A 52,332-nucleotide genomic window follows, 5' to 3' on the forward strand; every position below is an offset into this window, starting at 1 on the left:
ATGCCGGTTTCAAAGAAGCTGTAAACGGCGGAAAGCCCGTCGCCGAGATGGTCGGTGAGACAGGCGCCGAGCAAGGCGCCCTGGGGGGTGCGGAATTCGATGAGCGAGGTTTCAATCGGCGTGTCCTCGACCATGGCGCGGTAGTCGTAAAAACTCATGCTCGCCATGTCGCCCTCGCCGTGGCGGGCCTGCTGGTAGCGCTGGAAGAGCTGGTATTGCTCGGTGGTGGCGCGCGGCGGAATTTCCTGCACCACCAGATCGGCGTTGAGGCGGGCGATGCGCTTTTGCGTACGGTTGGGGGTGAAGTCCCGCGCGCGGATGCGAATGGGTACGCAGGCGTTGCAGTTGGGGCAGACCGGCGCGTAGGCGATGTTGTGGCTGCGCCGGAAACCGCCGCGCGATAAGCGGTCATGCAGGGTTTCGGCCGAGACGCCGGCAAGCTCGATCACCACCTTGCGCTCAGTGCGGCCCTCCACATAGGGGCAGGGCAGCGGCGCCGTGGTGTAGAAGAAATGCGGGCGGCGGGCGGGCTTGAAACTCATTATGTGTATGTTTGGGCGTTCAGGTGGCTGCGTCAACATCTGTTTTGCGGGGGCTGCCCGCCGCGCAGGCACCGAACATGGCGCCGAACACGAATTGGGGGTTGGTTGTGGCGCGGCGCGGCATCATTTAAGCCATACCCGAGCCGCGCCGGATGGTCGATTCCCGCACGGCGTTTGGCAAGGGATTGAGCATGGCGCGGGCGAATTCGGTTAGTTATCTGCTGGGCACGAGCTTCCACAAAATGGCCTATGTCGAGTTTGGCAACCCGGCCGCGCCTGCTGTGGTGTGCGTGCATGGGCTCTCGCGCAACGGGCGCGACTTCGACCCGCTGGCCGAGGCGCTCTCGAATCGCTTCCATGTCATCTGCCCGGATCTGCCGGGGCGCGGCAAGTCTGACTGGCTGCCCGGCGCCCTAGCCTACCAGCCGCCGAGCTATGTGACGGCGCTGACGCATCTGCTGGCGGCACTGAACAAGCCGGTAGCGTGGGTCGGCACCTCGCTGGGGGGCATCTGCGGCATGATGATCGCCGCGGCGCAAAACACGCCGATCACCCGGCTAGTGCTTAATGACATCGGCCCGCATATTCCCGCCGCCTCGCTGAAGCGCATTGGCGGCACGCTGGCCACGCCGGGCGAGCGTTTTGCCACCATGGCGGCGCTGGAGGCGCATCTGCGCGAGATCTACGCGCCCTTTGGCCGGCTGAGCGACAGGCAATGGGCGCATCTGGCGCGGTTTTCCGCCAGGGTGGTGCTGGACCAGACCGGAGCCGGAGCGTTCGCCCTGAATTATGACCCCAAGATCGCCGAGCCTCTGCGCAACACCGTGTTGTTGGATGTGGATATGTGGCCGCTGTGGGAGATGCTGAAGCTCCCGATCATGGTTATTCGCGGCGCTGCCAGCGATTTGCTGCTGCCCAGCACCTTTGAGCGTATGCGCGAGGCCGGCGCGGAGGGTTATGTGGTGGAGGATGCCGGGCATGCCCCGGCGCTGATGGACGCGCCCGCGATCGCGGCGGTAAGGGCGTTTTTGTTGCGCCAGTAGTTGTGAAGCTTTCGTGGCGCGATTGCGCGGGACGGGAAAATCCGTAGGGTCAGCGCATGATCGGCAGGATTCTGGACTGCGCGCATATGCCGTTTCTGCGGCGCTCCTTCGTGGCGGCGGGGCAGGCCACGGCCTCGCAGCGGGTTTCGCTGGTGGCGGCGGGCTGTGCTTTTTACGCGACGCTGGCGCTGTTTCCCACCATCACTATGCTCATCTCGTTCTACGGCCTGGTGTATAATCCGGCGACGGTGCAGCCGCAGTTGCAATATCTGCAAACCTTCATGCCGCCGGCGGCCTTCGCGCTGATCTCTGATAGAATCCAGAGCCTGGTGCAGGCCCCGGCGCAGGGGCTGGGGCTGGGCCTTGGGTTGAGCTTGCTGCTCTCGTTTTGGTCGTCATCGACGGGGACAAAATCAATCCTCAACGCGCTCTCGCTGGCGTATCACGAGCGCGAGGCGCGCGGGATCATCCGGTTTCAGCTGGTCTCGCTGGGCATGACGCTGGTGGCGGTGATTGGCGCGGCCCTGGCCATCGGCCTGCTGGTGTTCATCCCCGTCGCGCTGGCGTTTCTTGGCTTGCCGGGGAATACGAAAATCATCGTCAACCTGCTCAGCCTGGGGGCGATGGTGCTCTTCGTGCTGGTGGCGCTGGGGTTGCTCTATCGCTTTGGCCCGGCCGGGAGCAACCGGATTTTCTACGCGCCGGGGGCTGGCATCGCGACCCTGCTGTGGCTGCTGGTGTCTTGGGCGTTTGGTTTCTACGTGGGGCATTTCGCGGCCTACAGCGCCACTTATGGGCCGCTCTCCACGCTGATCGGCCTGATGATGTGGTTCTATCTCTCGGCCTATGTGGTGCTGTTCGGCGCCGAGGTGAACGCGGCGATGGACCGCGAATGGAAGCGCCAGGCCGGGCGCGAGGTGTAGCCCCGCATTGCCGCAGGTGGTGGAATGTGGAAACCTGACCGCAACATTCCAACCCGGGAGAGCAAATGGGCGAGGCTGAGGTTAGGGCGCTGCCGGTCTGGACGGGGGAGATTAAAGTCTGGCCGCTCACCGGGGGGATCACCAACCGCAACTTCGGCGTGGAACAGGATGACGGGCGGCGGTTTGCCGTGCGGCTGGGCAAAGATATTCCCGAGCACGGGGTGATGCGCTTCAATGAGCAGGCGGCGGCCAGAGCAGCGGCGCGGGCCGGGCTTTCGCCCGAAATTTACTACACAGCGCCGGGGGTGATGGTGAGCCGGCTGCTGGCGGGGCGCACGCTGAGCCCGGAGGAGATACGCGCGCCCGCGAACCTGCCGCGCGTGGCGGCGTTGATAAAGCAATGCCACACCGGGCTGGGGCCTTATTTACAGGGGCCGATCCTGGCTTTCTGGGCGTTTCATATCAACCGCTCGTATGGGGCGGCGTTGCGCGGCAATCGCTCCAGCCTGGATGGACAGCTGGAGCGGCTGCTGGGGTTGAATGACATGCTGGAGCGCCGGATGGGGCCGGTGGAGGTCGTGTTCTCGCATAACGACCTGCTGGCGGGGAATGTTTTTGACGATGGGGCGCGGCTGTGGCTGCTGGACTGGGATTACGCCGGGTTTAATTCATCGTTGTTCGATCTGGCGAACCTCGCCTCCAACAACGGGTTTGGCCCGCAAGACGATGCGGCGCTGCTGGCGGCTTATTTCGGCAAGGAGCCGGGTGCCGCGGTGTGGGATGGCTTCAGGGTGAGCCAATGCGCCTCGCTGTTGCGCGAGACGCTTTGGAGCGCTGTCTCGGAGATCACCTCCAAGCTGAATTTCGACTATGAAGCGTATACGGCGGAGAATCTGGCGCGCTTCGAGGGCGCGCTGGCGGGGCTTGGTTGAATTGCGGCGGGTGGGGATTATATTGGCGTGATGGCAAATTCAAACGGTCCGGTGATCGACATGACACCGGAGGGCAACTTTATCGAGCCACCCAAACCCAGGCTGGGGGAGATCCTGCTCCGGCTGGTGATGTTCGGGCTTTTTTTATGCCTCGCCGGGGTGATGTTCTGGGTGATGTTCTGGGTCGCGATCTTCGTGGTCCCGGTTCTGGTGCTGCTCGGCCTCGCGGGGTTTTTGTTTATGAAGCTTCAGGGACAAGCAGGCCGCTAGAGCGCGATCGTTTGAGGCTCGCTCAGCTGAGCGAGCCGAAAGCGTGAATCGCCCTCAGAAAAATAACCAGAGCCTGATCGCACTTAAACCAATCAGGTCAGCACCGGGTCCAGGTCCACATTCACCCGCAGCGCGTGCCGCCCGCCGCCGAGGATGATGCCGCGCAGCGGGCTGACATCCTGAAAATTACGGCCCCAGGCGAGCGTTACGTGTTCATCGCTGACCAGCAGATTATTGGTGGGGTCAAAATCGACCCAGCCGATTTCCGGCCCAAGCCAGGCGGAGACCCAGGCGTGGGACTGATCCGCCCCGCGGCGCTTGGTTTGCCCGGCCGGAGGCGAGGTGCGCAGATAGCCCGAGACGTAGCGCCCTGGCAGGCCCAGTGAGCGCAGGCAGGTCAGCATGAAATGCGCATAGTCCTGGCAGACGCCGGCGCGGGTTTTGAAGACATGTGCAGCCGTGGTGGAATTGTTGGTCACACCTGGGGTGTAGGTCATGTCCGTCCAGATGCGCAGGTTCAGCTCCAGCAGGCCGGCCAGGATGGTGCGGCCGGGGGGAAAGCTGAGGGCGGTGTAGTCAGCGATTTCCCCATTGGGTTTGGTCAGCGCGCTGGGCAGGCAGAATTCGGCGACATCCGGGTCTTTAAGACCCCATAGCGCGATGGCCTCCCATCGCGGCGTTTGCGCGGGCGGCGGCGGGGGAGGCTGTTCCACATCGATGGTGGCGCTGAGCGCCACGGAGAACTGCCGGTGCAGGGCGGTGAGTGAAACGGTGGTGGTGATGTTGCCGAAATGGTCGGTCTCGTCGCGCCTTGTTTCCGGTTGCGGGGAGACGCTGAGCATAGCCTCACGGATGAACTGGCCGGGCCGCGCGCGCGGCAGCAGGTGCATGAAATGCGTGCCGAGGACGACTGGCTCCGCATAGTCGTAAGTGGTGGTGTGGTGCAGCCGGTAGATCATTGCGCGGCTTCGAGCTCCAACTCGTCCTCGAGCTGGTGGGCCTCTGGCAGCAGGCTGAAGAAGCGACGGTGCACATGGTCGGAGATCAGCCGCAGGCGGGCGGCAATGGCGGCCAGCGGCTTGGCTAGGCCGATGGTCTCACCGCTAAGGTTTGCCGCCTCCTGCTGCAACAGTTTCAGGGATTCGGCGTCGTCCTCGGCGCCCAGATGTTGCAGGCAGCTACGCAACACGATGAATTGATAAGCCAAGCTGCGCGGGTTGCCGGAATCGGCCAGCAGCATGGAGAGCACGGGGGCGGGCGCCAGAATGCCCGCGTGGCGCAAATCATAACTAAGCACGGAATCAGCCAGCTCGATGCCGAGCGCCATGCCGGGTTCCAGCCGCTCGGGCGAGGCGTTAAGCAAAATGGCGAGGTTTTCGGCCAGGGTTTCGGCGCGCTCCAGCCTGCGGCCCATCTCCAGGAACAGCCAGCCGCCGTCGCGCGACATGTTCTCCGCCGCAATGCCCGCGAAAGTGGCGGCGAAACTGAGCATGGCGGGCAGGGCCAGTTCCTCGTTGGGCAGGGATTCGGTGGCCTGGTTCAGGGCGAAGCGCACAGTGGCCAGCATGCTCGGGCTCAAGCGCTCGCTGGCGGCGTTGACCAGCCGGGCGACTTCCTGGAGCTGCCCGGTAATTGGCTTGCGCCGCGCCAACGCGCCGCGTAGCTGGCGGCCCGAGAGCGCGCCACCCGCGAGGTCAGCCGGGAGCAGCCCGGCCTGGGCGAGACATTTGGCGATCAGCCCGCGCTCGGCCAGATCACGCGGCAGCGAAGTGCCGGATTCCAGCCGGGGCAGCGCCAGCATCAGCAGGCGCGAGGCGGATTCCAGCCTCTCGACCGAGCGGCCGAGCCAGAACAGATTATCAGCCACGCGCGAGGGCAGATGCGCGGCGGCGAGGAACTGGGTGCGCTTGGGAACATCCGAATGGGTGGCGCCGGAAATGATGTGCGGCTCATCGGCATCCAGCACCCAGAGGTCCTTCATGCCGGCGAGGGTGATGCCCTGTGCCGCGTTCGTCTGCTCTAGGCCGAAACCGAGGCCGCCGGGAAGGACCTGCCAGGTGTTGCCGTTGTGCCATGCGTAAAGCCGAAAAAGGATGGGGGTGGAAACCAGATTGGTGCCGCTGACGAAAGGGGCGCGGGACGCGTTTGCCACCGGGTCGCCGGAGGCTTTCGCCAGTAGCGGGGCGGCGCCGAGCAGGCGTTGGAACAATGGTTCAATATATACCGCAATTTCAGCCGCTTCCATCAATGCGCTGCCGGGTGCGTTGAACATTTTCAGTGCCCCGGCGCGGATGGCGCCAAAGGCGCCGGGGATACCGGCGCCCGGCCGCCCGCCTTGCTCCAGCGGGTCCAGATCAATTCCCGGGAGCCCGCGGACGAGGCTGGCGACGGGCAGCAGGCCGCTCAGGGTTTTCATGTGCAGGCCGCCGTTGCGGGTGGCGAGGTCACCGGGTTCAATCAGCAGCACGCCGAGTGCGCGCGCGAGCAGGGCATCGTCCATCGCATCGGGCGCCAGGGCTGGGTTGGCGGCCCCGGCCGAAAGCACGGCGACCAGCCCGCCCTGGGCCGCGCGTTGCAGATGGTCCACCAGCATCTCGCGCACCGGGCGCAGGCTGCGCAGCCCCCCGGCGCGGAAAAGCTCAGGCACAGTGCCGGAGGCGATGCGCCGCAGCGACAGCGCATGGCCAAGACCGGGGATGACGCCGGTATGGTCGCGCAGGACCTGGAAATGCCCGTCCGGCCCGCGGATGAGATCAGCCGCGTAGAGACTGAGGCGCGGGAAGTTGAGCGGGGTTTGCGTGTGCAGGCTGCGCAGGAAATGCGGGTTGCCCAGTACCAGCGCGGGCGGGAGGCTGCCGTCGCGCAGCAAGGTTTGCGGGCCGTAGAGGTCTTGCAGCGCGGCGCTGAGCAGTTGCGAGCGTTGCAGCAGCCCTGCCTCAAGCCCGGAGAATTCAAATGGGGTGAGCAGTGCGGGCAACGGGTCGTAATGGCGGGTTGGCGCGGCGCCGAAGGGGGCGGCAAGGCGCATCTGCCGGTTCAGCGCGGCGGCGCGGCGGGCCAGCTCCTCGTGCCCTACATCGCGCACGGCCTCGAGCAGTGGCGCCCAGTGGCCACGTATCCGGCCGGACCGGTCGATCATTTCATCGCAGGAAGCCACTGCACTCATTCATCCTGGTTAACAGACTGATTGCCCGCGGGCTATGGCCAATCAGGTTGCGCCGCAACATGAGCGGCGCGGGCATATGGTTCGTCAGCCGGTGGAGCCGGCTGGTCCGCGGTTTGCATGGCACCCGGTGGGGGCTTGCGGGAATACCGATTTTGGATGCAGCCTGTCAGGGACCATAGTGAGAAGGTACTGTTGGATGGTTGGCAACTGATGAATTCCTTCGCGGTTATTTTTGCTTTGGCGCGAATTTGCGCAGTTTTTGACCATGACCTGACCGTTCCGGCGCCAGCCCCGCAGGCTGGCCTGGACAATTTCCGATCGGAGCCGCTGGTATGAACGAAATCTTTCGCACCATCTGGCCGGAGTACGATCCGGGCCGCTATTTTTGTGAACTCACGCGCAAACGGGCCGATGCCGGCCCGGTGCCGGACTGGCTGATCCAGCGACTCGGGAGCATCGGGCTGGAGGCGTTGCGCGCGCGCGCCTCGGCCGCGGAGACCGATCTGATCGACCTCGGCGTGACCTTCACCGTGTATTCGGATGCCACCGCGATCGACCGGATTTTACCGTTTGACTGTATTCCGCGCGTGCTCACGGCGGCGGAATGGAGCCTGCTGGAGCGGGCGTGCATCCAGCGGGTAGCGGCGCTGAATGCGTTTCTGGGCGATATCTACGGGCCGGGGCATATCGTGCGCGATGGGGTGATCCCCGCTGAGCTGGTCTATGGAAATTCCAACTACCGGCCGGAGATGAAGGATTTTCCAGTGCCGCACGGGACGTATGTGCATGTCTGCGGCATCGACATCATCCGCGAAGAATTCGGCGATTTCCGCGTGCTAGAGGATAATGCGCGCACGCCCTCCGGGGTGAGCTATGTGATTGAGAACCGGCACCTGATGCTGCGCGCTTTCCCCGATTTGATGGCGGGGATACGGTTGAAGCCGGTGGATGATTACGGGCGCAGGCTGCGCGCGGCGATGAGCGAGATCGCGCCGGGCGGGGCGGATGATCCGCAGGTCGTGCTGCTCTCGCCGGGCATTTATAACTCCGCTTATTTCGAACATGTGTTCCTGGCGCGCGAAATGGGCGTGCCGCTGGTGGTCGGCGCGGATCTGGTGGTGGAGGATGAGCGCGTCTACATGCGCACAACCAGCGGGTTGCGACGGGTGCATACGATCTACCGGCGTTTGAACGATGATTTTCTGGACCCGGCGGTGTTCCGGCCGGATTCCATGCTGGGCGTGCGCGGGTTGATCGGCGCGTGGAAGGCCGGGAATGTCGCGATCGCCAATGCAGTAGGCACCGGCGTTGCCGATGACAAGGCGGTGTATGCCTACATGCCGCGCATCATCCAATATTACCTCGGGCAGGAGGCGCTGGTGAAAAATGTGGAGACCTATATCTGCCGCGAGCCGGAGGGGCTGCAATATACGCTGGAGAATCTGCACAAGCTCGTGACCAAGCCGGTGGGCGAGTCCGGCGGGTATGGCATCACCATCGGGCCGCGCGCCAGCAAGAAGGAGCTGGAGGCGGCGCGGGCCGCCATTTTGGCCGATCCGGGCAACTGGATCAGCCAGCCGATGATCGGGCTTTCCGTCGCGCCGACGCTGGCGGCCGAGGGGGTCGGGCCGCGGCATCTGGACTTGCGGCCGTTCATCATCACCGGCCGGGAGAGCTGGGTGCTGCCCGGCGGGCTGACCCGCGTGGCGATGAAGCGCGGCAGTTTGATTGTGAACTCCAGCCAGGGCGGCGGCTCCAAGGACACCTGGGTTCTGGCGGATAATTTTGCCGAAGGGGGCGGAAAATGAGCGCGATGCGTTTTGATGCCGTGCTGCTCTCGCGCGATGCCGAGGGGTTGTTCTGGATGGCGCGCTACCTGGAGCGGGTGGAAAATCTGGCGCGGCTGATCGACGTGACGCAGAGTTTCGAGAGTCCGGGATTTGAGACGGATGCCTGGTTCGGGCTGATCCGCATCAACGCGGATGAGAAGAATTTCGCGGCGCGCGGCTTCTCGCCGGATGCGGCGCATGTGAAGCGGTTCTATCTGCTGGACCGCGGCAACCCCACCTCCGTACCGGGCAATCTGGAGGACGCACGCACCAACGCGCGCACGCTGCGCCCGCTCATGAGTACGGAGATGTGGCGCCAGATCAATATGTTCCACCGCTTTGTGGGGCAGATTACGCCCGAGGACCTGGAAGGCGATGCGCTCTCGCGGCTGTGCACCAGGCTGAAGGACGGCGTGCAGGCGCATACCGGTATCACCGAGGGGACGCTGTACCGCGACCAGGGATGGTATTTTTATGAGCTGGGCCGGTTGCTGGAGCGCGCCGACCAGACCACGCGCATGCTCGATATTAAATACACCGCGATCTTGCCGCAGGGGCACGAGGAAAAGCGCGTGGCCGAGATGACGCAGTGGAACGCGATTTTACGCGCCGCCGCCGGGTATCATGCCTTCAAGCGCCGCTCGCGCGCCAGCTTTTCGGCGGAGGATGTGGTGCATTTCCTGCTGCGCGACCCCTCCTCACCGCGCTCGGCGCTGCTGTGCATGCGCAGGGCGGAGCTGCATCTGGACGATTTGCGGCGGATCTACGGGCTGTCAGCCGCGGCCGAGGCGATTGAGATGGCGCAATATTTGCGCGAATTGCTGCTGGAGAAGCCAATCAGCCATATTCTTGCCACGGGGCTGCACGAGTATCTGGATATGGTCCAGATCCATATTCAGGCGCTCGCGGGCGCCGTCGGCCGTGCGTTTTTCCGCGACTGGCAACCGGCTGACCCGCTGGCGGCGGCCGCGCAAGGCCAGGTACAGAACCAGACACAGGGACCGGCGGAGGCGCTTGCGTGAACAGACTGCGTGCGTTGTGTTGGCCGGTATTGGTGTTCGTGCTGGCGCTGCTGCCCCGGCTGAGCGGCCTGGGCGCCAGGCCGTTCTGGCTTGACGAGGCATTCACCTTCCAGCGCGCCTCGCTGGCGCCGGCGGCGCTGGTGAACGATTCCTTCCTCAACCACCATATGCCGAGCTTCTTCCTCATGCTCTCGCCGCTGGTGGGGCTGGGCGACCCGCAATATTGGCTGCGCTTGCCCTCGGCGGTGTTCGGCGCGCTGGCGGTGATGCTGGTGTATATGATCGCCTACCGGGTCGCCGGGCGCACCGCGGGGGTTATCGCGGCGCTCATCATCGGCCTCTCGCCCACGGCGCTGGCCTTCAGCCAGGAGGCGCGCTCCTATACGCTGGAGATGTTTCTGATTCTGGTCGCGCTCTATGGAATCACGCGGCTGGCCATGGATATTTCCGCCGCCTCAAAGCCGATCCGCTGGAATGTGACGGGGGCTCGCTGGGCGGTATTCATACTGGGCTCGGCGGTGGCGCTGGATGTGCTGGGCGACGGGCTGCCCTGGTTGATTGTTGCCAATGTCATCGGTGCGGCGCTGCTCGTACAATCCCCGGACCGCTGGCAGCTGCTGCGCAATTTTCTGCTCTTCGATTTCATCGTCGCGCTATTGTGCGGGCCGTTCTACTACCTGATGACGTTGCACCAGGGACAGGGCTACATCCGAAGCATGACGTGGATTCCACCGCTGAACGCCTCGCGGCTTTGGTATGATCTTGGCTCGGTCTACTTCATGCGGATCGCTGATTCGGTGACCTTCAAGTTCATGCATGTGCCCACCCCCCACGTGCTGGTTTGGGTAATTGACGCAGCCCTGGCCCTGGGCGTGGCCAGTGCCGCTTGGGCGCTGCGCCGCCGCCCCGCGGTGCTCGTGGTGCTGGGCATCTCGTTTTTGTTTCTACCGTTGATGTTCACGATCATTTCGATCTGGCGGCCAATTCTGCTGCCCCGCTATATCCTATGGAGTGCCGCGCCCTTCGCGATCCTCGCCGGAATTGGCGGCGCGGCGCTGCTTGACCTTGCCGCGCCGCGCGCGCGCGTGATGGTGGTGGCGGGCGGGGTGCTGCTGCTGCTCGTGAACCTCGTGCCCTACTACAATGTCGAGACCAAACCGCGTTGGGATATCGCCGCGAAATTGTTGGCGCAGGATGTCAGCCCGGGGGATGTGGTGTATCTCTACGATACCGGGGCGTTGCCGATTTTGCGCATGTATCTGCCGCCGGGCGCGCGCAGTGTGGTGCTGAAGGATGCCGCGGGAAGCTTGAACCATGCCGAAAAGGCCGCGAGCCAGGGTAAGCGCGTGTGGGTGGTGTATGGCCACGCGGGGCAGAGCGCGGAGCATGCGGCGTTCTCCAAGTTTTTCGCCGGCGCGCAGGCGCTTGGCAAACCCAGCCTGACGCAGGTGGCGGGCAGCCGGATTATGATCGCGCTTTATGACCCGGCAAACCAGAATGGGGCCGGCACTGCTGAATGAGCAGGCGAGGCTATAGAGGCTGCTTCCCGCCTGTTCCAAGTCTGGCGAGCACCCTGGCGGCGGCGGCGGATGAAGGGGTTCCGGCGGGCGCACGCAGGCTTGCCAGCGCGGTGGCGAAACCCGCGCGCTGCGTTGCGGCGGCCGCCTCGCCGGTGATCAACCCGTACAGCGTCTCGCTCAGTTTCGCCGGGGTGCAATCCTGCTGCAACAGCTCGGGCACCAGCGCGCGGCCTGCCAGCAGGTTGATCATGGCGACATGTTCCACCTTTATCATGCGCCGCGCCAGCATCGCGCTGAGCGGGTTGACCCGATAGGTCACCGCCATCGGCACGCCGGCCATGGCGAGTTCCAGCGTGGAGGTGCCAGATTTAGTCAGCGCCGCGCGCGCGGCGGCAAAAGCGTCGTAACGGGTGGCAACATCGCGCACGATGATGGGGGGCACCGGCCAGTCGCGCGTTTGGGCGGCCACGGCCTCGGCAATGCCGGCTGCGGCGGCGAGCACGGGTTGCAGCTGTGTGATGCGCGCGGAAAGCGCCACCATGCTCTGGCGGAATACTGGCAGCAGGCGCGAGGTTTCAGTAACGCGCGAACCGGGCATGAGCACCACCGGCACGGCGTCCGCGCTGATGTTGTGCTGGGCGCGAAAGCGCGCGGCGTCGCCCTTATTGGCGCCCGATTCCAGCACCGGATGGCCCACGAACACCGGGTTCAGCCCATGCGGGGCGAAAAACGCGGGCTCGAAGGGGAGCAGGCAGAGCAACTCGTCCCACAGGCCGGGGTAATGCTTCACCCGCTCCTGCCGCCAGGCCCAGACCTGCGGGGCGACGTAATGGATGCACGAAATGCCGGTGCCGGAGATGCCTTTGAGCACACGCAGGCAGAAGCCTGGGCTGTCAATGGTGACGACGATATCCGGCCGGGTGGCTTCGATTGTCTCGATCGTCTGGTTGATGCGCCGTTTCAACGCAAAAATCCGGGGCAGGATTTCGGCTAGGCCCATCACCGCCAGCTCCTGCATGGGGAAGATGGACAAAAGCCCCGCCTCCGCCATGCGCGCCCCGCCGATTCCCGAGAACACCAGGCCATCACGTTGCGCGCGTAGCGCCGCCATCAGGCGCGCGCCCAGCACGTCGCCGCTGGCCTCGCCGGCGATAAGGAAAACCCTGCTCACGCCAGGGGCACCACGGGGCAGGGGGGGATTGCCTCTGGCCAGTCCCGGTGGTTGAACACTGCGCCCTGGGTGCGCAGATGCAGCGGGAATTCGCTATCATAACAGATGGAAACGCCGATGCGCCCGCAGCTGGTCTCGAACACCTGGGGTGGATTACCGCCGGTGATGCCCCATCGCTCGGCATCGAAACGGGTCATGCATTGCTTGTCCTGAAAGGCCAGCGCACCGGAAGGGGCGATGAAGGCGGCGAGATTGTTGAGCACGCCGCCAACCCGCATGGGGATGGAACACGCCAGCAGATAGATTTTATGCCGCGCGGCGCTCTCACGCAAGGCGGTGGTCAGCTCATCGGCCTGCGCGGCGGCAACGGCAAGCTCGGCCGCGAGATTTGGCGTGGTGACGCGGGCCCTGGCCAGGACCATGGAGAAATATTCCGGCTGGAGCGGCACGGCGGCCGCTCCCGTCAGGGTCTCGATGTTAATTGGCGGCCGCGTTGATGAGCGGCTGCACGCTGGCGATGAAGTTCTGCATTGCCTGATATTTTGCGGCATTGCTCAGCCCGGCCTGGTTGGCGACCACAGGGCAGTATGCCGCGATGAGGTCGTTGGTCAGGTCGGCGTTGCTGATGGTGGTGTTGCCGGCGCGGATGGCCGAGATCAGCGTGCGAGTCCGGTTCGGCATGGTTGCCGGGGTGGCGTCCGCGTAGCTGTTTAACAGGTCGCTGCCAGGGTCCGCGACGCTAGTGGCCCCGCCGGCGGCGGAGATATGCGGGCAACCGAAGAGGTCAGCCGCTTTGGTGGCTGAGGGCGGCACCACGGCGATTGCACGCAGCTTCATCACATCATGCGGGGAGGCATCGGCGGTGGCATTGTTGCCCATGCTGGTGCGCACATAGTTGGTGACGGCGGCGATCTGCGCATCCGACAGGCTGTTGGCGAAAGCCGGCATGGCTGGGCCGTTGGCCTTCCAGGGGTCCAGCCCGCTCAGCACGGCGCCGATCACGTTTGTGGGTTCGGAGGCGGTCACGGAGTCATTGCCCGCGAGATTGGGAATGATCGGGGCCATGCCGCCGCCGGTCTTGCCGTGGCACCCGGCGCAGTTGGCGGTGTACACAGTGGCGCCAAGGGCGATGGAGGCCGCGGCGTTGGCCACCGCGGGGGTGGGCGGTACATGCTGCGGTGCCGTCTCGTTCTGTAGGTAGTTAGCGATGTCCACATCGTCAGACACGGGGATCTGGCTGGTGGAATGGTCCACAACCTCACCCATGGCGGCGTAGGGCGAGCCTTTGACCATGTTGCCGTCGTCATGAAGGTAGGCCACGAGGTCGGCCTGCGCCCAGCCGCCGACGCCGTATTTTTTGTCGGACGAGATGTTGGGGGCGAAGAAGGCGTCAATCGGCGCGCCGGCGTAGGCTTTGTCCAGCATCATGGCGCTCAGGAAGTTGCGCGGTGTGTGGCATTCGCCACAATGGCCCAGCGCCTCGGTGAGGTAGGCGCCGTTCTTCATGCTGTCATTCCAAGCCGGGTTCAAGTGAATCGGGCCCGAGCGGAAGAACAAGATGCGCCAGCCGAGCAGCACGGGCCGCTGGTTGAAGGGAAACAGCATGGTGCTCGGCGTGGGCGCCACGTTTACCGGCGGCAGCGAGAAGAGATATGCCTTGATCGCCATCACGTCCGCGTAGGAGAGCTTGGTGTAGGAGGTGTAGGGCATCGCCGGGTAGAGGAATTTGGGGAACAACAGATAAGAGCGGCCCGGCGCTTCGCCGTAATGCACGGCGTTGTAGAATTGCGCATCCGTCCAGTTGCCGATGCCGGTTGCTTTGTCGGGCGTGATATTGGGGGTGGCGAGGCCGCCGAAGGGCGTGGCCATGACCAGGCCGCCGGAGAAGGGCGCGTGGTTGGGTCCGGTGTGGCAGGGCATGCAGTCAGCCGCCTCTGTCAGGTATTTGCCGCGCGCGATCAACGCCGCCGGGTCAGTAGGGGCGCTGAGGCTGGCCGCCGGGTAGTCGGCGGTATCATCCGCATTTGCGAAGCGGCTGGTGGCCGCGCCACCAAGGAGAAGCGCAAGGGCCGCCATGGCGATGACCGGGCGGGCGGAAAGGAATTTCGGCAGCTTGAGCGGCATGATCGGACCCATCAGAATTTTGCCCCTACTTATTTCGCTAAAATTGAAAATCTATCAAGTGGAGGGGGGCGCATACTTGTAGAGCTGCTCCGGGTCGACGAGAGGCTTAGCGATTTCCACCAGCTCTCCGCCGCGCCAGGCCAGGAAAAAACAGTTTCGCCGGCCGGTGTGGCAGGCCACGCCCTTCTGGTCGACCAGGAGCAACAATGTGTCGCCGTCGCAGTCGAGTCTCAGCTCCACCAGCCTTTGTTCCTGGCCGGAGGATTCGCCCTTGCGCCACAGCTTCCGCCGCGAGCGCGACCAATAGCAGACCTGGCCGGTCTTGAGGGTCTCCTCGATGGAGTCGCGGTTCATCCAGGCCATCATCAGCACCTCACCCGTATCATGCTGCTGGGCGATGGCGGGGATCAGCCCGTTGGCGTCGAATGTGAGCTTGTCCAGCAGCGCGTTCATGAGGCGAGCATGCCGTTGGTGAGGCAGGCTTCATCGAACCGGCAGACGATCTCGCTATGGGTGTCGAGCGGGGTGGCGTCGGCATAGTCCACCCTGGTGATGAGATCGGCGATAATCGCCATGCGGGCGGTTTTTTTGTCATTGGCGCGCACCACCATCCATGGCGCGGTGGCGCTGTCGGTCGCGCGCAGCATGGTGTTGCGGGCCTTGGTGTAGTCATCAAAATGTTTCAGGGCCTTCTCGTCGATCGGGCTGATTTTCCATTGTTTCAGCGGATCGTCATGGCGGGCCTCAAGGCGTTTTTTTTGTTCCTTGCGGTCGATGTCGAGGTAGTATTTGATCACCGTGATGCCGGAATCGGCCAGCATGGCCTCGAACACCGGCACGTTGCGCAGGAAGGTGTGGTAGTCATGGTCAGAGCAGAATCCCATGACATGCTCCACACCGGCGCGGTTGTACCAGGAGCGGTTGAACAGCACGATCTCGCCAGCGGCCGGCAGGTGGTTCACATAACGCTGGAAATACCACTGGGTGGCCTCAACGTCGGACGGCTTGGAGAGCGCCACGACGCGGATGTCGCGCGGGGAGAGATGCTCGATGATGCGCTTGATGGTGCCGTCCTTGCCCGCACCGTCGCGGCCTTCAAGGATGATGAGCACATTCTGGCCGCGTGAAATCACATGGCGCTGGAGCTTCACCAGCTCGACTTGCAGGTGGTGCAGGGTTTTGTCGTAGCTCTTATCTTTTGCCATACGTAATCATAAACCCAAGCGGGTTTGGATGCCAGATCGCGCCGGAACCGAGGCATGCGCGAACAGAGACATGCGCGCGATTCAAGGCTATGACGTTCGGGCAAAAGGCCAGGGAGCACTTATATGGTTCTGGGGATATTGGCGGCCGGCGCCGCAGCGGGGCTGGCGGTGGTGTATTGGCGCGACACGCACCAGCAAAAGCACACGGTGCTGCGTAATTTTCCCGTTATCGGGCATTTCCGCTATTTCGCCGAGACCTGGGGCGAATATATGCGCCAGTACCAGTATCTGCCGGACTGGGCGGAGCGGCCGTTCAACCGGCTGGAGCGCAGCTGGGTGTACCGTTCGGCGAAAGGGGTTTCCAATCTGGTGAGCTTCGGCTCGGAGAATGTGCCGAGCTTTGTGTTCCGCAATGCCGCGTTTCCCGTGCTCGATGAGGAGAAGCGGCATTTTCCCGGTAAGCTGATCGGCATCGCCAACGGCCCAGGGGCGTGCGCGCAGCCTTACATGGGGCAGAATTTTTTTAACATCTCGGGCATGAGCTATGGCGCGCTGAGCCATGCGGCGGTGAGCGCGCTCTCGCGCGGGGCAAAGCTCGCGGGCGTGTGGATGAGCACCGGCGAGGGCGGACTCTCTAAATTCCATCTGGAGGGCGGGGCGGATATCATCATGCAGATCGGCACCGCCAAATATGGTGTGCGCGATGCCAACGGCGCGCTTTCAGAGGCGCGGCTGCGCGAGATCGCGGCGATGCCGCAGGTGAAGATGTTCGAGGTGAAACTGGCTCAGGGCGCCAAGCCGGGCAAGGGTGGCGTGTTGCCAGGCGGCAAGGTGACAGCGGAAATCGCCGCCATTCGCGGCATTCCCGAAGGGCATGACAGCATCTCTCCCAACCGCCACCGTGATATCGGCAATATCGCAGAGCTGGGCGCCTTCATCGCCCGGGTGCGAGGGATCACCGGCAAGCCGGTGGGGGTTAAGTTCGTTGTCGGCGATCCGCGCTTCCTTGATGAATGGTTCAGCGACTGTGTGGAGAACCCAGAGCATTGCCCTGATTATATCCAGGTGGACGGCGGCGAGGGCGGCACCGGCGCGGCGCCGGAGCCGCTGGCTGACTATATGGGGCTGCCGATCACCCAGGCGCTGCCCTATGCGGTGGCGTTGCGCGATGAACATGGGCTGACCGGGCGGATACGCATCATCGCGGCGGGTAAATTGATAACGCCGGACAAGGTGGCCTGGGCGCTGTGCATGGGGGCGGATTTCGTTTCCTCCGCGCGGGGCTTCATGTTTTCGCTCGGGTGCATCCAGGCGATGAAATGCGGCTCCGGGCGCTGCCCCACGGGGGTGACCGCCGCCGACCCGCGGTTGATCGCGGGGCTGGACCCGGCGGACAAGGCGGTGCGGGTAAGCCGCTATGCGGGGCGGCTGATGGATGAGGTGGAGATGATCGCGCATTCCTGCGGGCTGACGGACGCCAGCGGCTTGCGGCCGCGCCATGTCACCGAGATCGAGCGCGGTGTGGGCGGTTTCAGGGCGCATGCGGGATGATGTATCCGCTGCTGTTTCTCCTGGCCGCCGCGCTCAACATCGTGGCCGGGGCGCATCAATGGCCCGGCGTGCTCGCGGGCAGTTTGAACGATCCTGACAGCTACATGCGCCTGTTGCGGCTGGAGGATGGCATCCGCGCCGGACATCTGGTGATCAGGGTGGCGCGTGATGATTCCGGCGCGGGGGTGATGGTGGAGTGGTCGCGCCTGCTGGATATAGTGCTGTGGCTGTTGGCGGCGCCCTTCGCGCCGTTTATCGGCTGGCACCGGGCGCTGTATGTGGCGGGGGTGGCGCTGGGGCCGCTGGGGGTTGGCGCGCTGGGGGCTGCCTGTGCCTGGGTGGCGGAGCCTTTCGCCGCGCGGCGCTTTTTATGGGCGGCGGCCGTGGCGGCGGCGCTGCTGCCGGGGCTGCAGGCCTTCGCCGTTCCGGGAATTGTGCATTACCATATTTTGCTGCTGGTGCTGATTGTGCTGACGGTGGGCTGCGTGGCGCGCGCCTGGCACGATAATATCACCTACGGGCTGCTCGCCGGGGTGAGCGGCGGTTTCGCCATCTGGCTTACACCCGAGACCATGCCCTTTGTGTTGATGGCGTTCGCGGCGCTGCTGCTGCGCTGGCTGTATGTGCCCCTGGGTAAGACGATCACCGCTTGCGCGGCCGGATTTTTCGATGTGCTGAGCATCGCGCTGATGATTGACCCGCCCCAGGGCGGCTGGGGTGTGCCGGAGATTGACCGGCTGTCGCTGGTTTATGTGGTGCTGGGCATGCTCTTGCTGGCGGGCGCCGTCGGGCTGTGGCTGCTGGAGGCGCGCTGGCGGCCAAAACACGCCCGCCCGCTGGGGGTGGCGCTGATGGCGCTGGCCGTGGCGGGCTGGGTGGCGATGTTCCCGAAGGTGGCGCTGGGGCCGTATGGCATCATGCCGGCGGCGGATGCCCATAAATTTTTTGGGTTGATCCAGGAATTGCAGCCCGTGCGCGGGTGGGGGCTGCTGGTGTATCTGGGGCCAGGTGCGCTGGCGCTGGGCTATGCGCTATGGCGCGCGGCGGGATGGGCGCGCTGGCTGTGGCTCTATATCGCGGCGTGCACGGCTGTGGCGCTGGTCCTGGGCGTTCAATTCATACTGTTCGCCGCATTCGCGCCCGTGGCGGCGGCGGTGCTGCTGCCATTGGCGTTGAGCGAAGTGAGCCTGCGATTTGAGGCGCGGCCGATGGTGGCGATGCTCTCGCGCCTGGGGGTTTTGCTCGCCGTGCTGCTGGTGCCGGTGGCGGCCGCGGCGGGGCTGAATAAACCCTCAGCTGGGTCGGCCGGGACACATTATCCCTCCTGCAACCTGCGTGAAATTGCACCCTTGCTGGTTCCGGCGGCCGGGCAGGTGGTGCTGGCTCCGGCGGAGGATTCGCCCGAATTACTGTACCGCACGCGGGTGGAAACAGTGGGGTCGCTGTATCAACATGGCCTGCGGGGCTATTTGCGTGACCGCGCGGCATGGCGCGCCACGCCAGGCGCGCGGGTGCCGGGGGCGGTGCTGGCGGCTGGCGCGCGGTTCGTGCTGTTTTGCCCCACCGTGGCGCGCTACCCGCTGGTTGCGGATTTACCAGAAACCACCCTGTGGGACGCGCTGGAGGCAGGCAACCAGCCCCCTTGGTTGCAGCCTTTGGGCAGCAACGCGCAGGGCTGGCGGCTTTATAAAATAACGTTCTGAAGCCGCCCGCCGGTGAGCGGGCGGGCAACGCCGGTGGTGCCGGGCAGCGAGAGCGGTAGGCCCTTTAGCGCGCGCACGGCCAGATAGGCGAAGCACTGCGCCTCCAGCGCGTCGCCATCCCATCCGGCGGCTTCCACCGGTTGCACCGGCGCGGCGAATTGCGCTTGCAGCCCGGCCATCAGCACCGGGTTTTTGCGCCCCCCGCCGCCCACGAGCACGCGCAGCGGGGCAGCGGGCACCGGTGCGGTGGCGATGGCGCGGGTGCAAAAGGCAGCCAGCGTGGCCGCGGCATCCGCCGGTGGCAGCGCCGCCGTGGCCTGGGCGATGAGGGCGGAGAAGGTGAGGCGGTCCAGTGATTTTGGCGTCGGTCTGTTAAAATACGGGTGCGCCAGCAACGTGGCCAGCCGGGCTTCGTCCACAATGCCGGCGGCGGCCAGGGCGCCGTCCTTGTCATAAGGGAGGCCAAGATGCGCCTGCGCCAGATCATCCAGCGGGCCGTTGCCAGGGCCGGTGTCGCAGGCGAGAATCTCCCCATCAGCGCCAAGCCAGGTGATGTTGGCAACACCGCCGATGTTCACGATCAGCAATGGTTTGGGCAGATCATGCGCCATCGCGGCGTGAAAGATCGGGGCCAGCGGCGCGCCCTGCCCCCCGGCGGCGACATCGGCGGAGCGGAAATCATGCACCACCGGAATACGCGCGAGCCGCGCCAGCTGGGCCGCATCGCCGATTTGCCAGGTGCGATGCTGTTCCGGCGCGTGCAAAATGGTCTGGCCATGAAAACCGATGATATCCGCATTGCGCCCGGCCAAGGCAATGGCGATCGCATGTTCATAGGTGAGGCGCTGCTCCACGTCTTTCAGGAAGGCATCGTCCGGCGCGAGGGTGGGGGCGAGGTCGAGCAGGCGGCGCAGATCGGCGCGCAGCGAATCCTCATAGGCCAGCATGGCGGTGGGGCCGAAATGAGTGATGCGCTCGCCATCGGTCTCCAGCCAGGCAACGTCCACGCCATCAAGCGAGGTGCCGGACATCAGGCCGATGGCACGGATTGATTTGTTTTTCATTGCTACAGTGTTAGGCTTAGGTATGAAAAGCATTCAAGGGCAAGCTGTTCTGGCAGGCGGGCGTCATGGCCGCGCGGCGCAGCAGCAGCGCCATGAAGGTAAGGGTGATCAGCGGATCCAGCGGGATATGCATTTGAGTGCGCAAAATCTCGGTCACCAGGGGCAGCGCGAACATCGCGGCCAGGGCGGTTTTCTCCCACGGCAGATAGGCTGTGCGCTCTACTTCGCGCAGCATGTAGAGGATGGCCAGTCCGCTCATGGTCAGGTCGTAGCTGAGCATCACGGTAAGCAGCATCGGGAAGCTGGCGGCGAACATTGCCGCCCGGACGTTGAAACTGGCCCGGCGCGTGGCGAAAATGCAATAGGCGCCAAACAGCATGCCCCCAGCCTGCACCGCCGCCGCCAGCACGCCGCCACCCCCCAGCAGGCGGACAGCCGAACCGGGTGTTACCATGAGCGCGTAGGAAAAACCGCCATGGGTGAACAGGAACTGGGCATGTGGCACGGTGACGAGAAAATAGCCAAGCCAGTTACGCCACCCGAACAAAACGGCGGAAAGCAGACAAAGTGCTGTACCTGTGAATGCGGCGCTCACCAGGGCGGCCAGATGCCGGCCAGCCAGCAGCAGCAAGATCACCGGTAGCACGAAATTTGGCTTGTAACAGAGCGCACCGAAGCAGGCGCCGGCAAGGAGCGGCCGTTTTTCCAGGTTGAGCAGGCCAAATCCCACGAGCGCGGTGGATAAAAACGCATTCTCGCCTACGGCCGCGTTCTCGGTTATGGCCAGATAGGCCAGGGCTGGCCATGCCCGCAGCCAGCCGCCCATCATCTGGCGCAGGCAGCACCACAGCAAAGCGCCGCTCAGCCCCACCCAGAGCAGATAGGCCCTGTAATATGCCAACAGTGAAAGCGGCGCGCAGAGCAGCCAATAAACCGGGGGGTAGAAAAAACTGAAATACATCACCTGGGGATCGTGGCTCAGCGCGTGTTCCATCGCCTGATGCCCGGGCGGAACATGAAAAGAGGCAATATACGCATGGGCGGGAATGCCCGGCGCATACACCAAGGCCGCATGACCCGCCGCGGCCAGCCGGCCGGCGGCATAAAAACTCAGGAACTCAGTTGAAAAATGCGGCACCGGAGGGAACAGCCAGCCCGTCCCCCGGCAGATCGCAAGTGCAAGGCCGATAAGATTGGCGATGGCGAGCAGCCGCAGATAGCCGCGCGCGCGCTCCTGGGTCAGCCAGCTGCCGCTTTGCAGACGCGGCCAGATTGTGAGGTTTTGAACTGTCATCGGGTTGTGCTACCCCGCGCGCAAGAGGATTAGAAGATGGCAGTTAGTGGGTTTCTGGCCGAGGCGAAGGCGCGCGGCTTTGTGTTCCAGTGCACCGACGAGGAGGCGCTCGACGCCGCCTGCGCCGCGGGGCCGATTGCGGGTTATGCCGGGTTCGATCTGACAGCCGAGAGCCTGCATGTCGGCCATATGATCCCCATCATGCTGCTGCGCCTGTTCCAGAAGCACGGGCACCGCCCGGTGGCGCTGATGGGCGGGGGGACGACGCGGATCGGTGACCCCTCCTTCCGCGAGGAGGCGCGCCAGCTGCTCTCCGACGAGCAGATCGCCAAAAACCTCATCGGCATCCGCGCGAACATCGAGGCGTTCATAACCTTTGGCGACGGCCCGAATGATGCCGTGCTGGTCAATAATGCCGACTGGCTGGACCGGCTGAGCTATATCGAGCTGCTGCGCGAAGTGGGCGTGCATTTCTCCATCAACCGCATGCTCTCGTTCGATTCCGTGCGCTCGCGGCTGGAGCGTGAGCAGGGGCTCACCTTCCTGGAGTTCAACTACTCCATTCTGCAAAGCTATGATTTTCGCGCGCTGAGCCGCCAATACGGCGTGGTTTTGCAGATGGGCGGCTCCGACCAATGGGGCAATATCGTCTCCGGCGTTGATCTGGTGCGCCGGACCGACCAGAAGGGTGTGTTTGGCCTCACGACCCCGCTCATCACCACGGCCTCGGGCGCGAAAATGGGCAAGTCGGCGGCGGGCGCGGTGTGGCTCTCGGCCGAAAAGCTCAGCCCGTATCATTACTGGCAGTTCTGGCGCAACACCGAGGATGCGGATGTTGGCCGCTTCCTGAAGCTGTTCACCGATCTGCCGCTGGATGAAATCGCGCGGCTGGAAGCGCTGGGCGGGGCGGAGCTGAACGGCGCCAAGGTGATTTTGGCGACCGAGGCTACCGCGCTGGCGCATGGCCGCGCGGTAGCGGTGGATGCGGCGGTAACGGCGCATAAAATCTTCAGCCAGGGCGGCGTGGCCGAAGGGTTGCCGCGCGTGGAGATCCCCGCGGCGGAGTTTGGTACCGGGCTGGCGGCGTTCACGCTGTTTGCCCGCGCGGGGCTGGCCGCCAGCAATGGCGAGGCGCGGCGGCTGATACGCGGCGGCGGCGCGCGGCTGAATGATGAGGTGGTGGCCGACGAGGCGCAGGTGATCGCACCGGCGGCCGAGATGAAGCTCTCCGCCGGCAAGAAGCACCATGTTCTGGTGAAGTTGACCTGAGCTGCTGATTTTTCCGGCATCCTGCCCCGCGGGGTGCCGGAACTGTTCATTGAAAAATCAACTTCGTCTGCGCGCGCCGGATTGAACGATTCAGGCGGCATCTCCTACATTGCCAAACTTGTTTTTGCGTGGTGAGTGGCATTTATAAGCCCAAGGAGATCGCATGTCCGTTCATGCCGCGATTACACATCGTACATCCTACAAATATGACCGCCCCGTGGCCCTGGGCCCGCAGACGATCCGCCTGCGTCCCGCCCCGCATGCGCGCACGCCGATCCTCTCATACGCCCTGAAAGTCTCGCCGCAGCCGCATTTTCTTAACTGGCAGCAGGACCCGCAAGGCAATTTCATGGCCCGGGTGGTGTTCCCCGAGCGGGTGACGAGTTTTGAGGTGGTGGTGGATTTGGTGGCCGACATGGCGACCATCAACCCGTTCGATTTTTTCCTGGAGCCGGAAGCGGAGACGTATCCGTTTAAGTACGATGAAATTCTCGCCGAGGAGCTGGCGCCGTTCCGCGTGCTGCGCAATCCGGGCAAAAAACTCCAGGCGCTCATCGGCGCGGTCCACGCCGAACATGGCAACAAAGAGCTGCGCATGGTGGACATGCTGGTGCTCATCAACCGGATGATTGCCGAGCGCATCTCCTATGTGGTGCGCATGGAGCCTGGCGTTTGGAGCCCCGAGCAGACCTTGACCAAAGCGAAAGGCTCCTGCCGGGATTCCGCCTGGCTGCTGGTGAATCTACTGCGCCACCTGGGCTTCGCGGCGCGGTTTGTTTCGGGCTATCTCATCCAGCTGACCGCCGATGTGAAGCCGGTTGATGGCGGCGCCGAGGGCCCCACCGCCGACTTCACCGATCTGCACGCCTGGGCGGAGGTGTATCTGCCGGGAGCGGGGTGGATCGGGCTGGATGCGACCTCGGGGCTGATGGCAGGCGAGGGGCATATCCCGCTGGCCGCCACACCCTCGCCAAGCTCGGCCGCGGCGATTTCGGGGCTGGTGGGCGCGTGCGAAACGGAATTTGAGTTCGACATGAAGGTGACCCGCGTGGCCGAGACGCCACGCGTGACCAAGCCTTACACCCCGCGCGTGTGGCAGGATATTCTGGCCCAAGGCCAGGCGGTGGATGCGGCATTGGCGCGCGGCGATGTGCGCCTCACCATGGGCGGCGAGCCGACATTTGTGGCTGCCTCCGATTTTGAGGCGCCGGAGTGGAATATCGATGCTTTGGGGCCAACCAAGCGCCAATTCGCCGGACGGCTGATCCGCAAGCTCACCCCGCTGTGGAGTAAGGGCGCGGCGCTCACCTATAACATGGGCAAGCATTATCCGGGCGAGCAGCTGCCACGCTGGGCGATTCATGCGCATTGGCGCGCGGATGGCGAGCCGGTGTGGAAAAACCCGGCACTGCTGGCCAGCGATGATGACAAGGACGACGCGGCGGCGGCGGATGCGGCGGCCTTTACCACCGCGCTGGCTGAGCGGTTGCAGGTGAACCCGGCGCTGGTGAACCAGGCGTATGAGGATATCCATTATTATCTGTGGCGCGAGAAGCGACTGCCCGCGAATGTGGTGGCCATGGAGTCCAGGCTGGGCGACGAGCTGGAACGCGCGCGGCTGGCGAAGGTGTTCGGCCAGGGGTTGGCGGCACCCGTGGGCAGCGTGCTGCCGCTGCGCCGGGTGGTCATGGCGGGTGAGCGCGCCTGGCAGAGCGGCAAATGGTTTTTCCGCGATGATGTGATGTTCCTGATCCCCGGTGATTCGCCCGTGGGGCTGCGCCTGCCGCTGGAGAGTCTGCCCTGGGCGGACCCGGCGCATAGGGAGGTTGAGTTCGAGACCGACCCGTTCGCCCCGCGCAAGAAATTGCCCAAACGTGACTCCATGCAGCTGACGCGCGAGGGTTATGGCGGCAGCGGCATCGAGGGGTTCCGCCCCGTGCCGCAAGATGCGCCGGTGGTGGGGCGCGAGGAGCCGGGGCTGGTGCGCACCGCGCTGGCGGTGGAGGCGCGCGATGGGATTTTGCATGTTTTTTACCCGCCGCTTTACGATGTGAGCGACTGGCTGGAGCTGACCGCCGCGGTGGAGGAAACCGCCGCCGCCATGGGCCGCAAGGTGGTGCTGGAAGGCTACCTGCCGCCCGAGGATGATCGGGTGATCAATTTTTCCGTCACACCGGACCCTGGCGTAATCGAGACGAATATTCACCCCGCCGCCAACTGGGGTGAGATCGTGGAGCGTACCGAACAGCTCTATGAGGTGGCGCGCGAAGTGGGGCTGATGACCGAAAAGTTCATGCTCGATGGCAGGCATGTCGGCACCGGGGGTGGCAACCATGTGGTGATGGGCGGCGCCACGCCCGCTGACAGCCCGTTTCTGCGTAGGCCGGATCTGCTGAAATCCATGCTGGGATTCTGGCATAACCACCCGAGCTTAAGCTTTTTGTTCAGCGGGTTGTTCATAGGGCCTTCGAGCCAGCATCCGCGCATCGACGAGGCGCGTGAAGACTCGCTGAACGAGCTGGAGATCGCGTTTCAGCAGGTGAGCAGCGCAACTTATACCCCGCCCTGGCTGGTGGACCGGCTGTTTCGCAACATTCTCGCGGATATGACCGGCAACGGCCATCGCACGGAATTTTGCATCGACAAGATGTATGCCCCCAATGGCGGCTCCGGGCGGCGCGGGCTGGTGGAATTCCGCGCCTTTGAGATGCCGCCGCACGCGCAGATGTCAGCCGCGCAGGTGTTGCTGATGCGCTCGGCCATCGCCGCATTCTGGAACAAACCTTATGAGCGGCGGCTGGTTCGCTGGGGCACGCGGCTGCATGATGAATTTCTGCTGCCGCATTACGCCGAGGCCGATTTCAAGGATGCGCTGGCCGAGCTTGAGGCTTTAGGGTTCGGGCTGGACCCGCAATGGTTTGCGCCGCATCTGGAATTCCGTTTCCCGCAGGTGGGCGAGATCGCGCTGCGTGACATGCGCGTGGAGCTGCGCCACGCGCTGGAGCCGTGGCATGTTCTGGGCGAGGAACAAACCTCCGGTGGCACCGCGCGCTATGTTGATAGCTCCGCCGAGCGGTTGCAGGCGAAGGTCTCCGGCTGGGTGGATGAGCGTTACGCCCTGGCCTGCAACGGTGCCGCGCTGCCGTTGCAAAAAACCGAAGTGCCGGGTGAATATGTGGCCGGTGTGCGCTTCAAGGCCTGGCAGCCTTATTCGGCGCTGCACCCCACCATCCCGGCGCAGGTGCCGCTGGTGTTTGATGTGTACGATAAATGGTCCGGCCGCAGCATTGGCGGCATGAGCCATCATGTCGCGCATCCGGGCGGGCGGGCCTATGATGATTTCCCCGTGAACGCGAATGCGGCGGAAGCACGGCGGCGCTCGCGCTTCTTCCCCTTTGGCCATACGCCAGGGCCGATGCTCGCGCCGCGCGAGGTGCGCGCGGTTGAGTATCCGCGCACGCTGGATCTGCGCCGCAATGCTTAAAAACCTGATCCGCCGACTCCAGCGCTACGTCTTTGCCGAATTGTTCAACGAGCTGGCGGCAATCAGGCTGGAGCTGGCGCGGCGCAACGAGGTGCTGGAAGGCGCGCTGCTGGCGATTGCGCTGGAAAACGAGCGTCAGGAGGTTTCTAAAATCTCCAGCAGCGAGGCGGCATAACGCGCCATGGCGTGCGCCGCGCAGTAGGCGTGGCGTTCGGCTTCGGTGTCATCATGCGCGCTCAGCCGCTCAATGAGCGCGGCGGCGATTTCAGTTGGGTCGAGCATGTCTGAAACGGTTTTGATGTAGCTGGGCGCTGCGATGTTGTCCGCAAGGTCATGGCTGGCCACGCTGGGCAGCCCAGCGGCTATGCAATCCTGCAAGGCGCCGGAGATATTGCCGGGCAGCCCCTCGCGCAGTTGCAACGCGCAATCAGCGGCCAGCAGATAGTCGCGGTAATCGCGTTCGGGCACAAAGCTTTGGCCGAACGCCACCCGGCCGCGAAGCCCCAGTTTTGCGGCCAATGTCTCGAATGCCGGGGTGTCGGGCGTGGGTTCGCCCACAAAAACCAGCCGCGCGCCGGGCAGCAGCGCCAGGGCATGCAGCGCGGCGGGGATGGCCTTGTTGCGGCTGATGAAGCCGAAGCTGACAATGAGCGTCTGCCCTGGCGCAATCCCCAGCGCCGCGCGCGCCTGCGCCCGGGCTGCCGCCGTGCGCGGGGCAAATTCGCGCTGGAGGGCGAAGGGCAGATGTTTTGCCGCCACGCCAAAGCGCGCCGCCACCTCAGCCACCGGCTGCGGGCTGTGAAAGATGAGCGGCCGCGCGGCGCGTGCGAGTTCACCCAGAAAGCAGGCTTCGCGCTGGCGTTCATCCCTGGCCCAGGCGATAATCTCGCGCGGCGCCACGTTGCGCCCCAGCTCCCGGCTGGCTTGGGCAGCGGCGGGTTTGGGGCCGTTGCGGGTCGCAAGGCCCAGCAGGCGCGAGTCGTGGCAGAGCACGGCGCTGCCCCATTTCACCGCCAGATCATAAATTTCACCATGCAGCGGCGCATTGCCGAGCACGCTGAGCACACGGTCATATCGCGGCGAGGTGTGAGCAATCGCGCAAGCCTGGGTGGTGGGGACGAGCGTGACATCGGCCAGCGGCACCAGCGCGCGCGCCGTGGCGGCGGCGTAACGGGCGATGCCGGATTTTTCCGGGGGCAGGGGGGTGAGCATGGCGATGCGGGGTTTTCCGCGCCGCAAAATGGCCGGCGCTTGCGGCGTCAACACCTGCCAGAGCCTGGCGGCGATGGCCTTGCCGCTGAAAGGGCGCCAGATGTCCGCCTGCGCGGAAATAATTACCGCCCGCCGCCCCGCATTATGTGCCAGCGTTTCCAGAATCCCAGTCAGCCCCGCTGCATCCTCCGGCGCGAAACGCTCCCCCGCCGCAACACCCAAGGCGCGGTGGGCCGCGATGTCCGAGGCGATGGAGGGCACACCCGCAGCGGCAGCCTCGATGACGGGCAGAGAAAACCCTTCCGCCCGTGAGGGGGTGACGACGCAGAGCGCCCGCGCATAGAGCGCGCGCATCTGCGCCTCGCTCACCCGGCCGGGAAGTTCTACCCGCGTGATGGCGCGCAGGCGCGCTGCCGTCTCCGCCCGGCAACTGCCACTGATCACCAGGGGAATACGGCGTAATATCGCGCTGGCGGCATGGGCGCGGGCCAGCACCTCGGGGTTTTTGCGGGCATCGTCCCCGCCGACCATGAGGATATGGCGCGGCGGCAGCGGCGTAATGCCCTCCGCCCAGGGCGGCAATGCCACGCCGGTTATCTGCGCGCGCACCGGGCCATAGAGGCCACGCAGGCGCTCAGCGGTGGCCTCCGAATTCGGAAAAAACACATCATAGCGCTCCAGCCATGCCATCGCGGCGAAATAGTCCAGCCGGTTGAGCGGGTGGGTGAGGTAGTTCTCCTGGTCGTCATAGGGGATGAAATCATGCACGCACACCGCCTTGGTGATGCCCGGGGCGTGCAGCAGGCGCGCCAGAAAATGCTGGTCAGGGCTCATCGGCGAGGGGTTGAGCAACACCGCCCCCGGCGATAGGCCCGGCAGGTAGGCATGGGGTGAGAGCGCCGCCGCCTGCGCGGCCATATCAGCGGGCAGCGGCGGCAGCGCGGGGTCGTACAGGCCGATGAACGGCTCCGGCGCATGGGCGATGAGGTTGCGCGCATGGTTGCCGATGCCGCGTTCGCTATAGTTGCGGTCTTGCAAGCAGCGCATGTCGATAATGAGGCGGGGCGGCATTGGCGTTGCGGGCTTTCCGGTTATAGAGCGGAGATTATGGCAATTTATCCCAAACGCATAACCGGCCTGCGCCTGAACCTGAACCATGACGAAACGCAGCTGCGCGCCGCGGTTTGCGCGGCTTTCGGCGTGGCCGATGCGCAGCTGCTGGGTATGCAGGTGTTCCGCCGCGCCTTCGATGCACGCAAAAAGAGCGGCATCACGCTGGTCTACACCATCGATGCCGAGCTGTCCGTGCCCGTGGCTTACGGCGAGCCGGTGCCCGATGTTGCGTATAAATTTGTCACCCAGGCTAAGGCGCCGCCCGCCCGGCGCCCCGTGGTCATCGGCACCGGGCCGTGCGGCATTTTCGCGGCGCTGGTGCTGGCGCAGATGGGCTTCGCGCCCATCATTCTGGAGCGTGGCAAGGTGGTGCGCCAGCGCACGAAGGACACCTGGGGCCTGTGGCGGCGCGGCGTGCTCAACCCGGAATCCAACGTGCAGTTCGGCGAGGGCGGGGCGGGCACGTTCTCGGATGGCAAGCTCTATTCGCAGATCAAGGACCCGCGCCATCTTGGCCGCAAGGTGCTCACCGAGTTCGTGAAGGCCGGCGCGCCGGAAGAGATTCTCTATGTCGCCAAACCGCATATCGGCACCTTCCGCCTGGTCGGCATGGTTGAGACGATGCGGGCGGGCATCGAGGCGCTGGGCGGTGAATACCGCTTTGGCTGCAAGGTGACTGATATCGAGATCACCGAAGGGCAGGTGCGTGCGGTGGTGCTGGAATCGGGCGAGCGGATCGAGACCGGCCATGTCGTGCTGGCGGTGGGCCATTCCGCGCGTGATACCTTCGCGATGCTGCACCAGCGCGGCGTGTTCATGGAAGCGAAGCCGTTTTCGGTCGGGTTTCGCATTGAGCATCCGCAATCGATGATCGACCAGCACCGCTTTGGCGCCTTCGCGGGCAACCCGATTCTGGGCGCGGCGGATTACAAGCTGGTACATCACGCGGGCAACGGCCGCTCGGTTTATAGCTTCTGCATGTGCCCCGGCGGCACGGTGGTGGCCGCCACCTCCGAGCCAGGGCGCGTGGTGACCAACGGCATGAGCCAGTATTCACGCAACGAGCGCAACGCCAATGCGGGCATCGTGGTCGGCATCACCCCGGCTGACTACCCCGGCGATGTGCTGGCCGGTGTGGAATTTCAGCGCCGCTGGGAGTCGGCCGCCTATGCCGCGGGCGGCGGCACTTACGCGGCGCCGGGACAGCTGGTGGGGGATTTCATCGCCGGGCGGGCTTCAACGGCGTTTGGCGAGGTGTTGCCCTCCTACAAACCGGGCGTTCACCTCACGGACCTCGCCCCCACCCTGCCTGATTACGCCATCGCCGCCATCCGCGAGGCGCTGCCAGCGTTTGAGAAACAGATACGCGGGTTTTCCCGGCCCGATGCGGTGCTGACCGGGGTGGAAACCCGCACCTCCTCGCCAGTGCGCATCACCCGCGGGCAGGATTTCTGCTCGCTCAGCACGCGCGGACTCTATCCAGCGGGCGAGGGGGCAGGCTATGCGGGGGGCATTCTCTCCGCCGGTGTGGATGGCATCAAGGTCGCCGAGGCGGTCGGGCTGAGCCTGACGGGCGGATGAAACATATTTCCTATCGGCAAACCATGGTATAGAGGGGATATAATTGCCCGTCACGCCACAGGAGCAGGAAAATGCTGTCGCAAAAATGCAAATATGCGTTGCAGGCGCTGTTGGTGTTGGCGCGCGGGAACAGCGATGAGCTGCTGTTGGTGAGCGACATTGCCGAGCGTGAAAATCTGCCGAAAAAATTTCTGGAGGCGATTCTGCTAGAGCTCAACCGCAATGGCCTGGTACGCAGCCGCCGCGGCCGTGGCGGCGGCTACGCCCTGGCCAAACCGGCTGATCTGATCACCTTTGGCCAGGTCGTGCGGATCATGGACGGGCCTTTGGCCCTACTCTCCTGCGTCAGCGTGAATTATTACCGTAAATGCGACGACTGCCGCGACGAGCAGACCTGCGAAATCCGCCGGGTCATGCGCCGGGTGCGCGATGCCGTGGCGCATGAGCTGGATGGCACCTCGCTGGCGCAGGCGCTGGCCGAAGGCAAGGCCCGCACTGTGCTGGAGGGTTGAGCAAGCCCGCCGCTCAGGCGGCTTTGGCGAGTTTCACTGAAAGCGGCACATGGTCCGAGGGCTGCGGCTTGGCACGTTCATCCTTATGGATGATCACATCCGTCAGCCGTTCCGCCAGACGCGGCGAGAGCAGCTGAAAATCAATCCGCAGCCCGGCGTTGCGGTCCCACGCGCTGGCCTGATAATCCCAGAAGGTATAGAGGGTCTCGCTCGGGTAGAGCGCGCGGGTGGCGTCGGTCAGCCCGGTCCAAATCAGCGCGTTGAAGGCTGCGCGCGTCTCCGGGCGGAGCAGCGCATCGCCCGCCGGCAGGGCGCGGGGGGCGAAATCAGCATCGGTTGGGCAGACGTTATAATCCCCGGCCAGGACAAAGTCGGTATCCGCGTCCATGAGGCTCTCTGAATGCGCGCGCAGCGCCTCCATCCAGGCCAGCTTGTAGGCATAGCCTTCATCCCCGCCGGAATTGCCATTGGGCAGGTAGAGATTGCCAACCGTAATGCCTTGGGTGCGTACCTCGATGAAACGCGCATGCGTGTCGGACTCCGGCATGCCCGGCAGCCTGGGGTGCAAAACCTCGACCGGGACGCGGTGCAGCACAGCGACACCGTTATAGGATTTCTGGCCGACGACCACGGCATCATAGCCTAGGTTTTTAAAGGCCATGCGCGGAAACTGATGCTCCTCGCATTTGATCTCCTGGAGCAGCAACAGGTCCGGCTGCTCGCGCGCCAGAAAATCCGCCACATGCGACTCGCGCGTGCGCACCGAGTTCACGTTCCAGGTGGTGATCTTAATCAACTGAAAACGACGTGCCGCAGCCGCAGGAGGATTTGGCGATCGGGTTTTTCACCGCAAAATGCGCGCCCATCAGGGAGTCCTTGAACTCCAACTCCGCCCCAGCGAGCAATTCCAAGCTGCTGGGGTCGACGAACACGGTCGCGCCCTGCGCCTGGATCACCAGATCGTCAGGATGCTGCTCGGCCGTTAGGTCGAACTTATACTGAAAGCCCGAGCAGCCGCCGGCCACCACTTCCACGCGCAGGGCTTTTTGCGCTGGTTCGCTTTGCAGAATTTCCGCCACTCGCGCGGCGGCGGCCGGAGAAAGCCGGAAAGTTTCAAGTGTTTCGCTCATGCCTGCTTATATAGTGCGTCCGGGCCTTGGAGGTAAGGGTGGGGATGGGTTAAGGCTGAACGTATGATGTTAGCCCCTTATGCGGTGCAGGCGGCGCGCTCGCGCGGTCGGCAATTCGCTGAAATCCACTCCGATGATCGCAGCCCCTACCAGCGCGACCGCGACCGCGTGGTCCACTGCTCAGCCTTCCGCAAGCTGCAATACAAAACCCAGGTGTTCGTCACCCGCGAGGGCGATTTCTACCGCACCCGGCTGACCCACAGCCTGGAGGTGGCGCAGATCGCGCGCAGCATCGCGCGCAAGCTGGGGCTGGATGAAGACCTGACCGAGTGCCTCGCCCTGGCGCATGATCTGGGGCATCCGCCCTTCGGCCATGCGGGCGAACGCGGGCTGAACGAGGCGCTGGAAGCCTTCGGCGGGTTTGACCATAACGCGCAGAGCCTGCGTGTCGTCACCCTGCTGGAGCATCGCTACGCCGCGTTTGACGGGCTGAATTTGAGCTGGGAGACCCTGGAGGGCCTGGCCAAGCACAACGGCCCGCTGCGCAGCCCCCCGGCCTATATCGCCTCGTTTGACGTGAAATACCCGCTCGACCTGTTGCGCCAGACCTCCGCCGAGGCGCAGGTGGCGGCCTTCGCCGATGACATCGCCTACAACACGCATGACATGGACGACGGCCTGCGCGCCGGGCTGTTCGGCTTTGCCGATATTGCCCATCTGCCGCTGATCGGGGGCGCCTTGCGCGAATCCCAGGCGCTGACAAACGAGACCAACCGCGTGCGCCATGAGCTGAGCCGGCGCATGATCAACGCCCTGGTGCACGATGTGCTGCGCGAAAGTGCCGCCCGGCTGGCGGCGCTGGCCCCGGTGGATGCCGACGCGATCCGCGATGCCGCAACCCCGGTGATCGGCTTTTCCCCCGCCCTGGCGGCGGCGCACCGCGAAATCAAGGCATTCCTGTTCGAGCGGATGTACCGGCACTGGCGCGTCAACCGTATGACCCACAAAGCCCGGGTGGTGACCACGGAGCTGGGCAGGCTGCTGCTGGAGCGCCCGTATCTGCTGCCTGACGACTGGCGGGTGCGCGCGGGCGAGCCGGGCAGCGCGCAGGCCGCCACCGTGGTGCGCGACTATGTGGCGGGCATGACCGACCGCTACGCATTGGACGAATACGCAAGATTGACCAACCCGGCAGTGCCGGCCTGAAAGAGTGATGATGACCGAGAACATGTTCGCCCAGGCCCGCGCCTGGGTTCTGGAAGACCTTGCGGCTCTGCTGCCAGGCTTGCCCGGAGAGATTTTAGCCCGCATCGAGGTGACGCCGACCAAGGACGCCGCCCATGGCGACATGGCGAGCAACGCGGCGATGGTGGCAGCCAAACCGGCGGGCAAAAACCCGCGCGAGATCGCCGCCGCCCTGGCTTCCAGCCTGGGCATGCGCCCCGGCATCGCCAAGGCGGAGCCGGCCGGGCCGGGGTTTCTCAACCTCACGCTGGAGCCCGCTTTGCTGCTAGCGCAGGTGCCGGTGATCCTGGCGGCGGGCGAGGGGTACGGCCAAGGTGCGGGGCGCGGGCGCGTCAACGTGGAATATGTCTCCGCCAACCCCACCGGGCCGCTGCATGTCGGCCATTGCCGCGGCGCTGTGGTGGGCGATGCGCTGGCGAACCTGCTGGCCAAGGCGGGGTATGCGGTCACCAAGGAATTCTACGTCAACGACGCGGGGGCGCAGGTCATCGCGCTCGGCCGTTCGGTCTATGTCCGCTATCTGGAGGCGTTGGGCCTCTCGCCGCAGGCCTATATCGATACCGTTTCCGGCGGCATGCAATATGGCGGCGCGTATCTCATTCCCATCGGCGCCGCGCTGGCGGAAAAATATGGCGATGAGTTCGCCGAAACGCCGGAAGCCCATTGGCTGGATATTTTCCGGGACTTCGCCGTGGCGGAGATGCTGAAGCTGGTGCGCGAGGATCTGGCGGCGCTGGGCGTGGTGCATGATGTGTTCTCCTCCGAGCGCGCAATGGTGGAAGCTGGCGGCGTGGAGCGTGCTTTGCGCCAGTTGCAGGATCGCGGGCTGATCTATGAGGGCGTGCTGGAGCCGCCCAAGGGCAAAACGCCGGAGGACTGGGAGCCGCGCGAGCAGACGCTCTTCCGCTCCACTGAATTTGGCGACGACGTTGACCGTCCGGTGATGAAATCTGACGGCAGCAACACCTATTTCGCCAATGATGTCGCCTACCACGCGGACAAGATGGCGCGCGGCTTCAGCGCGATGATCGACGTGTGGGGCGCCGACCACGGCGGCTATGTGCGGCGCATGCAGGCGGCGGTGAAAGCCCTGGCGGGCGATACCCCGGCCCGGCTGGATGTGCTGCTGTGCCAGATCGTGCGCGTGATGAAGGACGGCGCCCCGGTGCGCATGAGCAAGCGGGCGGGGACCTTCGTGGAACTGCGCGACCTGATCGACGAGGTCGGCCCGGACGCGGTGCGCTTCATCATGCTCATGCGCAAATCCGACGCGCAGATGGATTTCGACCTCAACGCCGCGGTGGCGCAGACGCGCGATAATCCGGTGTTCTACGTGCAATACGCCCATGCGCGCTGCCGTTCGGTGCTTCGCGCGGCGGGAGCCGTGGATGCGCGGGCTGAGCTGTCATCGCTCACCGCCCCGGAAGAACTGGCTCTGATCCGCCGGCTCATCAGCTGGCCGCGCATGGTCGAGCAGGCGGCGGAAGCCCGTGAGCCGCACCGGATTGCGTTTTATCTGTATGAATTGGCGGGAGATTTCCATGCGTTGTGGAACGCCGGGCGCGACAATGCCGCCCTGCGCTTCATCCAGGCTGAATCCCCCGTGGAAACGGCGGCGCGGATTGCCCTTGTCGCGGCCACGGCCACCGTGCTGCGCTCAGGGTTAGCGGTGCTAGGTGTCACCCCGGTTGAGGAGATGAGATAGGCTTGAGCGATCCCGGCGACGACGAATTCATCTACCAGACCCACCGGCCCGGGCAGCCGATGGACCAGGCCGTCCGCAAGATGGTGCTGGGCGCGGGCGGTGTTTCCGTATTGCTGATTCTGGTGGCGCTGCTGTGGGGCGGTGTGCGCGCCACGGGTTTTGGCCCGCCGCCTGTCATCGGCCCGCCGCCGGGGCCGCTGCGGGTCGCGCCGCTTGATCCTGGCGGCCTCACAGTGCCGGGGGCCGACCAGCAGATCATGTCTGGCGATGCCTCCGGCGCGCCGCCGCAGTTGGCGCCCGCCACCCCGCCACCCGATGTCGCGCAGCTGGACCAAGCCGCAGGCATCAACCAGCCGCCGCCATCACCCGCGCCAACGCCCGCATCACCGCCCGCATCAACGCCTTCTGTGCCAACACCCACGGCAACGCCCGCATCAACGCCCGCGCCAGCCGGTCCCGCGCAGGTGCAACTCGCCGCCACGGCTGATGAAGCAGGCGCGCAAAGCGTATGGGATGGGCTGAAGCGCAAAATGCCTGATGTTCTGGCCGGTAAATCGCCTGTCATTCTTCCCGCCGTGGTCAACGGCAAGAGCGTTTGGCGCCTGCGGGTGGACGGGTTTTCCACCCCCGCAGCGGCGCAGGCATTTTGCACCGCCGTGGCGGCAAAAGGGGCGGCCTGCACCGTCGCGCCGTTTTGAAGCCGGCGATCCTCGGCATTTCGGGCTTGCATCTCCTGCCCGGCGAACGGGTGCTGTTGCGCGCGCATCGCCCCCGGGGGGTCATCCTGTTCAGCCGCAACATTCAAGACACGCATCAGCTCTCGGAACTTACGGGGCAATTGCGTGAAGCACTGCCGCCCGGCGCGGTCCTGATGGTTGACCAGGAGGGCGGCCGCGTCGCCCGGCTGCGCCCGCCGCACTGGCCAGCGCTGTCCGCCGCCGGGACGCTGAAAACTCCCGAGGCTGCTTACACCCACGGTCTCGCGCTTGGCCAAATGGTGCGCGCCGCCGGTTTTGATGTTGCCGCCGCCCCGGTGCTGGACCTTCGCCACCCCGGCGCCAGCGATATCATCGGCGACCGCGCCCTCTCGCACGACCCGCAGGTGGTGGCGCAACTGGGTGCGGAAATGGCGCGCGGCATTATCGCCGCGGGGATCATCCCGGTGATGAAGCACATACCCGGCCACGGCCGCGCGCTGGTGGACAGCCATCTCGCCCTGCCGCGCGTGGAGGCGGCCGATCTGAGCGCCGATTTTTATCCTTTCGCGCGGAATAACAACCTGCCCTGGGCGATGACGGCGCATGTCATCTACGAACATCTCGACCCGCAAAACCCGGCCACGATCTCCCCCACGGTGATCCGTGATATCATCCGCGGGGAAATCGGTTTCTCCGGCACGCTGGTGAGCGACGATCTGGCGATGCACGCGCTCTCCGGCAGCCCGGCTGAGCGTGCGCTGGCGGCGCTGGCGGCGGGGTGCGATATCGCGCTCTACTGCCCCGGGGACATGGCGGGAAACACCCAAATTCTGGAAGCTCTGGGCGCATGAGCACCGGCACTCTGGAGGTCATCCTCGCGCTGGTCATTTCCGTAGTGCTGCATGAGCTGGCGCATGGCGCGGTGGCGCGGCTGCTGGGCGACACCACGGCCGAGCGGGCAGGGCGGCTCACGCTCAACCCGCTGAAACATATCGACCCGTTCGGCAGCATCCTCTTCCCGCTGATTCTGGCGGTGGGCCAGCTCACCACCATCGGCCATGTCGCCTTCATGTATGGCTGGGCGAGGCCCGTGCCGGTCAACCCCATGGAGTTGCGGCTGAACGGCGCGCGCCATCCGCGCCAGTTGATGGCGGTGGTGGCCGCCGCCGGCCCCCTCATGAACTTCGCCCTGGCGGTGCTCGGCGGCTTTTTGCTCAACGCCGGGCACAGCGTTGATTTTCTGGTTTATTTTATTGAAATCAACCTTGTTCTCGGCCTTTTTAACCTGTTTCCCATGCCGCCGATGGATGGCGGGCGCATTGCCGTCGGCGTGCTGCCGCTGCCCGCCGCGCGCTGGCTGGCGGGGTTTGAGAGGCAGGGTATCATACTGGTTTTGCTGGTCATATTCATCCTGCCCCTGGTGCTGGCGCAGTTCGGCCTGCGGTTTGACCCGTTTCAGGAAGCCATGGGCCGCATCCTACCCTGGGCGGAACAGATTATCCTGCAAATAACGGGGCATGGCAGTGGAAACTGAGTCGCTTGTTCTGCAGCTTGAGGGTTTTGAAGGCCCGCTGGATTTGCTGCTGGAGCTGGCGCGCGCGCAAAAGGTAGATCTGGCGAAAATCTCCATCCTGGCGCTGGTCGAGCAATTTCTCGCCGTGATCGAGGGCGCGCGGAAAATCCGCCTGGAGCTGGCGGCTGATTGGCTGGTAATGGCCGCCTGGCTCACCTGGCTGAAGTCGCGCCTGCTGGTCCCGGCCCTGGGTGAGCCGGAGGACGCGGAGAACGCGGCCGAGACGCTGGCGAGCCGCCTGCGTGATCTCCAGGCCGTGCGCGCCGCCGCCGCTTGGATGGGCCAGCGCCCGCAGCTCGGGTGGGATTTCTTCCATCGCGGCACGCCCGAGGAATTCACCGAGACTGACCGTTCAGGCCTGCGCCTGGAGCTGAGCGGGCTGCTCAGCGCCTATCTTGCCGCGCGCCGCCGCGCTGGGGCAAAATTGCAGTACAAACCCCGGCCGATGGTGTATTTCTCGGTGCAGAACGCGCTGGAGCGCCTGGCCCGGCTGGTCGGCTCGCTGCCGGACTGGTCGAGCCTGGAACAATTTCTGCCCGAAGGGCTGGAGGACGGCATTCCCCGCCGCGCCGCCATCTCCGCGACACTGATCGCAGGGTTGGAAATGGCCAAGGGCGGCAGTTTGCAATTGCGTCAGGACCAAATTTTTGGCCCAATTCTGTTGCGTAATACGGGCGAGAGTGAGGCCGTTGATGATTGAGACAGACCAAAACCAGGCGTTGCGTCTGGCCGAGGCGGTGGTGTTCGCCGCCACCCAGCCGGTGACCCCCCGTGTTCTGGCAAACCTGCTGCCCGAGGATGCGGATGTGGACGCGGTGATGGCCGCGCTGGCCGCGCTTTATGCGCCGCGCGGGGTTAATCTGGTGCAGGTGGCGGGGGGCTGGCTGTTCCGCACCGCGCCGGACATCGCGCCAGCCTTGCGCAAGGTGGTGGAGCTGCCGCGCCGGCTGCCGCGTGTGGCGATGGAGACGCTGGCCATCGTCGCCTACCACCAGCCCGTTACCCGCACCGAAATCGAGGAGATCCGCGGCGCCTCGCTCTCCCAGACCACGCTGGACCTGTTGCTGGAGAACGGCTTGGTCACGCCCAAGGGGCGGCGCGAGACCCCAGGCCGGCCCACGCTCTGGGGCACCACGCCCGCCTTTCTGGCGCAATTCGGCCTCAACAGTCTGCGCGATCTGCCCCGGCGCGAGGAATTGCTCATCGACCCCTCCGGCCCGTCCACCGCGGCGGCGGAGGCTGGAGCCGGCGCATGATCCTGAAGCTGACCCGCGAATCCCTGTTGGACGGCACTTTGCGGGCCTACCAGGAGTCGCAGGCGTTGATCTGCCCGAACGATACTCCTCAGCGTACCGACGCCGAAATGGCCGCGCTGCTCGACGCCAGCCTCGCCCGGCACGACCCTGGCCAGGATTTGTGGGTGTTCGGCTATGGCTCGCTCATCTGGAACCCGGCGTTCGAGTATGCCGAGGCCCGCCCGGCGCATCTGCACGGCTGGCATCGGCGATTCTGCCTCAAAATGTTCATGGGCCGCGGCACGCGCGAGACTCCGGGGCTGGTCCTGGCGCTGGACCACGGCGGCGCCTGCCGGGGGCTGGCGTTTCGCATCAAAGCCCCCGTGGTGCGCCAGGAGCTGGAAATTTTATGGCAGCGCGAGATGTTCGGCGGCGCCTATCATGCGCGCTGGGTGATGCTGCGGGCCGGGGAAGCGCGCTTTCCCGCGCTTACTTTCGTCGTCAACGCCGCCCATCCGCGCTACATAAAAGAGCTGAGCGTGGCGCAAACGGCGGCGATGATCGCCGCCGCGAAGGGCGATCTGGGCACCTGCCGGGAGTATCTGGAGAACACCATGGCGCATCTGCACGCGCTCGGGCTGGGTGATGCCGGGCTGGCCCGCGTCGCCGCAGCTTTGCCCAACCCTTAAGGCTCTGCTAGCAAGCGAATAATGTTCGGATTTTCCTGGGGCGAGATTGGTCTGATAATGGCGGTGGCACTGGTTGCCATCGGGCCGAAGGATTTGCCTGTGGCGATCCGCACTGTCACCAGCCTGATCAAGAAGGCGCGCGGCATGGCGGCCGAATTCCAGGGCCATGTTGATGAAATGATGCGCGAGGCCAATCTGGCCGATGTGAAGGGCGAGCTGAGCAGGCTCCGCAATTTTGACTTCAAGAGCGCCGCGGAACAAACGGTTGACCCCGATGGCACGCTGCGCGGGGAGCTGGCCAAGGCCACGGGCGATGTGGCGGCGCCGGCCTATGTGCCGCCCGCCCCGGTGGTGGAAGAAACGCCCGAGTCGCCGGCCTTCATCCCGCCGGACGCGGCGCGCAAAAAGCCGGTTCCGGCCTTTATTCCGCCGGGCACGAAACGCTGGGGGTATTAAGTGGCCGAGATGGAAACGCCAGCCGTGGGGCCGGATGACGAGATCAACGATCGGGAAATGCCGCTGATGGAGCACCTGACCGAGCTGCGCAAGCGGCTGATGTGGTCAGGGATCACCTTCATCATCGCGTTCATCGTTTGCTACCATTTCGCCGCGCGGATCTATGAATTTCTGGCGGCCCCGCTGGCGCACGCGCTGGAGGCGCGCGGCGAGAAGCCGGAGCTGATCTACACCGCGCTGTTCGAGGCGTTTTTCACCTATGTGAAGGTCTCGGTGTTTGCCGCCGCGTTCATCTCTTTTCCCATGATCGCGGGGCAGCTTTGGCTGTTCGTGGCGCCGGGGCTCTACAAGCGCGAGAAGCGGGCGATGCTGCCGTTTCTCATCGTCACGCCCATTTTGTTCTTCATGGGCGGCGCGTTGGCCTATTATGTGTTCTTCCCCGTCGCGTGGAAATTCTTCCTCAGCTTCCAGACCAGCGGCGGCAATGGCGATGTACAGATCGCCCTGCTGGCCAAGGTGAGCGATTATCTGAACGTGGTGATGAAGCTGATTTTCGCCTTCGGCCTCAGCTTCGAGCTGCCGGTGCTGCTCACCCTGCTCGGGCGCGTGGGCATCGTGAACGCCACCGCTTTAAAAAAATACCGCCGCTACGCTTACGTCGGCTGTTTCATCGTGGCCGCCATCATGGCGCCGCCGGATGTGCCCTCGCAATGTTTAATGGCCGGGTTGTTGATTTTTTTGTTCGAGATTTCGCTTTTCGCCGTGAAGATGGTGGAGCCGAAAGTGCCGCTGGAGGCAGACCATGCATGATATAAAGGCGATCACCCAGGACCCTGCGGCGTTTGACGCGGCACTGGCCCGGCGTGGGATTTTGCCGCTCTCGGGCGAGTTGATCGCGCTGGACGGCGAGCGCCGCGCGGCCGTGGCGCAGTTGCAGGAGCTTCAGGCCGGCCGCAACGCGCTGGCCAAACACATCGGCGAGGCCAAGCGCGCCAAGCAGGACACCAGCGTCCTGGAAGCCGAAGGCGGCGCCCTGCGCGGCCAGATGGAGACGCTGGAGGCCGAGGTTCCGCGCCTGGACCTGCTGATCCGCGAGACCTTATCCGCCATCCCCAATGTGCTCGACGCCGCCGTGCCGGAAGGCCGCGATGAGAACGCCAACATTGAGGTGAAAACCTGGGGCAAGAAGCCGGCGTTTGCCTTCACGGCGCGGGAGCATTTCGAAATCGGCGAGGCCCTCGGGCTGATGGATTTCCAAGGCGCCGCCCGGCTGGCCGGCTCGCGCTTCACCGTGCTGCGTGGCACCCTGGCCCGGCTGGAGCGCGCGCTTGGCCAGTTCATGCTCGACACTCACACCACGCAAAACGGCTACACTGAAACCGTGGTGCCGCTGCTGGTCAACGACAGCGCGATGTTCGGCACCGGCCAGTTGCCCAAATTCGCCGAGGATCTGTTCAAAACCACCGACGGCCGCTGGCTGATCCCCACCGCCGAGGTCTCGCTGACCAATCTGGCGGCCGGTGAAATTCTCCCCGCCGCGCAATTGCCCATCCGCGTGACCGCGCTCACCCCCTGTTTCCGCTCCGAGGCAGGCTCCGCCGGGCGCGATGTGCGCGGCATGCTGCGCCAGCACCAGTTCGCGAAAGTGGAGCTGGTCAGCATCACCCGGCCCGAGGAGTCCGAGGCCGAGCATGAGCGCATGACCGCCTGCGCCGAACATATATTGGAAGCCCTGGAGCTGCCCTACCGCCGCATGCTGCTCTGCGCCGGGGATACAGGGTTCTCCGCGGTGAAGACCTACGATCTGGAAGTCTGGCTGCCGGGGCAGGGGATGTACCGCGAGATTTCCTCCTGCTCCAACACCCGCGCCTTCCAGGCCCGGCGGATGAACGCGCGTTACCGCATACCCGAGGGTAAGCCGGATTTCGTGCACACGCTCAACGGCTCGGGCGTCGCGGTGGGCCGCGCGCTCATCGCGGTGCTGGAGAACCACCAGAACGAGGATGGCTCGGTGAGCGTGCCCGCCGTGCTGCGCCCCTACATGGGCGGGCTGGAGCGCATCGCCGCGCTCTAACGCAATCCAAGACCGGGTTACTCTTTGTCATCAACCCGCAAACTCTTCGCCGGGACAAGCGCATTGTAACGGGCTATAGACCCTACGAGTTTGGTGGGGAGAGAGTAGCGTGGTTAACCCTGTGGCAGCGCCCGAGCGCGGCAAAAAACGCTGGATTTTCGCGGCGCTCGCGCTCCTTCTCGCTGGCTTCATCTGGTATCGCCACGCGGGCACCGGCGCCGGCACGCATAAGCCAGGGCCGCAGGCTGTCGGTGTTGCCAAGGCTGTCAGCGGGGCGATGCCCGTGGTGCTCGACGAGCTTGGCACCGTCACCCCCACCGCGACCATCACCGTGCTGCCGCAGCTCAGCGGCTATCTCACCCAGATCGCCTTCACCGAGGGCGAAAACGTCACCAAGGGCCAGTTCCTTGCCGAGATCGACCCCCGCCCTTACCAGATTCAGCTTGAGCAATATCAGGCCGCGCTGGCGAAGGACACGGCGGCCCTCGGCCAGGCGAAATCAGACCTCGCGCGCTACCAGATTCTGGCCCGCCAGGACTCCATCTCCGCGCAGCAGGTGAGCGACCAGACCTTTCTCGTCGCGCAGGACACCGCCGCCACCAAATCCGATCAGGCGAATATCGACCAGGCACGCCTCAACCTCGCTTACTGCCACATCACCTCACCGGTAGCCGGCAAAGTTGGCCTGCGGCTGGTGGACCCCGGCAATTACGTCACCCCCGCCAGCAGCACCGGCATCGCCGTGGTCACCACCATGTCGCCAACCACGGTGATCTTCTCCGTGGCTCAGGCGGATCTAGCGCCGGTGCTGGTGCGGCTGGGGCAGGGGGCCACACTCCCCGCCACCGCCTACGCCAGCGATGACACCACCAGGCTGGAAAAGGGCGTCCTCACCGCGGTTGACAACCAGATGGACACCGCCACCGGCATGGTGAAGCTGCGCGCCAAATTCGCCAACACCGATGGCGCGCTCTTTCCCAATGAGTTCGTCAACATCCATCTGCTGGTGAACACCTTGCAAAACGCCACGCTGGTGCCAAGCCAGGCCGTGCAGACCGGCGCACCGGGCACATATGTCTATGTCGTCAACGCTGATGACACCGTGCGCGTGCAGCCCGTCACCACCGGGCCCTCTGATGGCACCAACACCGTCATCACCAAGGGCATCACCCCCGGCGAGTTGGTGGTGACTGACGGCGTGGACCGCCTGAGCGGCGGCGCCAAGGTGAGCGTGGCCGCGACCGCCGCCCCGTGAATCCCTCCAAAGTTTTCATCCTGCGGCCGGTGGCGACTTCGCTGCTGATGCTCGCCTTTGTCCTGGCCGGGCTGGTCGCGTTTAAATACCTGCCCGTCTCGGCGCTGCCTGATGTCACCTACCCCACCATCCAGGTGCAAACTTTCTACCCCGGCGCCTCGCCGCAGGTGATGACCTCTTCCATCACCGCGCCGCTGGAGCGCCAGCTCGGCCAGATGGAAGGGCTGAACCAGATGTCCTCGGCCAGCTCCGCCGGGGCTTCGGTCATCACCTTGCAGTTCAACCTCTCGCTGAGCCTCGATATCGCCGAGCAGGAGGTGCAGGCGGCGATCAACGCAGCGGGCAACCTGCTGCCCGCCGATCTTCCCGCCCCGCCGGTCTACGCCAAGGTGAACCCGGCCGACGCCCCGGTGCTCACCCTGGCGATCACCTCCAAAACCATGAAGCTGACGGATGTGGAAGCACTCGCCAACTCACGTCTGGCGGCGCGCATCTCGGAGGTTCCCGGCGTCGGCCTGGTGACGGTGAGCGGCGGCAACACCCCCTCGGTGCGTATCGAGGTCAACCCGCGGGCGCTCGCCGCCTACGGCATCAGCCTGGACAATATCCGCACCCTCATCGGCAATCTCAACGTCAACACCCCCAAAGGCAGCTTCTCCGGCCCCACGCAGAGCTACACCATCAACGATAACGACCAGATCACCCGCGCCGCCGAATATCAGAAGATCGTGGTGGCGTATAAAAATGGCACCCCGGTTTATCTGGGCGATGTCGCCAAGATCATCGCCGCCCCGGAGAACGCCGAGCTGGGCGCCTGGGCTAACCGCACGCCCGCCATCATCCTCAACGTGCAGCGCCAGCCCAACGCCAATGTCATCGCCACGGTGGATGCCATCAAGCGTGAGCTGCCCAGCCTTACCGCGGGGCTTCCGGCGGCGATGGTGGTCAGCGTCATGAGCGACGGCACAACCTCCATCCGCGCCTCGGTCAACGATGCCGAGTTCGAGCTGACCTTGAGCATCGGCCTCGTCATCGCCGTCATCTTCGTGTTCCTGCGCAATCTGCGGGCCACCATCATCCCCAGCATCTCCGTGCCGGTCTCGCTCATCGGCACGCTGGCCTTCATGTATCTGAGCCATTTCTCCATCGACAATCTCTCCCTGATGGCGCTGATCGTGGCGACCGGCTTCGTGGTGGATGACTCCATCGTGATGATCGAGAATATCTCGCGCTACATTGAAATGGGCGAGCCGCCGTTGCAGGCGGCGCTGAAGGGCGCCGGCCAGATCGGCTTCACCATCATCTCGCTCACCGTCTCGCTCATCGCGGTGCTCATCCCGCTGCTGTTCATGGGCGATGTCGTGGGGCGGCTGTTCTCTGAGTTCGCGGTAACTTTGGCGATCACCATCATCATCTCCGCCGTGGTCTCGCTCACCCTGGTGCCGATGCTCTGCGCGCGCCTGCTGCACAAAAAGGGCGAGGACACACCTTCACGTTTCGAGGCATGGAACGAGCGCCAGTTCAACCGCCTGCTCGCCGCCTACGGGCGCGGGCTGGAGCGCGTGCTGGCCCATGCGCGCCTCACCCTGGGGGTGGCCATCGCCACGCTGGTGCTCACCATCGCGCTCTATGCGTTCATTCCCAAGGGTTTTTTCCCGGTGCAGGATACCGGCGTCATCGCGGGCATTTCCCAAGCGGCGCAAACCACCTCCTACGCCGCCATGGCCCAGCACCAGCAGGCGCTGGCCGATGCGCTCCTGAAAGACAAAGACGTTGTCAGCCTCACCTCCTATATCGGCGTTGACGGCACCAACATCACGCTCAACCAGGGGCGCTTTCTCATCAACCTGAAGCCCAAGGGCGCGCGCAGCGCTCCGGCCGCGCAGATCATCGCGCGGTTGAGCCGCGAGGCCGCCGCCGTGCCGGGCATTTCGCTCTATCTGCAACCGGTGCAAAGCCTCACGCTCAACACCATGGTCTCTCCGGCGCAGTATCAATTCGTGCTGCAAAGCCCCTCGCAGGCCGCTTTTGCCCGCTACATCCCCCCGCTCATGGCCAAACTGCGCGCGCTGCCGCAGCTCACCGATGTCGCAAGCCAGCTCCAGGCCGCGGGCAACTCCGTTTTCATTAACATAGACCGCACCAACGCCGCCCGCTTTGGCATCACCCCCGCCACCGTGGACAGCGCCTTGTACGACGCGTTCGGCCAGCGGATCATCTCCACCATCTTTACCCAGACTGACCAATACCGCGTAATTCTCACGGTGAACCCCGCGCAGATGACGAGCATCGCCTCGCTGGGCAATATCTACCTGCCGTCCTCCACCGCCACCGGCGGCCAGGTGCCGCTCTCGGCCATCGCCACCTTCACCAGCCAGCCCGAGCCTCTGGTGCTGGAGCATCTCGGCCAGTTTCCCGCCAGCACCATCTCCTTCAACCTCGCCCCCGGCGCCTCGCTCGGCGGCGCGGTGAAAGCGATCACGCGGGCGGAAAAATCCCTCAACCTCCCGCCCTCGGTCACGATGACTTTCACCGGCGCCGCCGAGGCGTTCCAAAGCTCGCTCAACAACGAGGTGTTCCTGCTGCTGGCGGCGCTCATCGCCGTTTATATTGTGCTTGGCGTGCTCTATGAGAGTTTCATCCACCCGGTCACCATCATCTCCACGCTGCCCTCGGCCGGCGTGGGGGCGCTGGTGTTCCTCTGGCTGGCGGGCGATGGGCTGGATGTCATCGGCATCATCGGCATCGTGCTGCTTATCGGCATCGTGAAGAAAAACGCGATCATGATGATCGACTTCGCCCTGCACGCCGAACGCAATGAGGGCAAATCCCCGCGCGAGGCGATTTTTGAAGCCTGCATGCTGCGCTTTCGCCCCATTCTCATGACAACTCTGGCCGCCATGTTCTCCGGGCTGCCGCTCATGCTGGCGGGCGGCATGGGCTCGGAGCTGCGCCAGCCGCTGGGCCTGGCCATCATCGGCGGCCTCGCGGTCAGCCAGGTACTCACTTTGTTCACCACGCCGGTCGTCTATCTGGCGTTTGACAATCTCTCCCGCCGCCTGAAACCGGCATGAACCTCTCTTCCATCTTCATCCGCCGGCCGGTCGCCACCACGCTGCTCACCCTCGGCATTGCGCTTTCCGGGGCGCTTGCCTTCTTCAAGCTTCCTGTCGCGCCGCTGCCGCCGATCTCCTTTCCCACCATCCAGGTCCAGGCCAACATGGCCGGCGCCAGCCCGGACACCATGGCCGCCACCGTGGCCGAACCGCTGGAACGCCACCTGGGCACCATCGCCGATGTCACCGAGATGACCTCGCAATCCGGCGTCGGCGTCACGCGCATCGTCCTGCAATTCGGGCTGAACCGCAGCGTCAACGGCGCGGCGCGCGATGTAGAGGCCGCCATCCAGGCTTCGCGGGCAGATCTGCCAAGCACCCTGCGCGCCAACCCGCAATACGAGAAGTTCAATCCCGCCGACGCGCCGATCATGGTCCTGGCGCTCACCTCCAAAACCATGACCCCTGGCCAGCTCTACGACGCCGCCGATACCGTGTTGCAACAGCAGTTCTCGCAGATCGACGGCGTAGGCAATGTCGAACTCGGCGGCTCCGCGCTGCCCGCGGTCCGGGTGGAATTGCAACCAGGGCCGCTTGCGCGCTACGGCATCGGGCTGGAGGATGTGCGCGCCGCCCTGGCGGCCGCGAACGCCAACGCGCCAAAGGGATATTTTGACGCCGGCGGCATGCGCTACCAGATTTACACCAACGACCAGGCCAGCGTGGCCGCGCAATACCGCAACCTCGTCATCGCTTACCGCAACGGCCAGGCGGTGCGGCTCTCGGATGTCGCGCAGGTCACCAACTCGGTGGAGAACCTGCACAATGCCGGGCTCTACAACGGCCAGCATGCCGTGCTCGTCATCATCCATCCCAGCCCAGACGCCAATGTCATCCGCACCGTGGACCAGCTGCGCGCCATGCTCCCCACCCTGCGCGCGGCGCTGCCCCCAGCCATCCATTTCGGCATCGCGCTGGACCGCTCGCAATCCATCCGCGCCGCGCTGGCCGATACTGAGCGCACCCTCTTCATTGCGGTGCTGCTGGTGGTCGCGGTGGTGTTCGTCTTTCTGCGCTCGCCGCGCGCAACTCTCATCCCCGGCATCGCCGTGCCCATCTCCATCATTGGCACCTTCGGGCCGATGTACCTGCTCGGCTTCTCCATCGATAATCTCTCCCTCATGGCGCTCACCATCGCCACTGGCTTCGTGGTGGATGACGCGGTCGTGGTGGTGGAGAACACCATGCGCCACCTGGAAGAGGGCATGGCCCCGCATGAGGCCGCCCTGCGCGGCAGCGCCGAGGTCAGCTTCACCGTGCTGTCCATGAGCCTCTCGCTCATCGCGGTGTTCACACCCATTCTGCTCATGCCCGGCCTGCTTGGCCGCCTGTTTCAGGAATTCGCAGAGACCCTCTCGATCACCATCCTCATCTCGCTGCTCGTCTCGCTCACCGCCACGCCAATGCTCTGCGCCATGTTTTTGCGCTTGGAGCCGCCGGGCAAAACGCCAAACCGGCTGCTGCGCTGGCTGGAGAACGCCTTCAACGCCACGCTGGAGGGTTATGCCCGCTCGCTGCGCTGGGCCTTGCGCCACGCCAGGCTGGTCGGCGCCGTTCTGGTGCTCACCATCTTCCTCAACGTGCTCCTCTTCATCGTGGTGCCAAAGGGGTTTTTCCCCGAGCAGGACACAGGGTTGCTGATCGGCACGGTGCAGGCCGACCAGAGCATCTCCTTCCCGCTGATGAAGCAGAAACTCACAGAGCTGGAGGCCATCGTGCAGCATGACCCCGGCGTTGCCTCGGTCGCCGGCTTCACCGGCGGGCGCGCCACCAACAGCGGCTTTCTTTTCATCACCCTCAAACCCATGGCCCAGCGCCATGCCTCGGCCACCGCCATCGTGGCGCTGCTGCGCAAACCGCTGGCGCGCATCCCCGGCGTGCAAACCTTTCTGGTCGCGGCGCAGGATCTGCGCGTCGGCGGGCGCTCCAGCAATGCCGAATACCAATACACGCTCAAAAGCGATGCCCCTGATGCGTTGAACATCTGGATTCCCAAAATTATCGCGGCGCTGAAGCAGCAGAAAGACTTGGCGGATGTCAGCTCCGATCTGCAGCAAGGCGGGCTGGAGACCAACATCATCATCAACCGCGCGCAGGCCGCGCGCATGAACATCACCCCCAGCGAAATTGACAGCACCCTTTATGATGCCTTCGGCCAGCGCGCCGTCTCCACCATTTATAACGAGCTGAACCAGTATCAGGTGGTGATGGAGCTGGCGCCGCAATACCAGAGCACCCCGGCTGATCTTTCGCGCATCTACATTTCCACCTCCGGCGGCGTGGCCAGCGGCACATCGCAGACCAACGCCCCCGTCGGCACCGTGCTCGCCAGCACGAAGGCCGCCAGCGCCAGCGGCACGGTGGCCAGCGTGGCGCTGGATTCAGCCACCAACGCCGCCATCAACGCCATTGCCGCCAGCGGCAGGTCCGCCGCCTCGGCGGGCAGCGCCGTCAGCACCCATGCTGAAACCATGGTGCCGCTCTCCGCCATCGCCAGCTATGCGCGCGGCTCCACCGCCATTGCCGTGAACCATGATGGCGGGCGCGTCGCCGCCACCATCTCCTTCAACCTGCCCGCCGGCGTGGCGCTGGGCACCGCGGCTGCCACCATCACCCGCACCATGAGCAATCTGGACGTGCCGCTCACCATCACCGGCAATTTCGCAGGCACCGCCGCCGCTTTCCAGTCCACCGCCAGCGCCGAGCCACTGATCATCCTGGCGGCCCTGGCCGCGGTTTATATTGTGCTGGGCATCCTCTACGAGAGCACGATGCATCCGCTCACCATCCTCTCCACCATTCCCTCCGCCGGGGTGGGCGCCACCCTGTTCCTGCTGGTGCTCAACGTGCCGCTCACCATCATCGCGCTCATCGGCGTTATACTGCTCATCGGCATCGTGAAAAAAAACGCCATCCTGATGATCGACTTCGCCCTGCAATTGGAGCGCGGCCAGGGCCTCTCGCCCGAGGATGCGATCTATCAGGCCGCCACCTTGCGCTTCCGCCCGATCATGATGACAACCTTCGCCGCCGTGCTGGGCGCCTTGCCGCTCGCCATCGGCCTTGGCCAGGGCGCCTCGCTGCGCCAGCCCTTGGGCCTCACCATCATTGGCGGCCTCATCGTCAGCCAGGCGCTCACCCTTTATACCACCCCCGTCATTTATTTATGGCTGGACCGGCTCGCCACCCGCCTGCGAGGCCGGCCAGACACCGCCGTGCCGCGCGCGGGCAGCATTGTGGAGGCGCGATGAAACCGATGACCAGCAAATGGGCGTTCAGCCTCCTCGGCCTTCTTGGCCTCTCCGGCTGCATGGTGGGGCCGGACTACCACCGCCCGCAACTGGCCATGCCCGCCAGCTACCAAGCCGCCGCTGGCTGGGTGCGCGCCGCCCCGGCTGATGGCGCCCCCAAAGGCAACTGGTGGCAGGCCTTTGGCGATCCGCAGCTCAACCGGCTGGAACCCCAGGTAGCGGTGCGCAACGCAACCCTGCTGGCTGATTATGATGCCTACCGGCAATCGCTGGAGATCGTGCAGGAGGCTCGCGGCGGGTTGTTCCCCAGCCTCGGCCTCACCGGCAGCGCGACGCGGGCCAAGCAGAGCACCAGCGGCCTTGGCGCCGGGCCGCGCACCTCCGGCACATTTGAGGGCAGCGCCGCCTGGACGCCTGACATCTGGGGCAAGATACGCCGCCAGGTGCAGGGGGATGTGGCGGCAGCCCAGATCAGCGCCGCGGACCTTGCCAACGCTACCTTGAGCGCCCAGGCCGCGCTGGCGGCTGATTATGTGGATCTGCGCGCCGCCGACGCCGCAACCGCGCTCTACCAGGCCACCGTCGCCGCCGACACGCGCAGCCTGCAAATCGCCCAGAACCAGGCGGCGGCGGGTGTTGCCCCTCCCTCCGATGTCATCACCGCCCGCGCCCAGCTTGACGCCGCCCAAGCCCAGCTCATCAACGCCGGGGTGACGCGCGCGCAATATGAGCACGCCATCGCCGTGCTGGCCGGGCAAACGCCCGAGTCTTTCAGCCTGCCCCCCGCCGCGCAGATCACCATGGTGCCCGTGGCCCCGCCCGGCGTTCCCAGCACCTTGCTCCAGCGCCGACCCGACATCGCCGCCGCCGAACGCGCCATGGCCGAGGCCAACGCCAAAATCGGCATCGCGGAGGGCGCCTATTACCCTGATTTAAGCCTCTCCGCGCTGGGCGGTTACGCGGCGGACCCCATCGGCGGGCTGTTCTCGGTCAGCAACAGCCTGTGGTCGCTGGGGGCCAATCTATCCGCCACCCTGTTCGCGGGCGGCACCCGCAGCGCCAGCGTGCGCGCGGCGGAATTCGCCTATGACCAAAGCGTGCAGACCTACAGGCAAACCGTGCTGAGCGCCCTGCAGGCGGTGGAGAACGATCTCTCAGGCTTGCGGATTCTCGCGGCGCAGGCGCAGGTTGAAGCCCGCGCCGTGGCCGACGCGCAAAGTGCCCTGCGCATCGCCCTCAACCAGTACCAGGCCGGCACCGTGAACTACACCACGGTGGTGAGCGCCCAGCTTATCCTGCTGGGCGACCAGCAAGCTGAGCTTGCCGTGCAGCAAAACCGCCTGCTGGCCAGCGTTGCCCTGTTCCAGGACCTGGGCGGCGGATTTCAGGCATCTGTCCTGCCCGGGGCGGGGGCAATCCAGGCCCGTCTCCCCTTCGCGCCTTAATTCATTGTTTGTGGTCCGGGCAAAACTGGCGTATAGGGTGGCCACGGCGCTTTTCGTTTCTTGTTGTTGCGTGCTTTCTCTGCTTTTGCGGTCCGACGCTTCCCCAACAATCTGAAGAGTATTTTGGCCTGCATGTTGCGGGTCGCTGTTTGTTAGGAGATGCGACATGGCATCAGGTACAGTGAAGTGGTTTAACGCAACCAAGGGTTATGGTTTCATCCAGCCCGACGACGGCTCCAAGGATGTGTTCGTGCACATTTCGGCTGTTGAGCGTTCCAGCCTTGGCACCCTCAACGAGGGCCAGAAGATTCGCTACGAGATTCAGGCTGGCCAGCAGGGCAAGCTCTCGGCGGAAAATCTGCAGGCCGGCTAATCGCCGCTTGCCGGAGGAATGGGGCGGTGCAGTTTGCACCGCCTTTTTTTTGCCCGGCGCACAGGCTTCTCAACGCCCCCCATCCTTATTATAGTGGCTGGTGTTGTAACTGATTTTCAAGGACTTTTGGCTACACCTCCGGCGCACCGCCGCCACCCGCCCTCTCGCTGTTCCCGCTTGATCCTGGTCAATGCGGCTTTCTTCTATGTCGTTAACACTTCGCGCCAGAAGCCTGGTGCAGGGAAATGAATATGAATGAAATAGCCGGATATAACGAGCCCGCCCGCCCGCTGGACCTTGTGGCCTTTCTCAGTGACCCGGACAGCCGCGACCTTGTGCAGTCCTTGGTGTTCGACCTTGAGTTGAAGAACGCCGTGGTCCGGCAAGGCAGCATCGGCGACGCGCTCGGCTTCGTCAAAACCCTTCCATCCTGGCCGCACCAGATCCTGGTTGACATATCCGATTCCTCCGAGCCGCTGAACGACATGACCCGCGTCGCCAACCTCGCCGAGCCAGGCACGCGCATCATCGTCGCGGGCGACCGTAATGATGTCGGCCTGTTCCGTGATCTCATGCAGCTCGGCGTCGCTGATTATCTGCTAAAGCCCCTCACCGCGGCCATGCTGCGCCGCGGCCTTAACCTTGGCGCGCATGCCAGCGAGCCGGCCCGCGCCCCGCGTGCCGGTAAGACCATCGCCGTGCTCGGCGCGCGCGGTGGCGTTGGCGCCACCACATTGGCATGCAGCCTGGCCTGGCATCTGGCCTATGGATTTTCACGCCGGACCGTGGTGGTTGATCTGGACGTCTACAACGGCGCGGTGAACCTGGTGTTCAACCTGCCGCCCAGCCATGGTCTCGTGGCGGCGTTGCAGAACATCGCCGGGCTGGACCATCTGGGGCTGGAAAAAGTCCTCGCCCTGCGCGGGCCGCGGCTGTTCACGCTCACCGCTGATAACGGCCTCATGGCCGCCGATCCCATCACGCCGGATAGTTTGAAGGAGTTGCTTACCGTATTGGTCGAGCATTTCCACTTTGTTGTTCTGGATGCCGCCTCGCGCAGCGGCGCGGTGGTCAACACCGTGCTGGACCAGTCCGGCTTCCTCATCATGCTGGCTGATCCGACGATCCTCGCCGTGCGCAATGCCGCGCGGATCATGCGCGGGCATGAAGCCGCCAGCACCGGCCAGCGCAGCATTCTGGCCATAAACAACCTGTGCCCGAAAACCCTGGAAACCCTAACCGCCAGCGCCATGGAATCGGCCCTGGGCCGCGCCATTGACCACACGCTGCCCTACACCACCGGGTTGACCAAGGGCCAGAACCTGGGCCGGCCGCAGGAATTCCTGCCCGCGGCTTACAGCAAGGCCGTGCTGGATATCGCCACAGATATCACCGGCGGCGGCCCCGAGAAACAGGGTGAACACCCTCCCTCCGTCTGGAAGCGCATTTTCAGCAACTGAACCCGGCCCCGCGCAAGGGGCCGCATCTGTTTTGAACACTCATACCAGCCCGCCAAGAGCTTGACTCTCTGGGTTTGGTGGCGGGCTGGTATAAGCT

General features: G+C 64.8%; 44 protein-coding genes. 31 read left to right on the top strand and 13 right to left on the bottom strand.

The window, feature by feature from the left end:
• Window positions 1-542 (bottom strand): arginyl-transferase family protein (locus PHE40_RS01155; RefSeq protein WP_299956809.1); only part of this gene is annotated, 542 nt, incomplete at its 3' end.
• A 152-nt stretch (window positions 543-694) separates the two neighbouring features.
• On the opposite strand from PHE40_RS01155, the gene PHE40_RS01160 reads away from it, so the two are divergent.
• From PHE40_RS01160 to PHE40_RS01175, 4 genes are all read left to right on the top strand, one after another.
• Complete coding sequence (locus PHE40_RS01160) at window positions 695-1,585, top strand: alpha/beta fold hydrolase (protein WP_299956812.1); 891 nt, start codon at window positions 695-697, stop codon at window positions 1,583-1,585.
• A gap of 56 nt (window positions 1,586-1,641) precedes the next feature.
• Window positions 1,642-2,508, top strand: a complete 867-nt coding sequence (locus PHE40_RS01165; protein ID WP_299956815.1) for a YihY/virulence factor BrkB family protein — start codon at window positions 1,642-1,644, stop codon at window positions 2,506-2,508.
• Window positions 2,509-2,573: 65 nt separating this feature from the next.
• Window positions 2,574-3,440 (top strand): phosphotransferase, encoded by an 867-nt coding sequence (locus PHE40_RS01170; protein WP_299956818.1) that lies wholly within the window; start codon window positions 2,574-2,576, stop codon window positions 3,438-3,440.
• Between the two features lie 30 nt (window positions 3,441-3,470).
• Complete coding sequence (locus tag PHE40_RS01175; protein ID WP_299956821.1) at window positions 3,471-3,710, top strand: hypothetical protein; 240 nt, start codon at window positions 3,471-3,473, stop codon at window positions 3,708-3,710.
• A 92-nt stretch (window positions 3,711-3,802) separates the two neighbouring features.
• Here the strand turns inward: PHE40_RS01175 and PHE40_RS01180 are convergent, their stop codons facing one another.
• Together PHE40_RS01180 and PHE40_RS01185 are read right to left on the bottom strand one after the other, a co-directional pair.
• Window positions 3,803-4,669 (bottom strand): transglutaminase family protein, encoded by an 867-nt coding sequence (locus PHE40_RS01180; RefSeq protein ID WP_299956824.1) that lies wholly within the window; start codon window positions 4,667-4,669, stop codon window positions 3,803-3,805.
• Window positions 4,666-6,876: a circularly permuted type 2 ATP-grasp protein gene (locus tag PHE40_RS01185; protein ID WP_299956827.1), complete on the bottom strand. Its 2,211-nt coding sequence runs from the start codon at window positions 6,874-6,876 to the stop codon at window positions 4,666-4,668. Before PHE40_RS01185 ends, PHE40_RS01180 begins: the two co-directional genes overlap by 4 nt.
• A gap of 332 nt (window positions 6,877-7,208) precedes the next feature.
• Here PHE40_RS01185 and PHE40_RS01190 point away from each other — a divergent pair, with 332 nt between their 5' ends.
• The 3 genes from PHE40_RS01190 to PHE40_RS01200 are packed head-to-tail and all read left to right on the top strand — an operon-like array spanning window position 7,209 to window position 11,247.
• Window positions 7,209-8,684: a circularly permuted type 2 ATP-grasp protein gene (locus PHE40_RS01190; RefSeq protein WP_299956830.1), complete on the top strand. Its 1,476-nt coding sequence runs from the start codon at window positions 7,209-7,211 to the stop codon at window positions 8,682-8,684.
• The gene (locus PHE40_RS01195) at window positions 8,681-9,727 is read left to right on the top strand and encodes an alpha-E domain-containing protein (RefSeq protein ID WP_299956833.1); all 1,047 of its coding nucleotides are present in this window, start codon (window positions 8,681-8,683) and stop codon (window positions 9,725-9,727) included. Before PHE40_RS01190 ends, PHE40_RS01195 begins: the two co-directional genes overlap by 4 nt.
• Window positions 9,724-11,247 carry a glycosyltransferase family 39 protein gene (locus PHE40_RS01200; protein ID WP_299956836.1) on the top strand — a complete coding sequence of 508 codons (1,524 nt, stop codon included), beginning with the start codon at window positions 9,724-9,726 and terminating at the stop codon, window positions 11,245-11,247. Before PHE40_RS01195 ends, PHE40_RS01200 begins: the two co-directional genes overlap by 4 nt.
• Before the next feature lie 10 nt (window positions 11,248-11,257).
• On the opposite strand, the gene lpxB is transcribed toward PHE40_RS01200, so the two are convergent.
• From lpxB to ppk2, 5 genes are read right to left on the bottom strand one after another with little or no spacing between them, the layout of a single operon-like run.
• Window positions 11,258-12,418, bottom strand: a complete 1,161-nt coding sequence (gene lpxB / locus PHE40_RS01205; RefSeq protein WP_299956839.1) for a lipid-A-disaccharide synthase — start codon at window positions 12,416-12,418, stop codon at window positions 11,258-11,260.
• Window positions 12,415-12,969, bottom strand: a complete 555-nt coding sequence (locus PHE40_RS01210) for a nitrilase-related carbon-nitrogen hydrolase (RefSeq protein ID WP_299956842.1) — start codon at window positions 12,967-12,969, stop codon at window positions 12,415-12,417. Before PHE40_RS01210 ends, lpxB begins: the two co-directional genes overlap by 4 nt.
• Window positions 12,896-14,554 carry a c-type cytochrome gene (locus PHE40_RS01215; protein WP_299956845.1) on the bottom strand — a complete coding sequence of 553 codons (1,659 nt, stop codon included), beginning with the start codon at window positions 14,552-14,554 and terminating at the stop codon, window positions 12,896-12,898. Before PHE40_RS01215 ends, PHE40_RS01210 begins: the two co-directional genes overlap by 74 nt.
• Window positions 14,555-14,596: 42 nt before the next feature.
• Window positions 14,597-14,995, bottom strand: a complete 399-nt coding sequence (gene hisI / locus PHE40_RS01220; RefSeq protein ID WP_299956848.1) for a phosphoribosyl-AMP cyclohydrolase — start codon at window positions 14,993-14,995, stop codon at window positions 14,597-14,599.
• Window positions 14,992-15,747, bottom strand: a complete 756-nt coding sequence (gene ppk2, locus PHE40_RS01225) for a polyphosphate kinase 2 (RefSeq protein ID WP_299956851.1) — start codon at window positions 15,745-15,747, stop codon at window positions 14,992-14,994. Before ppk2 ends, hisI begins: the two co-directional genes overlap by 4 nt.
• A 123-nt stretch (window positions 15,748-15,870) precedes the next feature.
• Here ppk2 and PHE40_RS01230 point away from each other — a divergent pair, with 123 nt between their 5' ends.
• Entirely contained in the window at window positions 15,871-17,298 is a 1,428-nt protein-coding gene (locus PHE40_RS01230; RefSeq protein ID WP_299956854.1) for an FMN-binding glutamate synthase family protein, read from the top strand.
• Window positions 17,295-19,001, top strand: a complete 1,707-nt coding sequence (locus tag PHE40_RS01235; RefSeq protein ID WP_299956857.1) for a hypothetical protein — start codon at window positions 17,295-17,297, stop codon at window positions 18,999-19,001. The genes PHE40_RS01230 and PHE40_RS01235 overlap by 4 nt, the downstream gene beginning before the upstream one ends.
• Here the strand turns inward: PHE40_RS01235 and PHE40_RS01240 are convergent.
• Both PHE40_RS01240 and PHE40_RS01245 read right to left on the bottom strand, forming a co-directional pair.
• Window positions 18,983-20,050, bottom strand: coding sequence for an anhydro-N-acetylmuramic acid kinase (locus tag PHE40_RS01240; protein ID WP_299956924.1), 1,068 nt, complete (start codon window positions 20,048-20,050; stop codon window positions 18,983-18,985). The two genes, PHE40_RS01235 and PHE40_RS01240, sit on opposite strands and share 19 nt — an antisense overlap.
• A 31-nt stretch (window positions 20,051-20,081) precedes the next feature.
• Window positions 20,082-21,359 carry a glycosyltransferase family 87 protein gene (locus PHE40_RS01245; protein WP_299956860.1) on the bottom strand — a complete coding sequence of 426 codons (1,278 nt, stop codon included), beginning with the start codon at window positions 21,357-21,359 and terminating at the stop codon, window positions 20,082-20,084.
• Between the two features lie 36 nt (window positions 21,360-21,395).
• Between PHE40_RS01245 and tyrS the strand changes: the two genes are divergently transcribed.
• From tyrS to PHE40_RS01260, 3 genes are all read left to right on the top strand, one after another.
• Window positions 21,396-22,628 (top strand): tyrosine--tRNA ligase, encoded by a 1,233-nt coding sequence (gene tyrS / locus PHE40_RS01250; RefSeq protein ID WP_299956863.1) that lies wholly within the window; start codon window positions 21,396-21,398, stop codon window positions 22,626-22,628.
• A gap of 163 nt (window positions 22,629-22,791) precedes the next feature.
• Complete coding sequence (locus PHE40_RS01255; protein ID WP_299956866.1) at window positions 22,792-26,112, top strand: DUF2126 domain-containing protein; 3,321 nt, start codon at window positions 22,792-22,794, stop codon at window positions 26,110-26,112.
• Window positions 26,105-26,287 (top strand): hypothetical protein, encoded by a 183-nt coding sequence (locus PHE40_RS01260; RefSeq protein ID WP_299956869.1) that lies wholly within the window; start codon window positions 26,105-26,107, stop codon window positions 26,285-26,287. Before PHE40_RS01255 ends, PHE40_RS01260 begins: the two co-directional genes overlap by 8 nt.
• On the opposite strand, the gene PHE40_RS01265 is transcribed toward PHE40_RS01260, so the two are convergent.
• Window positions 26,248-28,395: a glycosyltransferase gene (locus tag PHE40_RS01265; RefSeq protein ID WP_299956871.1), complete on the bottom strand. Its 2,148-nt coding sequence runs from the start codon at window positions 28,393-28,395 to the stop codon at window positions 26,248-26,250. The two genes, PHE40_RS01260 and PHE40_RS01265, sit on opposite strands and share 40 nt — an antisense overlap.
• A 36-nt stretch (window positions 28,396-28,431) precedes the next feature.
• Here PHE40_RS01265 and PHE40_RS01270 point away from each other — a divergent pair, with 36 nt between their 5' ends.
• Window positions 28,432-30,018: an NAD(P)/FAD-dependent oxidoreductase gene (locus PHE40_RS01270; protein WP_299956874.1), complete on the top strand. Its 1,587-nt coding sequence runs from the start codon at window positions 28,432-28,434 to the stop codon at window positions 30,016-30,018.
• Window positions 30,019-30,089: 71 nt separating this feature from the next.
• Window positions 30,090-30,530 carry an Rrf2 family transcriptional regulator gene (locus PHE40_RS01275; RefSeq protein WP_299956877.1) on the top strand — a complete coding sequence of 147 codons (441 nt, stop codon included), beginning with the start codon at window positions 30,090-30,092 and terminating at the stop codon, window positions 30,528-30,530.
• A gap of 13 nt (window positions 30,531-30,543) precedes the next feature.
• On the opposite strand, the gene PHE40_RS01280 is transcribed toward PHE40_RS01275, so the two are convergent.
• Together PHE40_RS01280 and PHE40_RS01285 are read right to left on the bottom strand one after the other, a co-directional pair.
• A complete protein-coding gene (locus PHE40_RS01280; protein ID WP_299956926.1) occupies window positions 30,544-31,323 on the bottom strand; it encodes an exodeoxyribonuclease III in 780 nt (259 codons plus the stop codon).
• Window positions 31,319-31,660, bottom strand: coding sequence for an iron-sulfur cluster assembly accessory protein (locus tag PHE40_RS01285; RefSeq protein WP_299956878.1), 342 nt, complete (start codon window positions 31,658-31,660; stop codon window positions 31,319-31,321). The genes PHE40_RS01280 and PHE40_RS01285 overlap by 5 nt, the downstream gene beginning before the upstream one ends.
• A 63-nt stretch (window positions 31,661-31,723) precedes the next feature.
• On the opposite strand from PHE40_RS01285, the gene PHE40_RS01290 reads away from it, so the two are divergent.
• The 17 genes from PHE40_RS01290 to PHE40_RS01370 all read left to right on the top strand — a co-directional run bounded on the left by PHE40_RS01290 (window position 31,724) and on the right by PHE40_RS01370 (window position 52,235).
• Window positions 31,724-32,866, top strand: coding sequence for a deoxyguanosinetriphosphate triphosphohydrolase (locus tag PHE40_RS01290; RefSeq protein WP_299956880.1), 1,143 nt, complete (start codon window positions 31,724-31,726; stop codon window positions 32,864-32,866).
• A gap of 10 nt (window positions 32,867-32,876) precedes the next feature.
• Complete coding sequence (gene argS, locus PHE40_RS01295) at window positions 32,877-34,610, top strand: arginine--tRNA ligase (RefSeq protein ID WP_299956928.1); 1,734 nt, start codon at window positions 32,877-32,879, stop codon at window positions 34,608-34,610.
• 2 nt (window positions 34,611-34,612) lie between these two features.
• Entirely contained in the window at window positions 34,613-35,308 is a 696-nt protein-coding gene (locus PHE40_RS01300) for an SPOR domain-containing protein (RefSeq protein WP_299956882.1), read from the top strand.
• The gene (nagZ, locus tag PHE40_RS01305; RefSeq protein ID WP_299956885.1) at window positions 35,305-36,159 is read left to right on the top strand and encodes a beta-N-acetylhexosaminidase; all 855 of its coding nucleotides are present in this window, start codon (window positions 35,305-35,307) and stop codon (window positions 36,157-36,159) included. The genes PHE40_RS01300 and nagZ overlap by 4 nt, the downstream gene beginning before the upstream one ends.
• A complete protein-coding gene (locus tag PHE40_RS01310) occupies window positions 36,156-36,842 on the top strand; it encodes a site-2 protease family protein (protein WP_299956888.1) in 687 nt (228 codons plus the stop codon). Before nagZ ends, PHE40_RS01310 begins: the two co-directional genes overlap by 4 nt.
• Window positions 36,826-37,581 carry a ScpA family protein gene (locus PHE40_RS01315; protein WP_299956891.1) on the top strand — a complete coding sequence of 252 codons (756 nt, stop codon included), beginning with the start codon at window positions 36,826-36,828 and terminating at the stop codon, window positions 37,579-37,581. Before PHE40_RS01310 ends, PHE40_RS01315 begins: the two co-directional genes overlap by 17 nt.
• On the top strand, window positions 37,574-38,137 hold the full coding sequence (gene scpB, locus PHE40_RS01320) for an SMC-Scp complex subunit ScpB (RefSeq protein ID WP_299956894.1): 564 nt from the start codon (window positions 37,574-37,576) through the stop codon (window positions 38,135-38,137). Before PHE40_RS01315 ends, scpB begins: the two co-directional genes overlap by 8 nt.
• On the top strand, window positions 38,134-38,805 hold the full coding sequence (locus PHE40_RS01325) for a gamma-glutamylcyclotransferase (protein WP_299956896.1): 672 nt from the start codon (window positions 38,134-38,136) through the stop codon (window positions 38,803-38,805). Before scpB ends, PHE40_RS01325 begins: the two co-directional genes overlap by 4 nt.
• Window positions 38,806-38,862: 57 nt before the next feature.
• Window positions 38,863-39,261, top strand: a complete 399-nt coding sequence (locus tag PHE40_RS01330; protein ID WP_408838287.1) for a twin-arginine translocase subunit TatB — start codon at window positions 38,863-38,865, stop codon at window positions 39,259-39,261.
• Window positions 39,262-39,270: 9 nt separating this feature from the next.
• On the top strand, window positions 39,271-40,071 hold the full coding sequence (gene tatC / locus PHE40_RS01335; RefSeq protein WP_299956930.1) for a twin-arginine translocase subunit TatC: 801 nt from the start codon (window positions 39,271-39,273) through the stop codon (window positions 40,069-40,071).
• Window positions 40,064-41,335, top strand: coding sequence for a serine--tRNA ligase (gene serS, locus PHE40_RS01340; RefSeq protein ID WP_299956901.1), 1,272 nt, complete (start codon window positions 40,064-40,066; stop codon window positions 41,333-41,335). Before tatC ends, serS begins: the two co-directional genes overlap by 8 nt.
• Before the next feature lie 109 nt (window positions 41,336-41,444).
• Complete coding sequence (locus tag PHE40_RS01345; protein ID WP_299956903.1) at window positions 41,445-42,590, top strand: efflux RND transporter periplasmic adaptor subunit; 1,146 nt, start codon at window positions 41,445-41,447, stop codon at window positions 42,588-42,590.
• Window positions 42,587-45,664 (top strand): efflux RND transporter permease subunit, encoded by a 3,078-nt coding sequence (locus PHE40_RS01350; RefSeq protein ID WP_299956906.1) that lies wholly within the window; start codon window positions 42,587-42,589, stop codon window positions 45,662-45,664. Before PHE40_RS01345 ends, PHE40_RS01350 begins: the two co-directional genes overlap by 4 nt.
• Window positions 45,661-48,957 carry an efflux RND transporter permease subunit gene (locus tag PHE40_RS01355; protein ID WP_299956908.1) on the top strand — a complete coding sequence of 1,099 codons (3,297 nt, stop codon included), beginning with the start codon at window positions 45,661-45,663 and terminating at the stop codon, window positions 48,955-48,957. The genes PHE40_RS01350 and PHE40_RS01355 overlap by 4 nt, the downstream gene beginning before the upstream one ends.
• A complete protein-coding gene (locus tag PHE40_RS01360) occupies window positions 48,954-50,402 on the top strand; it encodes an efflux transporter outer membrane subunit (RefSeq protein ID WP_299956911.1) in 1,449 nt (482 codons plus the stop codon). The genes PHE40_RS01355 and PHE40_RS01360 overlap by 4 nt, the downstream gene beginning before the upstream one ends.
• Window positions 50,403-50,568: 166 nt before the next feature.
• Window positions 50,569-50,775, top strand: coding sequence for a cold-shock protein (locus PHE40_RS01365; RefSeq protein WP_284258154.1), 207 nt, complete (start codon window positions 50,569-50,571; stop codon window positions 50,773-50,775).
• Between the two features lie 251 nt (window positions 50,776-51,026).
• Window positions 51,027-52,235, top strand: a complete 1,209-nt coding sequence (locus PHE40_RS01370) for a cellulose synthase operon protein YhjQ/BcsQ (protein ID WP_299956921.1) — start codon at window positions 51,027-51,029, stop codon at window positions 52,233-52,235.
• Window positions 52,236-52,332 lie beyond the last annotated feature (97 nt).

Origin of the sequence: Acidocella sp., from assembly GCF_028687955.1 — a bacterium.
In the GTDB taxonomy this organism is placed as follows: domain Bacteria; phylum Pseudomonadota; class Alphaproteobacteria; order Acetobacterales; family Acetobacteraceae; genus Acidocella.

Coding starts and splice junctions, on each gene's coding strand:
- ppk2 (WP_299956851.1), bottom strand. CDS start 15,747: ATGGCAAAAGATAAGAGCTACGACAAAACCCTGCACCACCTGCAAGTC.
- PHE40_RS01330 (WP_408838287.1), top strand. CDS start 38,863: ATGGCGGTGGCACTGGTTGCCATCGGGCCGAAGGATTTGCCTGTGGCG.
- PHE40_RS01355 (WP_299956908.1), top strand. CDS start 45,661: ATGAACCTCTCTTCCATCTTCATCCGCCGGCCGGTCGCCACCACGCTG.
- PHE40_RS01265 (WP_299956871.1), bottom strand. CDS start 28,395: ATGCCGCCCCGCCTCATTATCGACATGCGCTGCTTGCAAGACCGCAAC.
- PHE40_RS01370 (WP_299956921.1), top strand. CDS start 51,027: ATGAATGAAATAGCCGGATATAACGAGCCCGCCCGCCCGCTGGACCTT.
- PHE40_RS01165 (WP_299956815.1), top strand. CDS start 1,642: ATGATCGGCAGGATTCTGGACTGCGCGCATATGCCGTTTCTGCGGCGC.
- serS (WP_299956901.1), top strand. CDS start 40,064: ATGCATGATATAAAGGCGATCACCCAGGACCCTGCGGCGTTTGACGCG.
- PHE40_RS01275 (WP_299956877.1), top strand. CDS start 30,090: ATGCTGTCGCAAAAATGCAAATATGCGTTGCAGGCGCTGTTGGTGTTG.
- PHE40_RS01235 (WP_299956857.1), top strand. CDS start 17,295: ATGATGTATCCGCTGCTGTTTCTCCTGGCCGCCGCGCTCAACATCGTG.
- PHE40_RS01210 (WP_299956842.1), bottom strand. CDS start 12,969: ATGCCGCAAAATATCAGGCAATGCAGAACTTCATCGCCAGCGTGCAGC.
- PHE40_RS01285 (WP_299956878.1), bottom strand. CDS start 31,660: ATGAGCGAAACACTTGAAACTTTCCGGCTTTCTCCGGCCGCCGCCGCG.
- tyrS (WP_299956863.1), top strand. CDS start 21,396: ATGGCAGTTAGTGGGTTTCTGGCCGAGGCGAAGGCGCGCGGCTTTGTG.
- PHE40_RS01185 (WP_299956827.1), bottom strand. CDS start 6,876: ATGAGTGCAGTGGCTTCCTGCGATGAAATGATCGACCGGTCCGGCCGG.
- PHE40_RS01230 (WP_299956854.1), top strand. CDS start 15,871: ATGGTTCTGGGGATATTGGCGGCCGGCGCCGCAGCGGGGCTGGCGGTG.
- PHE40_RS01180 (WP_299956824.1), bottom strand. CDS start 4,669: ATGATCTACCGGCTGCACCACACCACCACTTACGACTATGCGGAGCCA.
- PHE40_RS01170 (WP_299956818.1), top strand. CDS start 2,574: ATGGGCGAGGCTGAGGTTAGGGCGCTGCCGGTCTGGACGGGGGAGATT.
- scpB (WP_299956894.1), top strand. CDS start 37,574: ATGATTGAGACAGACCAAAACCAGGCGTTGCGTCTGGCCGAGGCGGTG.
- PHE40_RS01270 (WP_299956874.1), top strand. CDS start 28,432: ATGGCAATTTATCCCAAACGCATAACCGGCCTGCGCCTGAACCTGAAC.
- PHE40_RS01175 (WP_299956821.1), top strand. CDS start 3,471: ATGGCAAATTCAAACGGTCCGGTGATCGACATGACACCGGAGGGCAAC.
- PHE40_RS01195 (WP_299956833.1), top strand. CDS start 8,681: ATGAGCGCGATGCGTTTTGATGCCGTGCTGCTCTCGCGCGATGCCGAG.
- hisI (WP_299956848.1), bottom strand. CDS start 14,995: ATGAACGCGCTGCTGGACAAGCTCACATTCGACGCCAACGGGCTGATC.
- PHE40_RS01245 (WP_299956860.1), bottom strand. CDS start 21,359: ATGACAGTTCAAAACCTCACAATCTGGCCGCGTCTGCAAAGCGGCAGC.
- PHE40_RS01160 (WP_299956812.1), top strand. CDS start 695: ATGGTCGATTCCCGCACGGCGTTTGGCAAGGGATTGAGCATGGCGCGG.
- PHE40_RS01215 (WP_299956845.1), bottom strand. CDS start 14,554: ATGGGTCCGATCATGCCGCTCAAGCTGCCGAAATTCCTTTCCGCCCGC.
- PHE40_RS01290 (WP_299956880.1), top strand. CDS start 31,724: ATGATGTTAGCCCCTTATGCGGTGCAGGCGGCGCGCTCGCGCGGTCGG.
- PHE40_RS01315 (WP_299956891.1), top strand. CDS start 36,826: ATGGCAGTGGAAACTGAGTCGCTTGTTCTGCAGCTTGAGGGTTTTGAA.
- PHE40_RS01360 (WP_299956911.1), top strand. CDS start 48,954: ATGAAACCGATGACCAGCAAATGGGCGTTCAGCCTCCTCGGCCTTCTT.
- PHE40_RS01365 (WP_284258154.1), top strand. CDS start 50,569: ATGGCATCAGGTACAGTGAAGTGGTTTAACGCAACCAAGGGTTATGGT.
- PHE40_RS01325 (WP_299956896.1), top strand. CDS start 38,134: ATGATCCTGAAGCTGACCCGCGAATCCCTGTTGGACGGCACTTTGCGG.
- tatC (WP_299956930.1), top strand. CDS start 39,271: ATGGAAACGCCAGCCGTGGGGCCGGATGACGAGATCAACGATCGGGAA.
- PHE40_RS01190 (WP_299956830.1), top strand. CDS start 7,209: ATGAACGAAATCTTTCGCACCATCTGGCCGGAGTACGATCCGGGCCGC.
- PHE40_RS01255 (WP_299956866.1), top strand. CDS start 22,792: ATGTCCGTTCATGCCGCGATTACACATCGTACATCCTACAAATATGAC.
- PHE40_RS01310 (WP_299956888.1), top strand. CDS start 36,156: ATGAGCACCGGCACTCTGGAGGTCATCCTCGCGCTGGTCATTTCCGTA.
- PHE40_RS01260 (WP_299956869.1), top strand. CDS start 26,105: ATGCTTAAAAACCTGATCCGCCGACTCCAGCGCTACGTCTTTGCCGAA.
- argS (WP_299956928.1), top strand. CDS start 32,877: ATGACCGAGAACATGTTCGCCCAGGCCCGCGCCTGGGTTCTGGAAGAC.